The organism is Streptomyces sp. bgisy159 (assembly GCF_057707805.1).
This window is the reverse complement of record NZ_JBYIQX010000016.1, coordinates 57,672-114,095: the sequence shown is the minus strand read 5'-3', so window position 1 is coordinate 114,095 and position 56,424 is coordinate 57,672. Positions and strand designations below refer to the sequence as shown.

Annotated in this window: 49 protein-coding genes and 1 riboswitch (2 of these 50 running past the window's edge); of the genes, 19 read left to right on the top strand and 30 right to left on the bottom strand. The window is 73.8% G+C overall.

The genetic code is table 11. From position 1 onward, the window contains the following. The 4 genes from AC3ET3_RS18045 to AC3ET3_RS18030 form a co-directional block, all read right to left on the bottom strand. Positions 1–3,197, bottom strand: partial view of a hypothetical protein gene (locus tag AC3ET3_RS18045; RefSeq protein ID WP_435612464.1) — the 5' portion only. 1,537 nt of this gene lie to the left of the window's left edge; 3,197 of the gene's 4,734 nt are visible here — the first part of the coding sequence; the start codon lies at positions 3,195–3,197; its stop codon lies beyond the left edge, outside the window. An 84-nt stretch (positions 3,198–3,281) separates the two neighbouring features. After that, positions 3,282–4,160 (bottom strand): hypothetical protein, encoded by an 879-nt coding sequence (locus AC3ET3_RS18040; RefSeq protein WP_432157161.1) that lies wholly within the window; start codon positions 4,158–4,160, stop codon positions 3,282–3,284. Between the two features lie 31 nt (positions 4,161–4,191). Beyond that, positions 4,192–5,718 (bottom strand): hypothetical protein, encoded by a 1,527-nt coding sequence (locus AC3ET3_RS18035; protein ID WP_432137591.1) that lies wholly within the window; start codon positions 5,716–5,718, stop codon positions 4,192–4,194. Positions 5,719–5,835: 117 nt separating this feature from the next. Continuing rightward, positions 5,836–6,534, bottom strand: a complete 699-nt coding sequence (locus AC3ET3_RS18030) for a GntR family transcriptional regulator (protein ID WP_432137590.1) — start codon at positions 6,532–6,534, stop codon at positions 5,836–5,838. 176 nt (positions 6,535–6,710) lie between these two features. Between AC3ET3_RS18030 and AC3ET3_RS18025 the strand changes: the two genes are divergently transcribed. From AC3ET3_RS18025 to AC3ET3_RS18010, 4 genes are all read left to right on the top strand, one after another. Next, positions 6,711–8,015: an MFS transporter gene (locus tag AC3ET3_RS18025; RefSeq protein ID WP_432137589.1), complete on the top strand. Its 1,305-nt coding sequence runs from the start codon at positions 6,711–6,713 to the stop codon at positions 8,013–8,015. A gap of 179 nt (positions 8,016–8,194) precedes the next feature. Continuing rightward, the gene (locus tag AC3ET3_RS18020; RefSeq protein ID WP_432137588.1) at positions 8,195–8,953 is read left to right on the top strand and encodes a LamB/YcsF family protein; all 759 of its coding nucleotides are present in this window, start codon (positions 8,195–8,197) and stop codon (positions 8,951–8,953) included. After that, positions 8,950–9,582: a 5-oxoprolinase subunit B family protein gene (locus AC3ET3_RS18015; RefSeq protein ID WP_432137587.1), complete on the top strand. Its 633-nt coding sequence runs from the start codon at positions 8,950–8,952 to the stop codon at positions 9,580–9,582. The genes AC3ET3_RS18020 and AC3ET3_RS18015 overlap by 4 nt, the downstream gene beginning before the upstream one ends. After that, entirely contained in the window at positions 9,579–10,448 is an 870-nt protein-coding gene (locus AC3ET3_RS18010) for a 5-oxoprolinase subunit C family protein (protein WP_432137586.1), read from the top strand. The genes AC3ET3_RS18015 and AC3ET3_RS18010 overlap by 4 nt, the downstream gene beginning before the upstream one ends. A gap of 91 nt (positions 10,449–10,539) precedes the next feature. On the opposite strand, the gene AC3ET3_RS18005 is transcribed toward AC3ET3_RS18010, so the two are convergent. The 4 genes from AC3ET3_RS18005 to AC3ET3_RS17990 all read right to left on the bottom strand — a co-directional run bounded on the left by AC3ET3_RS18005 (position 10,540) and on the right by AC3ET3_RS17990 (position 15,157). Then, entirely contained in the window at positions 10,540–11,700 is a 1,161-nt protein-coding gene (locus AC3ET3_RS18005) for a glycosyltransferase (RefSeq protein WP_435612463.1), read from the bottom strand. Continuing rightward, a complete protein-coding gene (locus AC3ET3_RS18000) occupies positions 11,697–12,830 on the bottom strand; it encodes a glycosyltransferase family 4 protein (protein WP_432137584.1) in 1,134 nt (377 codons plus the stop codon). The genes AC3ET3_RS18005 and AC3ET3_RS18000 overlap by 4 nt, the downstream gene beginning before the upstream one ends. Positions 12,831–13,009: 179 nt before the next feature. Next, positions 13,010–14,428: a HEAT repeat domain-containing protein gene (locus tag AC3ET3_RS17995; protein ID WP_432137583.1), complete on the bottom strand. Its 1,419-nt coding sequence runs from the start codon at positions 14,426–14,428 to the stop codon at positions 13,010–13,012. A gap of 336 nt (positions 14,429–14,764) precedes the next feature. Then, positions 14,765–15,157 (bottom strand): ankyrin repeat domain-containing protein, encoded by a 393-nt coding sequence (locus AC3ET3_RS17990; RefSeq protein WP_432137582.1) that lies wholly within the window; start codon positions 15,155–15,157, stop codon positions 14,765–14,767. Positions 15,158–15,420: 263 nt separating this feature from the next. On the opposite strand from AC3ET3_RS17990, the gene AC3ET3_RS17985 reads away from it, so the two are divergent. Continuing rightward, positions 15,421–15,615, top strand: a complete 195-nt coding sequence (locus AC3ET3_RS17985) for a hypothetical protein (protein WP_432137581.1) — start codon at positions 15,421–15,423, stop codon at positions 15,613–15,615. Positions 15,616–15,682: 67 nt separating this feature from the next. Then, entirely contained in the window at positions 15,683–17,296 is a 1,614-nt protein-coding gene (locus AC3ET3_RS17980) for a hypothetical protein (protein WP_432137580.1), read from the top strand. A 205-nt stretch (positions 17,297–17,501) separates the two neighbouring features. On the opposite strand, the gene AC3ET3_RS17975 is transcribed toward AC3ET3_RS17980, so the two are convergent. Further along, positions 17,502–19,001, bottom strand: a complete 1,500-nt coding sequence (locus AC3ET3_RS17975; RefSeq protein WP_432137579.1) for an SCO1417 family PLP biosynthesis transcription factor — start codon at positions 18,999–19,001, stop codon at positions 17,502–17,504. Positions 19,002–19,035: 34 nt separating this feature from the next. Here AC3ET3_RS17975 and yczE point away from each other — a divergent pair, with 34 nt between their 5' ends. The 4 genes from yczE to AC3ET3_RS17955 all read left to right on the top strand — a co-directional run bounded on the left by yczE (position 19,036) and on the right by AC3ET3_RS17955 (position 22,624). After that, a complete protein-coding gene (gene yczE, locus AC3ET3_RS17970) occupies positions 19,036–19,779 on the top strand; it encodes a membrane protein YczE (protein ID WP_432137578.1) in 744 nt (247 codons plus the stop codon). Then, positions 19,776–20,543 carry a glycerophosphodiester phosphodiesterase family protein gene (locus AC3ET3_RS17965; RefSeq protein WP_432137577.1) on the top strand — a complete coding sequence of 256 codons (768 nt, stop codon included), beginning with the start codon at positions 19,776–19,778 and terminating at the stop codon, positions 20,541–20,543. The genes yczE and AC3ET3_RS17965 overlap by 4 nt, the downstream gene beginning before the upstream one ends. A gap of 42 nt (positions 20,544–20,585) precedes the next feature. Then, positions 20,586–21,971, top strand: coding sequence for an MFS transporter (locus tag AC3ET3_RS17960; RefSeq protein ID WP_432137576.1), 1,386 nt, complete (start codon positions 20,586–20,588; stop codon positions 21,969–21,971). Between the two features lie 278 nt (positions 21,972–22,249). Beyond that, a complete protein-coding gene (locus AC3ET3_RS17955; protein ID WP_010357981.1) occupies positions 22,250–22,624 on the top strand; it encodes an RNA polymerase-binding protein RbpA in 375 nt (124 codons plus the stop codon). Positions 22,625–22,808: 184 nt separating this feature from the next. On the opposite strand, the gene fxsA is transcribed toward AC3ET3_RS17955, so the two are convergent. The 4 genes from fxsA to AC3ET3_RS17935 all read right to left on the bottom strand — a co-directional run bounded on the left by fxsA (position 22,809) and on the right by AC3ET3_RS17935 (position 26,971). Further along, positions 22,809–23,378, bottom strand: a complete 570-nt coding sequence (gene fxsA, locus AC3ET3_RS17950; RefSeq protein WP_435612462.1) for an FxsA family membrane protein — start codon at positions 23,376–23,378, stop codon at positions 22,809–22,811. A 74-nt stretch (positions 23,379–23,452) separates the two neighbouring features. Beyond that, entirely contained in the window at positions 23,453–24,265 is an 813-nt protein-coding gene (locus tag AC3ET3_RS17945) for a polyprenol monophosphomannose synthase (RefSeq protein WP_432137574.1), read from the bottom strand. Between the two features lie 595 nt (positions 24,266–24,860). Beyond that, a complete protein-coding gene (locus tag AC3ET3_RS17940) occupies positions 24,861–26,462 on the bottom strand; it encodes an amidohydrolase (RefSeq protein WP_432137573.1) in 1,602 nt (533 codons plus the stop codon). A 68-nt stretch (positions 26,463–26,530) separates the two neighbouring features. Continuing rightward, positions 26,531–26,971 carry an Lrp/AsnC family transcriptional regulator gene (locus AC3ET3_RS17935; RefSeq protein WP_432137572.1) on the bottom strand — a complete coding sequence of 147 codons (441 nt, stop codon included), beginning with the start codon at positions 26,969–26,971 and terminating at the stop codon, positions 26,531–26,533. 228 nt (positions 26,972–27,199) lie between these two features. Here AC3ET3_RS17935 and AC3ET3_RS17930 point away from each other — a divergent pair, with 228 nt between their 5' ends. Further along, the gene (locus AC3ET3_RS17930; protein ID WP_435612461.1) at positions 27,200–27,643 is read left to right on the top strand and encodes a hypothetical protein; all 444 of its coding nucleotides are present in this window, start codon (positions 27,200–27,202) and stop codon (positions 27,641–27,643) included. A 558-nt stretch (positions 27,644–28,201) separates the two neighbouring features. Here the strand turns inward: AC3ET3_RS17930 and AC3ET3_RS17925 are convergent. The 3 genes from AC3ET3_RS17925 to AC3ET3_RS17915 form a co-directional block, all read right to left on the bottom strand. Beyond that, positions 28,202–29,374, bottom strand: a complete 1,173-nt coding sequence (locus tag AC3ET3_RS17925; protein ID WP_432137570.1) for an acyl-CoA dehydrogenase family protein — start codon at positions 29,372–29,374, stop codon at positions 28,202–28,204. A gap of 165 nt (positions 29,375–29,539) precedes the next feature. Further along, positions 29,540–30,199 carry a TetR/AcrR family transcriptional regulator gene (locus AC3ET3_RS17920; protein WP_435612460.1) on the bottom strand — a complete coding sequence of 220 codons (660 nt, stop codon included), beginning with the start codon at positions 30,197–30,199 and terminating at the stop codon, positions 29,540–29,542. A 140-nt stretch (positions 30,200–30,339) separates the two neighbouring features. Next, positions 30,340–31,788 (bottom strand): C39 family peptidase, encoded by a 1,449-nt coding sequence (locus AC3ET3_RS17915; RefSeq protein WP_435612459.1) that lies wholly within the window; start codon positions 31,786–31,788, stop codon positions 30,340–30,342. 377 nt (positions 31,789–32,165) lie between these two features. Between AC3ET3_RS17915 and AC3ET3_RS17910 the strand changes: the two genes are divergently transcribed. Together AC3ET3_RS17910 and AC3ET3_RS17905 are read left to right on the top strand one after the other, a co-directional pair. Next, a complete protein-coding gene (locus AC3ET3_RS17910; protein ID WP_435612472.1) occupies positions 32,166–32,786 on the top strand; it encodes a uridine kinase family protein in 621 nt (206 codons plus the stop codon). A 386-nt stretch (positions 32,787–33,172) separates the two neighbouring features. Then, positions 33,173–35,041: an AAA family ATPase gene (locus tag AC3ET3_RS17905; protein ID WP_432137567.1), complete on the top strand. Its 1,869-nt coding sequence runs from the start codon at positions 33,173–33,175 to the stop codon at positions 35,039–35,041. 54 nt (positions 35,042–35,095) lie between these two features. Here AC3ET3_RS17905 and AC3ET3_RS17900 read toward each other — a convergent pair whose 3' ends face one another. The 9 genes from AC3ET3_RS17900 to AC3ET3_RS17860 form a co-directional block, all read right to left on the bottom strand. Then, a complete protein-coding gene (locus AC3ET3_RS17900) occupies positions 35,096–36,178 on the bottom strand; it encodes a hemolysin family protein (RefSeq protein WP_432137566.1) in 1,083 nt (360 codons plus the stop codon). After that, positions 36,175–37,500: a hemolysin family protein gene (locus AC3ET3_RS17895; RefSeq protein ID WP_432137565.1), complete on the bottom strand. Its 1,326-nt coding sequence runs from the start codon at positions 37,498–37,500 to the stop codon at positions 36,175–36,177. Before AC3ET3_RS17895 ends, AC3ET3_RS17900 begins: the two co-directional genes overlap by 4 nt. Positions 37,501–37,700: 200 nt before the next feature. Next, a complete protein-coding gene (locus AC3ET3_RS17890) occupies positions 37,701–38,156 on the bottom strand; it encodes a PH domain-containing protein (RefSeq protein WP_432137564.1) in 456 nt (151 codons plus the stop codon). Positions 38,157–38,171: 15 nt separating this feature from the next. After that, on the bottom strand, positions 38,172–39,020 hold the full coding sequence (gene hisG, locus AC3ET3_RS17885) for an ATP phosphoribosyltransferase (protein WP_432137563.1): 849 nt from the start codon (positions 39,018–39,020) through the stop codon (positions 38,172–38,174). Between the two features lie 45 nt (positions 39,021–39,065). Then, a complete protein-coding gene (locus tag AC3ET3_RS17880; RefSeq protein WP_406205959.1) occupies positions 39,066–39,338 on the bottom strand; it encodes a phosphoribosyl-ATP diphosphatase in 273 nt (90 codons plus the stop codon). Positions 39,339–39,372: 34 nt separating this feature from the next. Beyond that, positions 39,373–39,858 carry a 6,7-dimethyl-8-ribityllumazine synthase gene (gene ribH / locus AC3ET3_RS17875; protein ID WP_432137562.1) on the bottom strand — a complete coding sequence of 162 codons (486 nt, stop codon included), beginning with the start codon at positions 39,856–39,858 and terminating at the stop codon, positions 39,373–39,375. Between the two features lie 40 nt (positions 39,859–39,898). Beyond that, a complete protein-coding gene (locus AC3ET3_RS17870; protein ID WP_432137561.1) occupies positions 39,899–41,212 on the bottom strand; it encodes a bifunctional 3,4-dihydroxy-2-butanone-4-phosphate synthase/GTP cyclohydrolase II in 1,314 nt (437 codons plus the stop codon). Then, a complete protein-coding gene (locus AC3ET3_RS17865) occupies positions 41,209–41,850 on the bottom strand; it encodes a nicotinamide mononucleotide transporter family protein (RefSeq protein WP_432137560.1) in 642 nt (213 codons plus the stop codon). Before AC3ET3_RS17865 ends, AC3ET3_RS17870 begins: the two co-directional genes overlap by 4 nt. Further along, positions 41,847–42,452, bottom strand: coding sequence for a riboflavin synthase (locus tag AC3ET3_RS17860; RefSeq protein ID WP_432157170.1), 606 nt, complete (start codon positions 42,450–42,452; stop codon positions 41,847–41,849). The genes AC3ET3_RS17865 and AC3ET3_RS17860 overlap by 4 nt, the downstream gene beginning before the upstream one ends. 146 nt (positions 42,453–42,598) lie before the next feature. Beyond that, positions 42,599–42,729: riboswitch (FMN riboswitch) on the bottom strand. A 175-nt stretch (positions 42,730–42,904) separates the two neighbouring features. Here AC3ET3_RS17860 and AC3ET3_RS17855 point away from each other — a divergent pair. The 3 genes from AC3ET3_RS17855 (at position 42,905) to AC3ET3_RS17845 (ending at position 47,101) form a co-directional block, all read left to right on the top strand. Continuing rightward, positions 42,905–45,283 carry a chitinase C-terminal domain-containing protein gene (locus tag AC3ET3_RS17855; protein ID WP_435612458.1) on the top strand — a complete coding sequence of 793 codons (2,379 nt, stop codon included), beginning with the start codon at positions 42,905–42,907 and terminating at the stop codon, positions 45,281–45,283. Positions 45,284–45,358: 75 nt separating this feature from the next. Further along, positions 45,359–46,246, top strand: a complete 888-nt coding sequence (locus tag AC3ET3_RS17850; RefSeq protein WP_432137557.1) for an RNA polymerase sigma-70 factor — start codon at positions 45,359–45,361, stop codon at positions 46,244–46,246. 111 nt (positions 46,247–46,357) lie between these two features. After that, positions 46,358–47,101: an SDR family oxidoreductase gene (locus AC3ET3_RS17845; protein ID WP_432157173.1), complete on the top strand. Its 744-nt coding sequence runs from the start codon at positions 46,358–46,360 to the stop codon at positions 47,099–47,101. A gap of 204 nt (positions 47,102–47,305) precedes the next feature. Here the strand turns inward: AC3ET3_RS17845 and AC3ET3_RS17840 are convergent, their stop codons facing one another. Further along, positions 47,306–48,772 (bottom strand): ROK family transcriptional regulator, encoded by a 1,467-nt coding sequence (locus tag AC3ET3_RS17840; RefSeq protein WP_435612457.1) that lies wholly within the window; start codon positions 48,770–48,772, stop codon positions 47,306–47,308. Positions 48,773–49,052: 280 nt separating this feature from the next. On the opposite strand from AC3ET3_RS17840, the gene AC3ET3_RS17835 reads away from it, so the two are divergent. Further along, the gene (locus AC3ET3_RS17835) at positions 49,053–50,264 is read left to right on the top strand and encodes an MFS transporter (RefSeq protein ID WP_435612456.1); all 1,212 of its coding nucleotides are present in this window, start codon (positions 49,053–49,055) and stop codon (positions 50,262–50,264) included. On the opposite strand, the gene AC3ET3_RS17830 is transcribed toward AC3ET3_RS17835, so the two are convergent. Further along, complete coding sequence (locus tag AC3ET3_RS17830) at positions 50,224–50,685, bottom strand: acyl-CoA thioesterase (protein WP_435612455.1); 462 nt, start codon at positions 50,683–50,685, stop codon at positions 50,224–50,226. The genes AC3ET3_RS17835 and AC3ET3_RS17830 overlap by 41 nt on opposite strands. 311 nt (positions 50,686–50,996) lie before the next feature. Between AC3ET3_RS17830 and AC3ET3_RS17825 the strand changes: the two genes are divergently transcribed. Further along, positions 50,997–51,683, top strand: a complete 687-nt coding sequence (locus tag AC3ET3_RS17825) for a DUF5995 family protein (protein WP_432137615.1) — start codon at positions 50,997–50,999, stop codon at positions 51,681–51,683. A 58-nt stretch (positions 51,684–51,741) separates the two neighbouring features. Here AC3ET3_RS17825 and AC3ET3_RS17820 read toward each other — a convergent pair whose 3' ends face one another. The 3 genes from AC3ET3_RS17820 to AC3ET3_RS17810 form a co-directional block, all read right to left on the bottom strand. After that, positions 51,742–53,454: a flavin monoamine oxidase family protein gene (locus tag AC3ET3_RS17820; protein WP_432137552.1), complete on the bottom strand. Its 1,713-nt coding sequence runs from the start codon at positions 53,452–53,454 to the stop codon at positions 51,742–51,744. A gap of 45 nt (positions 53,455–53,499) precedes the next feature. Continuing rightward, positions 53,500–54,288: a carbon-nitrogen hydrolase family protein gene (locus tag AC3ET3_RS17815; RefSeq protein ID WP_432157175.1), complete on the bottom strand. Its 789-nt coding sequence runs from the start codon at positions 54,286–54,288 to the stop codon at positions 53,500–53,502. 236 nt (positions 54,289–54,524) lie between these two features. Beyond that, the gene (locus AC3ET3_RS17810) at positions 54,525–55,802 is read right to left on the bottom strand and encodes an MFS transporter (RefSeq protein ID WP_432137550.1); all 1,278 of its coding nucleotides are present in this window, start codon (positions 55,800–55,802) and stop codon (positions 54,525–54,527) included. 308 nt (positions 55,803–56,110) lie between these two features. On the opposite strand from AC3ET3_RS17810, the gene AC3ET3_RS17805 reads away from it, so the two are divergent. After that, positions 56,111–56,424: the 5' portion of an SRPBCC family protein gene (locus AC3ET3_RS17805; protein WP_432157177.1), read on the top strand. The gene runs 145 nt beyond the window's last position; the window shows 314 of its 459 coding nt (coding positions 1–314); its start codon is at positions 56,111–56,113; the stop codon falls past the right edge of the window.

Genomic DNA, 56,424 nt, shown 5'->3' with positions numbered 1-56,424 from the left:
TCGTCGCTCTCCGCGCGGGCCTGCTCGGCGCGCAGGTCGGCGCCGACGCCGACCTTCTCGTACACCTGGGAGGCAGCGCGGTAGGCCTCGCGCAGCGCGGGCAGGGACGCCTCCGGCGCGTCATCGCTCACCGGTACGTCGTCGGGGGCGCCGGCGATCTCGGTGCGCTCGGCGCGCAGCGCACGCGCGGTGCGGCGGGCGTCGTCGGCGGCACGCTGGGCGGCGCGGCGGTCCTCGTCGGCGGAGCGGGCCCGCTCCAGGTACGCCTGGGCGCGGGCCTCCGACTCTGCTGCCTCGTCGGCGAGTTCCCGGAGCCGGGCCTGCCAGCCGGCGCGTTCGCGCAACCGGAAGGCGAGTCCCGCGAGGGCGTCGGCGGCACGCCGGGCCTTCTGCGCGGCCTCCTGGCGCTCGTCGCGGACCTGGGCGGCCTCGGCGGCGGCCTCCTCGGCCTCCGCGCGCACGGTCCGTGCCTCGGCCAGTTCGGCCTCGGCCTCCTCGGCGAAGGCCCCGGCCTCCTCGGCGGCCTGGGCCAGCTCGGCCAGCCGGCCGGTGGGGCAGCCGGTGCGCCAGGAGGCGAGCCGGGCGGCCAGCTCGCGGTCCTTGCCGAGGCGCGCGGCGAGCCGGCGGATCTCCTCGTCGCGTGCCGTGGCCCTGGCGCGCAGCGCCTGCCGCTCCTCGTCGGCGGCGTGCTCGTCGTGCATGGCGGGGTTCGGCGGGACGAGGAACACCTCGGCGTCGCCGTCGTCGGACAGCGGCGCCGGGGTGGGGGCGAGCAGGGCGGCGGCCGTGCCGACCGCGACGGCCGAGCGCGGCAGGAGGGCGGCGTCACCGAGCGCGGCACGCGCGCGTGCGTGCGAGTCCGGGTCGGTGATGATCACGCCGTCGACCAGTTCCGGCCGGGCGGCGAGCACCCGGGCGTGGTCGGCGGGGTCGACGGCCTGGGCGAGGTAGCGCCAGCCGGGCAGGGCGGGGATGCCGTGCTCGCCGAGGAACTCGACGGTGGCCAGGACGTCGGGGCCCGGCGGCAGCAGGCCGCCGTCGCCGAGGGCGCCGAGGATGCGGGCGTCGTCGGCGGCGGCGGTGCGCAGCTCGAACAGCTGGCGTTCGGCGCCGGAGACGGCCTCGTCGAGGAGTTCGCGCAGTTCAGCGGCGCAGCGGTCCAGGTCCTCGGGGGTGAGGGCGCCGACGGGGGCGGTGGGGACCGGGCCCCCGGTCCGCCCACGGGCGCCGCTCGGGCCGGCATCGCCGCTCCGGCTGTCGGTGGCCGCTCCGACGGGTGCCTGTCCGTCGGTGGCCTGTGCTTCGGACGCCGGCCGGGGTGCGGGCACACTCGACCGCTCCGCGTCCGAGGTGCCCGGGAGGCTGAGGAGTTCCGCCAGGCGCTCCTCGGCCGCGAGCGCCTCGGCGGTGCGGCGTTCGCCCTCGTGGGCCCGGCGGGCGGCGGTGGCCGCGTCGGCGGCGCGGGCGGCGGTCAGTTCGGCGCGGGACTCGGCGGAGGCCGCCTCGCGGGCGTGCTCGCCGGCCCGGCGGGACGCCTCGCGTGCGGTGTCCCAGGCGGCGACCGCGGTCTTCTCGGCGTCGCTGGCGGCGAGGGCGGCCCGGGCGGGGTCGGCGTCGGGGGCGCTGTCGTCGAGCCAGCCCGCGCGGACCGCCTCCGCGGTCTCCTGCTCGACCTCGGCGAGCCGCTGGCGCAGATGCCCGATCTCGCTGCGGGCCCGCTGCGCCTCGGTGGCGGCGGCGGTGGCGTCCCGGTGGGCGGTCTCGCCGGCCTCCTGCAGGGCGGCGGAGCGCTCCTCCTCCTCGTTGGCGAGGTGTTCGGCGCTCTCGGCGGCCGACTGCAGGACGCGCACCAGGTCGGTGGCGGCCTTGGCGCGGGCCGCGAGGGCCGGGGCCGCGTCCCGTTCGGCCTCCTGGATCGCGGCGGCCACGCGTGCGACCCGGTCGGCGGCGGCGCGGTGGCGCAGCACGGCCTCGGCGGCCTGCCAGGCGGCGTGCAGGGTGCGCGCGTCGGCGAGTTCGCGCTTCTGCGCGGCGGCCGCCTTCTCGGCGGCGGCGAGCGCCAGCGAGGCGTGCCGGAAGGCGAGTTCGGCGGCGATCAGGGCGCTGCGCTCGCGGCCGCCCTCGGAGTGGGTGACGGCGTACGCGGCGGCGGTGACGCGCTGGGCGAGGTCGCCGGCACGGGCCCGTTCCCGCACGGCGCGTGCGGAGAGGCGGCGGGCCAGGGTGCGGGTGCGGCGCTCGGCCCCGGCGTGGACGTCACGCGCGCGTGCGCGGGCGTCGGCGGCCTCGACGATCCGCCCCAGCAGGTCCACCGATCCGGCGGTGAAGTCCCGTTCGGCGATGAGTTCGGCGCGCCGCCCGAGCTTGTTGCCGAAGCCGCTGACGAGGTCGGCGAGGCCGTCGGTGTCACGGGTGTCGGTGACCGCGCGGAGCAGCAGGTCGGTGAAGTCGGAGTCCTTCTTGACCGCGAAGAGGCCGGCCGCCTCGCCCTCGTCGGCGTTCATCTCCCGCTGGTAGCGGAAGAGTTCGGGGTCGAGGCCGAGTTCGCCGAGGTGCTCGGTCCAGCGCTCGTGGGTCTCCTCCCAGTGCACCTCCAGGTGCGGGTACGCCTTGCCGGCGTCGGTGAGGGCGTCCCGGAAGCCCTTCATGGTGCGGCGGCGGCCCTGGGCCCCGGAGGCTCCCTCGACGGGCGGCCGGACGGCAGTGGACTCGGCGACGGGCAGGTTGTCCAGGGTGAGACCGGGGCCGGGGCGGAAGGAGTACCAGGCCTCGGCGAACTTCCGCGGGTCGTTGGACACCTGACGGCCGCGCCACTCGCTGACCTTGCCGACGACGACGCACTCGCCGGTCTGCACGTGCTGCCACTCCAGGGCGACGTGCCCGCAGTCGTCGGCGAGCAGGAACTTGCGCAGCACACCGGAGCTGGCGCCGCCGAGGGTGTTGCGGTGGCCGGGCAGCATGACGGAGAAGATCAGCTTCAGCAGGACCGACTTGCCGCCGCCGTTCTCCAGGAAGAGCACGCCGGCGGGGGCGGGCCGGCGCGGCGGGCCGACCGGCTCGTCCTCGAAGAACTCCGCCTGGGTGGGGGCGGGGTCGCGCACGACGGCGCCGACGCCGCGCAGGTCAAGCACGGTGTCGGCGTAGCGTGCACCGGCGGGTCCGATGGAGTAGAGGCGGACCCGGGACAGCTCGTACATGGCGGACTCTCGTAAGTCTTCGGAAGGGTGCGGTGGTTCGGGAGCGGCGGCGGACGGAGCGGACCCGGTGGCCGGACCCGGCGGTCAGGAGTGGAACGGCAGCCCGGCGTCGGCCGCCAGCTCCAGGTCGTCGGTGTCCTCGGCGGGCAGCAGGGTCGGTGTGCCGTCCGTGACCGGGACGACGCCCAGCTCCAGCAGCTCGGCCATGGCGGCGCCGCCCGCCATGTCGCGGACCTGGAGCTGGTAGCGGGCGGTGGTGCGGTAGGTGCCGCCGTTGTCGTCGCCGGTGCGCTGGAGGAAGCCGGAGTCGGTGAGGAAGGCGACGGCCTTGCCGACGATGCCGGTGGTGGAGCCGGCGAGGCGGCGGGCGTCCTTGGTGGCGCCGGTGGCGCTGCGTCTGGCCCAGACGCGCCAGGCGGTCTCCAGGCCGGGCGCGCCGGTCGCCGGGTCGGTGTTCTCGCCCTGTTCCTCGGCGCGCTCCTCCAGGCGGCGGCAGGCCTGGCGGACGAAGGCGTCCACGCCGTTGACGCTGACCCGGCCGATGTAGCCGTCGTCGGCGAGGTCCTCGGGGCGGGGGAACGCCAGGGCGGCCACGGCGAGATGGGCGAGCCCGTGCAGGAACCGGTCGCCGCCGTCGGCGGAGGTACGACGCGCGTAGTCACCCATGCGGACGGCGAAGACCGAGTCCTCGGCGGCGGTGACGGCCATGCCCGCGCGCGGGGAGACCTCCAGCACGACGAGTCCGAGCCCGGCGGCCACCGCGTCGGCGAGCCGGGCGAACGGCGGGTCCTCACGGTAGCGGCGCAGCAGGTCGGAGTACTCCTGGTCGCGCGCGGGCTGCAGTCTGGGCTGCAGCCCGAAGGCGACGAGCCTGGCCGCGTCCGCGGCGTCGGCCGGGGTGACGGCGCTGCTCACCGGCGTGGCGGCGGCCTCCGGCTCACTCCATTCGACGTGCTCGGTCACGGTGTCGGCTCCTTGCCTCGGTGTCGCTCGGTCATGCTGCCTCGGTCCGGTCCGCCGCCATCCCCGCGGCGTCCAGCAGGGCGGTGCCGACGATCAGGTCGGCGCCGCCGAACTCGGGGTCGTCCAGCTCCGTCCCGTCGTCCACGGCGAACAGCAGCTTCTCCTCGCCCTGCCGGTAGGCCGTGCCGACCGGGGGGCTGGCGGCGTGGACGGCGAGCAGCGCGACCAGGTAGGGCAGGTCCGCATCGCGGTCGCGGGCCTCGGCGAGGAGCCCGGAGAGCCGGCGCGGTGCGTCGGCGGGCAGGTCGAGCAGTTCCATGGCGGCGGCCAGTTGCCCGTCGCTGAACCGGCTGTCGGCGGGGGTGGCGATGAGGTCCGGCTCGGGCATCTCGGCGCCCAGGTGCTCGCGCTCCTGCGGCGGGGTCAGCAGTAGGTCGACGAGGTCGCCGACCCGCACGGACACCGGCGTGCGCAGCCCGGTCCCGCGCGCGAAGAAGGCGTCGGTGACCCGGACGGCCCGTTCGAGAGTCAGCGGCAGCACGGGGGCGACGAGGTGCCCGTAGAGGTCCAGCCCCGCGGAGGTCATCGGGGTGGCGAACGCCTGCCGGTCCTGCTCGGCGCGGAAGAGCGGGCCGGCCTCCAGCAGGCGGGACTGCAGCTGGGTGTGGCGGCGGATGCAGTCCTTGACGATGTCGACGAGCTCGGCGGCGCGCCGCTTGTGCTCGGGGTCCTCGGACTCGTCGCGGGCCTTGCGGATGTTGGTGAGGATCGCGTTCTCGTGGCGGTAGCGGTCGGCGACGTGGTCGAGCGCCTCGGCGATCATGTCGGGGACGGTGTTGAGCCAGTCGACCGCGCGGACGTTGCGCCGGGTGGCCTCCAGGGCGCGGCGCAGGGTCTCGGAGTACTGCACGGTCCGGTAGCGCGCCTGCTCGGCGGCGAGCTGCGCGTCGGCGAGGCGCCCGCGCCGGATGAGCACCTCCAGCTTGACCTCGGCGGCGATCTGGGCGCTGGTGACATCGGTGTCGAGGGCGCCGACCAGCACGTTGACGGCCTCGTCGGTGGTGCGGAGGTAGACGGCGCCGCCGTAGCCGGGGACCTCCTCGATCAGCTTGAAGTCGTAGTCGCGGCGCACATAGCTGCCGTCCGGCGCGAAGGTGCCGTACACGGCGCGGAAGCCGCGGTCGACGCTGCCGACGTTGATCAGGTTCTCCAGGACCCAGCGCGCCACGCGCTCGTGCTCGGCGGCGGAGCGCCGCGGGGCCTGGGCGGCGATGCGGGGGATCAGCCGGGCGACGATCTGGTCGTGGTCGGCGCCGGTGTCGAAGTCCATGTTGAGGGTGACGAGGTCGATCGCCGCCAGGGCGATCTCCGCCATGCCGTACACCGAGTACTCACCGGCGAGATTGGCCTTGCGCGCGTCGAGGTCGTGGATCGGCGCGGTGCACGCGAGCGCGCGCAGCCGCCGCGCCAGGCCCTCGTCGGCGGCCGGGCCCACAGCGGGGCGCGGCCCCGCGCTGAGCTGGGGCGGAACACGGTCCGTCGGTGCAGGCGAAGTCACGGTGCACAGACTAGGTCCTCGGTCTGACATCAACCCAAAACGGTGCGGTGGGAAGGCGTCGGCGGTGCCCGCGCGGTCCGTGCGCACCGCCCGGTGGGTGGCCGTGCGGCCCGTTCTCTACGGGGCACCGTCGGCGACCCTGCGCCGGTACACCTCGACCACGCGGTCCAGCGAGTCGGCCAGGTACCCGGCCAGCAGCTTCTCCGCTTCGGCGCGGTCACCGGCCTGGAGGGCCCCGAGGATCTGCTGGTTGCGGGTGAGGTAGGGCTCGTGCAGCCGACGGGGGTCGTCCACGATGTGGAACGCGAGCCGCAGCTCGGCGAAGACGCTGCGCATGAGCTCGTCGGTGCGTTCGCTGCCGGCGAGGGCGACGAGTTCGCGGTGGAAGTGGATGTTGGCGGTACCCAGCGATTTCCAGTCACCTTCGGCGACCGCGCGCCGCCCTTCGGCGACGGCCGCGGCGAGCGCGGCGAGCTCGTAGGGCGGGTTCCCGAGCCCCCGTACGACGGCGCACTCGACCAGTGCGCGGGTGCGGTAGAGGTCCTCGACGTCGTCGATGGTCAGCACCCGCACGAACACCCCGCGGTTCAGCTCGTGGACGAGCAGCCGCTCGTGGGTGAGCAGCCGGAACGCCTCGCGCAGGGTGTTGCGGGAGACGCCGAGCGCTCCCCCGATGCTGTCCTCCGAGAGCCGGGTGCCGGGCGGGAAGAAGCCCTCGGCGACGCGGCTCCTGAGGATGTCCGCGACCCGTTCGGCCGTGCTGGTGCGGCCCAGGAGGGCGCGGTCGTCGGCCAGTCCCGCCAGCTGCTCTGCCATGCCCGGAATTCAAGCGCAGACAACGGGGCGAGACAACGGGGGTATTGAAGGATCGTTCAACGATCCTCTACCTTTCTCGGCACGGCACCGCCCCGGAACCCCAGCGCGGTGCCGCGGCTTTCGCACGGCACGGCTCAGTCATCGCACCCTCCGTCACCCCTCAGCGAGGTGCCTCCATGAGCACGACCCCTCCACGCCGACTCCTGTCACCGGCCCCGGCAGCTTCCCGCCCGACGCTCGACGACGGCCCGTTCGCCTGGCTGCGCGCCCTCGGACCGCGTGGCCGACGCGCCTTCGGCGGCGCGTTCGGCGGCTACGCACTGGACTCCTACGACTACTTCACGCTGCCGCTGAGCATGGTCGCGCTGGCTGCGTACTTCGGGCTGGACAGCGGTCGGACCGGCCTGTTCACCACGGTCACCCTGGTCGTCTCGGCGGTCGGCGGCGCCCTCGCGGGCATGCTGGCGGACCGGATCGGCCGGGTCCGGGCACTGATGATCACCGTGGTCACCTACGCGGTCTTCACCGTCGCCTGCGGCTTCGCGCCCGACTACGAGACGCTGCTGGTCTTCCGGGCCTTGCAGGGCCTGGGGTTCGGCGGCGAGTGGGCGGTGGGGGCGATCCTGGTCGCCGAGTACTCGAGCGCCCGGCACCGGGGGCGCACGCTGGGCGCGGTGCAGAGTGCCTGGGCCGTCGGCTGGGGGCTCGCGGTCGTCGCGTACACGGCTGTCTTCTCGTTGTTCGGCGACGACATGGCCTGGCGTGTGATGTTCTGGACCGGCGCGCTGCCCGCGCTGCTGGTGGTGTGGGTCCGGCGCCGGGTGCAGGACGCCCCACAGGCGGTCGCGGCGCGGGAGCGCAACGACCGCAACGAGGGCGGGGGGTCGTTCACCGCGATCTTCCGAGGACCGCTGCTGCGCACCACCGTCTTCGCCGGTCTGCTCTCCACGGGTGTGCAGGGCGGCTACTACACGCTGGCGACCTGGATCCCGACGTATCTGAAGAACGAGCGCCAGCTCTCGGTGGTGGGCACCGGGGGCTATCTCGCCTTCCTCATCTCGGGCGCCTTCCTCGGCTATCTGACCGGCGGCCACCTCACCGACCGTCTCGGGCGCCGCCGCAACATCTGGCTCTTCGCCGTCGCCTCGGCGCTGTGCGTCGTGGCCTACGGGAACATCCCCAGCGGCGCGGACACGGCGCTGCTCGTGCTCGGCTTCCCGCTCGGCTTCTGCATGTCGGCGATCTTCAGCGGCTTCGGGTCCTTCCTGAGCGAGCTGTACCCGACGGCCGTGCGCGGCACCGGCCAGGGCTTCACGTACAACACCGGGCGCGCCGTCGGGGCCGTCTTCCCCACCACGGTCGGCTTCGTGGCCGACAGCTGGGGCGTGGGCGGCGCCCTGGTCTTCGGCGCGATCGGCTACGGCGTCGCCGCCCTGGCGCTGCTCGGGCTGCCCGAGACGCGGGGCAAGGAGCTGGTGTGAACCGTACCGACGACCTCCCCGTCCTCTCTCCTCCTCGCCGAGCCGCCCACGCGCGCGTGGGCCGGGAACCGCCCCGGCCCGCTTCGGGGACGGTCTGACGGGCGCCACGGCCGGGGCCGCGACCTGCCACCCCAGGACCGAACCGACAAGAGAACCGATACGAGACACCGGAAGGGTCCATGACCGCGATCGATCTGAACGCCGACCTCGGCGAGGGCTTCGGCCGCTGGCGGCTGACCGACGACGAGGAGTTGCTGTCCGTCGTCACCAGCGCCAACGTGGCCTGCGGCTTCCACGCCGGGGACGCGGCCACCATGCGGCGGGTGTGCGAGCTGGCGGCCGGTCGGGGAGTGACGATCGGCGCTCAGGTCTCCTACCGGGACCTCGCGGGGTTCGGGCGGCGCGCCATGGACGTGCCTCCCGCCGAACTGACCGCCGAGGTGGCGTACCAGATCGGCGCCCTGGAGGTGTTCGCCCGGGCGGCGGGCGCGCGCGTGGCCTACGTCAAGCCGCACGGCGCCCTCTACAACCGCGTGGTGCACGACGAGGAGCAGGCCGGCGCCGTCGTCCACGGGGTGCTGCTCGCCGACGCGAGCCTGCCGGTGCTCGGGCTGCCCGGCTCCCGGCTGCTGGACCTGGCCGAAAAGGCGGGGCTGCCCGCCGTCCCGGAGGCCTTCGCGGACCGGGCCTACACCGCCGAGGGCACTCTGGTGCCCCGCGGCAGGGACGGCGCCGTGGTGGAGGACCCGGACACGGTGGTGGAGCGGTCGGTGCGCCTGGCCCGCGACCGTACGGTCGTCTCGCACACGGGGGCGCCCGTCGAGGTGCGCGCACGTTCCCTGTGCCTGCACGGCGACACCCCCGGCGCCGTGGACCTGGCCCGGCGGGTGCGGCGGCGGCTGGCGGAGTCCGGTGTGCGAGTGGAGGCGTTCGCATGAGCCGCCGGGTCCTGCCGGTCGGTGACGACGCGCTGCTCGTCGAGGTGGCCTCCGGTCCGGAGGCCCAGGCCCTGCACGCCGAGCTGCTGCGCCGCCGGGCGGCCGGCCTGTTGACGGCCCGTGAGATCGTCCCGGGGGCCCGTACGGTGCTGCTGGACGGCGTGCCGGACCCGGCCGCGGTCGCGGACGAGCTGACCACCGCCGAGGTGCCGCCCACCGCGGCCCCCGCTCCGGATGTCATGGAGATCCCGGTGCGTTACGACGGCCCGGACCTGGCCGAGGTCGCCGCGCACTGGGGTGTCGGCGAGCACGAGGTGGCCCGGCTGCACGCGGGGGCCGAGTTCCGCGTGGCCTTCTGCGGCTTCGCGCCCGGCTTCGGCTACCTGACCGGCCTGCCGCAGCGCTACGACGTGCCGCGCCGGGCCACCCCGCGCACCTGTGTGCCCGCGGGGTCGGTGGCCCTCGCCGGGCCGTACACCGGGGTGTACCCCCGTTCCTCCCCGGGCGGCTGGCTGCTCATCGGCACCACGGACGCGGTGCTGTGGGACCACGCGCGCGTGCCCGCCGCGCTGCTGGCGCCGGGCACCCGTGTGCGGTTCGTGCCCGACTCCGCGAAGGGCTCCGCATGAACGACCGTGCGCTCGCCGTCGTCCGCGCGGGTTCTCTGACCACCGTTCAGGACCGGGGCCGGTTCGGTCACGCGCATCTGGGTGTGCCGCGCTCCGGGGCGCTGGACGCGCCGGCCGCCGCGCTCGTCAACCGGCTGGTCGGGAACTCCCCGGACGCGGCCGTCCTGGAGACCACCCTGGACGGGTGCGCCCTGCGGCCCCGCTCCACCGTGAGCGTGGCGGTGGGCGGCGCGCCCTGCCCGGTCACGGTGGACGGCCGGCCCGCCGCGTGGGGCGCGCCCCTGCGGGTGCCTGCCGGGGCGGTGCTGGACATCGGCCGTGCCGTCGCCGGGGTCCGGACCTATGTGGCCGTCGGCGGCGGCGTCGCCGTCGAGCCGGTCCTCGGCAGCCGCTCCACGGACCTGCTGTCGGGACTGGGCCCCGCGCCTCTCGCAGTCGGCGCGGTCCTGCCGGTGGGGGACGCCCGCGCACCCCACGCGCGCGTGGACGTCGCCCCGCAGCCGGCACCCCCCACAGAACTCGTCCTGCGCGTCACACCGGGTCCGCGCGACGACTGGTTCACCCCCGAGTCCGTCCGCACCTTCCTCACGCGCGCCTACCGCGTCTCCCCGACGAGCAACCGCATCGGCCTGCGGACCGAGGGTCCGGCCCTGACGCGGGCCCGGACCGGCGAACTCGCCAGCGAGGGCACGGTGCTCGGCGCCGTCCAGGTGCCCCCGGACGGCCATCCGGTCGTCTTCCTGGCCGACCACCCGACCACGGGCGGCTACCCGGTGGTCGCGGTGGTCCACTCCGCCGACCTGGCGGCGGCGGCCCAGGCGGCACCGGGCACCCCGCTCCGCTTCACAGCCAGGGGCCGCCGGTGAACGGCCGGGAACCGCGCGGCACGCCCACGCCGCGCGGGGGCGGGGACCTTCGCGACGGGCCACGACCTCGCGGTGGCCGCCGACCGCCGCGTCAGCTCACCCCGGTGGGCGCAGGGCTCGGGAAGGCGGCCGCGTCGTGCGCCGTCAGGAACGCCTCGACGGCCGCCGTCCACCCGAACCGCTCCGCACGCGCGCGTGCGGCCGCACGCCGGGCGGCCTCCGGCTGGGCCAGGAGTGCCGCAACCCCGTCCGCGAAGGACGCTCCGCGGTCGGCCGCGGTGGCCCCCGCCGACCCGATCACCTCGGGCAGCGCGGAGGAGGCGCTCACCACGACGGGCGTGCCGCAGGCCATCGCCTCCAGCGCGGCGAGTCCGAAGGTCTCGGCGGGCCCGGGCGCCAGGCACACGTCGGCGGTCGCCTGCAGCGCGCCCAGCGCGGCCCGGTCGCGGACGTGTCCCAGGAAGGCGACCGGCAGCCCCCGCTCGCGGGCGCGCTGCTCCAGGCGCGGGCGCAGCGGTCCGTCCCCGGCGACGACCAGCACCGCCGGGACGCCCCGGACCCGCAGCACCTCCAGGGTGTCCAGCGCGGTGCCGGGGCGCTTCTCCACCGACAGCCGGGTGCAGGTCAGCAGCAGAACCTGTTCCGGACGGGCGTACCGGGCACGCAGGCCGGGATCGCGCAGGGCGGGGTGCCGCTCGGCCAGGTCGACGCCGAGCGGCGCGCGCACCAGGTTGCGGGCACCGATGCGCACGAACTCGCGGGCGGCGAACTCGGTGGTGCAGACCACGCGCGCGTACGCGTGGGCGGTACGGGCGTTGAGCGCGTCGGCGGCGCGCCGGGCCGCGGTCTCCGGCACGCCCCAGGTGCGCAGCACGCCGTCGGCGGTCTCGTGGGAGACCATCACGGCGGGAACCCGGGCGCGCCGCGCCCATCTCCCGGTCCAGCGCAGGGTCGTGCGGTCGGAGACCTCCAGCCGGTCGGGCGCCAGTTCGGTCAACAGGCGGGCGACGCGGTGCCGGTCCATCAGGACCCGGTAGCCGCCGGTGCCGGGCAGCAGCGGCCCGGGCAGGGTGATGACGCGGCCCTGTCCCATGTCGCGGTCGGTGTGCCGGTCGCCGGGGACGATCAGTACCGGGTCGTGGCCGGCGGCCCGGTAGCCCCGGCCGAGTTCGCGCAGGGCGGTGCGCAGGCCGCCGGAGGCCGGGGCGACGAAGTTGGCCAGGCGCACGATCCGCAGCCCGTGGGTCCTCATGCGGCCACCGCCGGGGTGCGGGCGGCGAGGACGTCGGCGTAGTGGCCGATGAGGCGGTCGCCGACGGCGGCCCAGGTGCGGCCCTCGACCGCGGCGCGGGCGGCGCTGCCGTAGGCGGTGCGGCGGGCGGGGTCGGCGGCCAGGGCCCGCACCGCGTCACGGACGGCGGCCGGGTCGCGCGGCGGGACCAGGAGCCCGGTGCGACCGTGGTCGACCAGGTCCAGGGGGCCGCCGGCGGCGGGGGCGACGACGGGCACCCCGCTGGCCATGGCCTCCTGCACGGTCTGGCAGAACGTCTCGAAGGGCCCCGTGTGCACGAAGACGTCCAGGGAGGCGAAGATCCGGGCGAGGTCGTCGCCGGTGCGACGGCCCAGGAAGGCGGCGCCGGGCAGCGCGCCGGACAGCTGCGGCCGGCTCGGACCGTCGCCCACGACGACGACCTTCACGCCGCCGAGCGCGCAGGCGCCGGACAGCAGCTCCACCTGCTTCTCGGGGGCTAGCCGGCCGATGTATCCGACGACGACCTCACCGTTGGGGGCGAGGGTGCGGCGCAGGTCCGTATCGCGGCGGTCGGGGTGGAAGCGGGCGGTGTCCACTCCGCGGGGCCACAGCCTCACGCGGGGCACGCCGTGCGCCCGGAGGTCGTGCAGGGCGGCACTGGAGGGCGCGAGGGTGAGGTCGGCGGCGGTGTGCACGGACCGGATGCGCCGCCAGGCGGCGGCCTCGCCGGCGCCCATGTAGGTGCGGGCGTAGCCGGCGAGGTCGGTCTGGTAGACGGCGACGGCGGGGAGGCCGAGCCGGGTGGCGGCCGCCATGCCGCGCACGCCGAGGACGAAGGGGCCGGCCAGGTGGACGAGGTCGGCCCGGTGCTCGGCGATGGCCGCGGCGACGCGCCGGCTGGGCAGGGCGACCCGGACCTGGGGATAGCCGGGGAGCGGGAGGGAGGGGACGCGGACGACGGGGCACGGCGGCTCGGTCTCGGTGCCGGGCCCGGTTGCGGCGCCCGTGGCCGGTGCGACGACCAGCGGGGAGTGACCGCGTTCTGCGAGGTGCCGGGCGGTCTGGAACGCGCAGTGGGCCACGCCGTTCACATCGGGGGGAAAGGATTCGGTCACGATGACGACACGCATAGGGGTGTTGTCGCCGGGCTGGACGTGCCCGCGTCAAAGTGGATCTGTCCGGAGGCCGAACGCCCCGTGAGCGTTGTTCCGGTTGTACCGCGTACCCGGGCAGGTCAGATGGTGTGCACACGCCGCTGGCCGGTGGGCCGTCCCCCGTTCACCCGGTGGCCCCACGATGGTCCGGACGCTCACATGGCGGTCGGATCCGGTCCGATGCGGCTGCGGACGGCGGTCTGGACCTCGGCCTCCTCGGCCGGGTCGGCGGCGAGCCGGCGCAGCCGTTCCACCACGCGGGCGTCGCCGGTCTCGGCGTGCCGGGCGGCGATCTCGCGGGTGGCTTCCTCACAGTCCCAGAGGCACTCGACGGCGAAGCCGGTGGCGAAGGACGGGTCGGTGGCGGCGAGCGCGCGGGCGCAGCGGCCGCGCAGATGGGAGGAGGCGGTCTCGCGGTAGATGTGACGCAGCACGGGGGCGGCGCAGCCGATGCCGAGGCGTCCGGCGCCGTCGACGAGGGTCCACAGTGTGGGCGCGTCGCAGCTCTCGCCGCGCACCGCCTCGCGCAGGGCGGCGAGGACCAGGTCGCTGTCCTGGACCCCACCGCGGCAGGCGAGGAGGCGGCCGGCGGCGGCCCCGAGGGCGTCGGGCCGGTGGGCCCAGCCGCGGGCGCGGTCGACGGCCGCGATGCCGCGCATGCGCTCGAAGGCGTCGACGGCGGCGTCCACCACGAGCGCAGAGCCGGTTGCCACGGCCTGTTCGATCAGGTCCAGGGCGTCCGGGTCGTTGCTGTCGGCGAGGTAGCGCAGAGCGGTGCACCGGGCGCCCTCGGCACCGTCCCTGGCCGCCCGGACGATCTCCGGGCGGTCCTCCGGACCGGCGACGGCGACGAGACACCGCGCGGCCGGGACGTGCAGCGCGGCACCGCGCTCGACGCCCTGCTGGGCCCACTCGAACACGGCGCGCACGCTCCACCCGGGCCGGGGCCCGGAGGGTCGCATCTGCCGTTGCCAGCGGTCGAAGCAGCCGGTCTCGTGCGCGGCACGAACCCGTGCGGCGATGTACTCGCGCGGGTCCTCGGCCCACAACCGCCAGGGCCGTGGCTCGAAGGCGTCGCGGACGACGGCTGCCAGCTCCGCCTCGCCCTCGGGGTCGGTGGCGAACCGGGCCAGCACGGGTGCGGCCAGGGCGCGCAGGCCGGCGTCGTCGTCGCGCAGGGCGAGTTCGTCGAGGGCCCAGGCCCAGTTGGACCCGGAGGCGGCGTACCGGCGCAGCAGTTCCAGGGCGTCCCGCCGGCCGTAGGAGGCGAGGTGGCCGAGGACCGCGAGGGCGAGGCCGGTGCGGGACTCCTCGGTGTCGAAGGCGTCCTCGACGTCGAAGAGGTGCGCCTCGATCTCGTCCAGCTCGCCGTCCAGGTCGAGGAAGAGCCGGGCGTAGTAGAGGGAGCGGTTCTCCAGCTGCCAGTCGTGGCGGGGGTCGCGCAGCACACAGTGGTTGAGGGCCGCGAGCGCTTCGGCTCGCGGGGCGGTGAGCGCGTGCAGTGTGCCGTCGCCGCGGCCCCGCTGCAGCAGGCCGAGCAGCGTACCGCTGGGCGCTATGAACGGATCGAACATGGGAAACAGCCTCACATCAAGCGTCGACGCAACCGGGGACGTGCACTACCTGGCCGCGTGACAACACGTCGGGGCGCCCGCCGTTTCCTGCTTGCTGTAAGCCATCTTCCTCTGCCTCTCGTCAGTGGCCCATGCGGACCGCATCACGGCCCGCGCGGTGCGGCAACACCTGCCCAGCCATCGCGTCCGTGAATCACGACGTCATGATGACTCGGCAGTTCCGCCCGCCGCGACCGAAATTTCCGGCGGCCCGTTACCGCCTCCCCCGTGGTCGTCGTCGTACCTGGTCAGAAAATGTGTTCTACGTGCCCAGGAGCGCCGGCTCAAGGTGCCGGGTCACTCCGCGCCGAACAGTTCCACTAGTTCGGCCTTGCCGAACATCCGGGCGGTGTCGACGGCCGACGGGGTACCCGCGGCCGGGTCCGCGCCACCCTCCAGCAGGGCCCGGATCACCTCCGCCTCCCCCTTGAAGACCGCCCCGGCGAGGGGAGTCTGGCCTCGGTCGTTGACCTGGTCGCCGTCGGCGCCGCGGGCGAGCAGCGCGCGCACCGCCCCGGCGTGCCCGTGGTAGGCGGCGAGCATCACCAGGGAGTCGCCGCGGTCGTTGGTGAGGTCGGCCGGAACGCCCGCGTCGACGTAGGCGACCAACTCGTCGGTCCGACCCTTGCGGGCGAGATCGAAGATCTTCGTCGCCAGCTCCACGACCTCGTGGTCGGGGGCTTCGCTCATCGGTCGGACCGCCTCTCCATGCAACCGTTCAGGTGAATCGCCAGGGTACTGGCTCGGGGCGCCACATGACCGGGGCCGCCCGAGGCAAAGATCACCACGAGTCGCGTTCGACGCAACTCCCCGGCTCGGCCCGGCCCCCGAATGCTGCGCCACCCGGGGGAAATATGCCGCATTTCACCCAGTTGCACCTTTTATCGTATAGATACATCCTGTGAGCCTGGAAGTACTCATGGTGACTGTCCCCACCAACCAGGAGAGCTCAAATGATCCTTTCCATCTCAGGCGTGGTCCTGCTCGGCATCATCGTCTTCCTGTTCTTCCGCAAGGACGGGCTGAAGGCGTCACACGCCATGGTCTCGGCCCTGTTCGGCTTCTACCTGGCCAGTACGGCCATCGCGCCGAGCATCAAGGCCGGCGGCGAAAGCCTGGCCGGTCTCCTCGGCGGCATCAGGTTCTGACGCCGCCCGCCGTCCGACCCGCCGTCCGACACTCCGTCCCGTCCGTTCGCACCACCAGGAGACAGCAGTGGCCAGGCGTCCCCTCCCCCGCATCCTGAGCACAGGCAGCGCCCAGATCGCCCGGAGCCGGGAACTGGCCCGGACGGCGGCCGACAGCGCCACCGACGTCCTCCATCCGCTGATCACGATCACCCGCGGGCTGCGCCGGCTGGCCTCGGCCGGGCGGCGCAAGTGGGCCGAGACCCCCAAGGACAAGCGCGGACCGCTGCTGTTCCTGGTGGCCTCGGTGATCCTGGTCGTGGCGCTCGTGCCGTACGGCCCGCTGCTCGCCGTCATCACCCTGATGGCGGCGGCGGCCTGGCAGGGCAGGGACCGCACCCCACCGGCCCCGGACGGGCCCGACGAGTCGCAGACCCAGCGGCTCCAGGCACTGTACGAGGCCCTGGTCCCGTACTTCTCCACCGCGGAGGACCCCGCCCCGCTGTACACCCACGGCGGTGAGTGGGAGAAGGCCTTCCCGACGTACGAGTTCGACGCCTCGGGGCGGATCACGCAGCTGGTGATCCGCTACCCGGCCTACTTCCCGGACGGCGAGGCGGCGGAGCGCGCGCGTGTCGAGCATCTGCTCGCCGCCAAGGCCGGCCGCGGCCGCGAGTACCTCGTCTCCTGGGACGAGGAGGGCAACGAGCTCACCCTCGGCGTCCTCGACCCGCTGCCCACCGACATCGCCGTCCAGCCGTTCGTCACCGCGCCGGGCGAGACGGTCCTCGGGTTCACCGACCCCACGCACGTACGGCGCACGCTCCCGCTCACCCACGGCGAGGAGCAGCGCGACATGCCGCCGGTGGTGTGGCGCACCGGCATCCGCTCCACCGAGCCGCACCTGCTGGTGGTGGGGCAGCCGGGCAGCGGCACCTCCACTCTGCTGCGCTCGATCGCGCTGCAGGCCCTGAGCCACGGCGACGTCCTCATCGTCGAGGGCGGCGGCACCGGCGAGTACGCCTGTCTGACCGGCCGCGACGGCGTCCTCGGCGTCGAGCTGGGACTCGCGGGGGTGCTGGCCAGCCTGGAGTGGGCGGCGCACGAGACGGAACGCCGGCTGATCGCCGCGAACCGGGCCCGGCAGGCGGGACAGGCGCCGCCGGACGACACCAAGCGGCCGCTGTGGATCGTGCTGGACCGGCCGACCTTCTTCACCCATCTCGCCGAGGCCGACGGCCACAAGGATCCCCAGGCGCTGCTCCAGGTACCGCTGCGGCACGGGCGGGCGGCGCATGTGACGGTGGTCGTGGCCGAGCAGTTCGACGGTCTCGACACCCTCAGCGACGCGGTACGGCAGCACACGCGCGCGCGTGCCGTGCTGGGGCCGGCCACGGCCGCGCAACTGGAGGCGGTGCTGGGTACCCGGCCGCACACCACGCCCGTCGACGACGTCCCGCCGGGACGCGGCTACGCGCGGCTGGGCTCCGGGCCGGTACACCGCCTGCAGGTGCCGGCCACGCCGGATCCGTACGACGACGCGACGAGCGAGGCGCACCGGCAAGCGGTGCTGGACCTGCTGCCGCCGCGGACGACCCCGGCGGACGAGGAGGGCGTCGCGGTGCCGGCCGAGGCCGAGGTCCGGGTGGCCGAGGCCGAGGTCCCGGTGGAGGCCGAGCCGGTCGCGGCCGAGACCTCCTGAGCCGGCGGGGGCGGGTCCGCTCACCTGGTCCCGTCGCCGACCCCCGCCGCCGAGGCGAGCCGGTGCCGCGACCGGCCCGCACCCCCCGCGGCGGAAACGACACCGAGCCTCGACCGGGCGGCGCACTCCCCCGCCCGCGCCCTGATGACGCGGTGAGGGGCGGGGCCGGGTGCGCGGCTCGGGAGGGACCTCCGCGCCGGTTCCGTCAGGCCACGAACGTGCGGGGCGTGTCCCCTCCGGTGGTGCCACCGTCGCGGACGAGCCGCGCCGCCGCGGCGAGGCGGGTGGCGGCCTCGTCGGCGACGGCACCGCCGACGGTGAACGGCAGCCGCACATAGCCCTCGAAAGCCCCGTCGACGCCGAAGCGGGGACCGGAGGGCACCCGCAGACCGACCCGCTCCCCCGCCTCCGCGAGCCGGGACCCGGACAGGCCCCCGGCCCGGACCCAGAGCGTCAGCCCGCCCTGCGGCACCGAGAACTCCCAGTCCGGCAGCTCCCGCCGGACCGCGGCGACCAGGGCGTCCCGGTTCTCCCGGGCCTGGGCGCGGCGCAGCCGCACCGCCTGCTCCCAGCCGCCGGTCGAGAACAGCCAGTTCACGGCGAGCTGCTCCAGCACGGGGGTGCCCAGATCGGCGTAGGCGCGCGCCGCGACCAGGCTGCGGATGACGTCCGGGGCCGCGCGCACCCACCCGATGCGCATCCCGGCCCAGAACGCCTTGCTCGCGGACCCGACGGTGATCACCGTCGACCCGGCGGGGTCGAAGCCGCAGACCGGCCGGGGCATCCGGACGTCGCCGTCGAGCCACAGCTCGCTCATCGTCTCGTCGGCGACCAGCACCGTCCCCGCCGAGCGGGCCGCCTCCACCAGCGCGCGCCGCTGGTCCTCCCCGGCGAGCGCGCCGGTGGGGTTGTGGAAGTCGGCGACGACGTACGCGATGCGGGGCGCGGCGTCCCGCAGGACCTGACGCCAGCGGTCCAGGTCCCAGCCGGCGAGCCCGCCGGCCATGGCGACGGGCACCAGGCGGGCGCCTGCCTCCCGCATGAGCTGCAGGATGTTCGCGTAGGACGGCGACTCCACGGCGATGCGCTCGCCCCGGCCGCCGAAGAGGTGGCAGATGGCGTCGATGGCGCCCATCGCCCCGGTCGTCACCATGATCTGCTCGGGCATCGTCGGAATCCCGCGCGCGGTGTACCGCTCGGCGATCATGGAGCGCAGGGCGGGCAGCCCGGCCGGATAGTCCCCGTGGGTGTGGGCGTACGGCGGCAGCTCCTCCAGCGCCCCCTGGACCGCGCGGGTCAACCACGGCTCCGGCGCGGGCAGCGCGGCACAACCGAGGTCGATCATCGACCCGAGCGCCTCCGGCGGCAGCGGCTCCAGGCCACGGGCCGGCAGCGGATTGCCCGCCGGTACGGCCGTCCAGCTGCCGGCGCCGCGCCGGGACTCCAGGAACCCCTCGGTGCGCAGCGCCTCGTAGGCGGCGGCGACGGTGGTCCGGCTCACCGAGAGGGCGAGGGCCAGTTCTCGTTCGGCGGGCAGCCGGGCGGCGACCGGCACCCGGCCCTCCAGCACCAGCAGTCGGATGCCGTCGGCGAGCGCCCGGTAGGCGGGCGGGCGGCGCGAGCCGGGGCCGGCCGGCCGCTCCTGCTGGGAGGTGAGCAGCCGGGCGAGCTGCGCGGCACCCACCGCCGAGGTCCACTGCGCCATGATTACCAGTCCACCTTCCTCGAATTGGCCATGGATGGCGTCCACCGCCAAGCCACAGAGTGACACGGGTCAGTCCACCGTCACCACTTGGGGGGCACTCTTGCCACGCCTGGCACTCTTCTCGTCGTCGCACCGTCACCGGCTCGGGCGACGACTGGTCCGCTTGTACGCCGGTCTCGCGCTGTACGGCGCCAGCACGGCCCTCCTCGTCGAGGCGGGACTCGGACTGGAGCCCTGGAACGTGCTCCACCAAGGGCTCGCGGAACGCACCGGGCTGACGATCGGCGTGGTGTCGATCGTGGTCGGCGCGGTGGTGCTGCTGCTGTGGATCCCGCTGCGCCAGCGCCCGGGCCTGGGCACGATCTCCAACGTCTTCGTCGTCGGCCTCTCCATGGACGGCACGCTGGCCCTGCTGCCGGACGCCCGTTCCCTGGCCCTACGGGTGCCCCTGCTGGTGGCCGGGATCGTCCTCAACGGCGTCGCCACGGGCCTCTACATCGCGGCCGCCTTCGGCGCGGGCCCGCGCGACGGCCTCATGACGGGGCTGCACCGGCGCACGGGCCGGTCGATCCGGCTGATGCGGACGGCCGTGGAGGTGGTGGTCGTGGCCACCGGCTTCCTGCTGGGCGGCACGATCGGCGTCGGCACGGTCCTCTACGCGGTGTCGATCGGCCCGCTCGCGCAGTTCTTCCTGCGGCTCTTCGCCGCCCCCGCGGCACCGGCCGGCAGCACGGTGGTTGCCGCCGGGTCACCGCCGCGGGCCATACTGCGTCGGTGACCACGCTGACCCGCCACCCGTACCTGGACCACCCGGGTCCCATCCCCTTCGCGCACCGCGGCGGGGCCGCGGACGGTCTGGAGAACACCGTGTCGCAGTTCCGGCGCGCGGTGGAGGCCGGATACCGCTACATCGAGACCGATGTGCACGCCACGCTCGACGGCAGACTGGTCGCCTTCCACGACGCGACGCTGGACCGGGTGACCGACGGTACGGGCCGCATCGCTGACCTGCCGTGGTCCGAGGTACGGCACGCGCGCGTGGCGGGCGCGGAACCCGTGCCGCTCCTGGAGGAGCTGCTGGAGACCTTCCCCGAGGTGCGCTGGAACGTCGACATCAAGGCGGAGCCGGCCCTGCACCCCCTGCTCAACCTGATCGCGCGGGCGGACGCCTGGGACCGGGTCTGCGTGGGCTCCTTCTCCGAGGCCCGAGTGTGCCGTGCCCAGCGCCTGGCGGGCCCCCGCCTGGCAACCTCGTACGGCACCCGGGGGGTGCTGGGGCTGCGGCTGCGCTCCTGGGGGGTGCCCGCCGCGCCGCGCCGGCCGGCGGTCGCTGCCCAGGTGCCCGAGGCCCAGTCGGGCGTGCAGGTCGTCGACCGCCGCTTCGTGCGCGCGGCCCACGCGCGCGGTCTGCAGGTGCACGTGTGGACGGTCAACGAAGCGGAGCGGATGCACCGGCTCCTCGATCTGGGAGTCGATGGCATCATGACCGATCACATCGACACGTTGCGCAAGGTCATGCAGGACCGGGGCGTCTGGGCCTGAGCCCCCGGCCCCTCGCGCGGGAGACGGGGAAGCGAGGGCGCGGTGGGCACCGGGACCGTACGGGCGACGGCGGCCGACGAGGCGGCCGGGCGGCTGCGTGAGCAGCGCGGCTGGTACTTCTACGACTGGGCCTGTTCCGTCTACTCGACCAGCGTGCTCACGGTGTTCCTGGGGCCGTACCTCACGTCGGTCGCCAAGGCCGCCGCCGACGCCGACGGGTATGTGCACCCCCTGGGTGTCCCGGTGCGCGCGGGCTCCTTCTTCGCGTACGCGGTGTCCTTGTCGGTGATCGTCGCCGTGCTGGTGATGCCGCTGGTGGGCGCGGCCGCCGACCGTACGGGCCGCAAGAAGCCTCTGCTGGGCGCCGCCGCCTACACGGGGGCCGCGGCCACGACGGGCATGTTCTTCCTCGGTGGCGAGCGCTATCTGCTGGGCGGGGTGCTGCTGGTCGTGGCGAACGCCGCCCAGTCGGTCGCGATGATGCTCTACAACTCCTATCTGCCCCAGATCGCCGCCCCAAAGGAGCGCGACGCGGTGTCCTCGCGGGGCTGGGCGTTCGGTTACGCGGCGGGTTCGCTGGTCCTGGTGGTCAATCTCGTCCTCTATCTCGCCCATGACTCCTTCGGCCTGTCGGAGTCGATGGCGGTGCGGGTGTGTCTCGCCTCGGCCGGTCTGTGGTGGGGCGGCTTCGCGCTGATCCCGCTGGCCCGGCTGCGCGACCGGCCGGCGGCGGCCCCGGAGGACGGCGGGGGCTCCGCCGCTCCGGCGGAACGGGCACCGGCCGGGGCGGCCGGACTGCGGCAGCTGGCGGCGACGTTCCGCGACATGCGCCGCCATCCGCTCACCCTCGCCTTCCTGCTGGCGTACCTCGTCTACAACGACGGCATCCAGACGGTGATCTCCCAGGCCTCCGTCTACGGCTCCGAGGAACTGGGCCTCGGCCAGTCCACGCTGATCGCGGCGGTCCTGCTCGTGCAGGTGCTGGCGGTGGCGGGCGCCCTGGGAATGGGGCGGCTGGCCCGCCGGTACGGCGCGAAGCGGACCGTCCTCGGCTCACTGGTCGCCTGGACGCTCACACTGGGCGCCGGCTACTTCCTGCCGGCCGGGGCCCCGGCCGGCTTCTTCGGGCTGGCCGCCGCGATCGGGCTGGTGCTCGGCGGCAGCCAGGCACTGTCCCGCTCGCTCTTCTCCCACCTGGTGCCGCCGGGCAAGGAGGCCGAGTACTTCTCGGCGTACGAGGTGAGCGACCGGGGCATGAGCTGGCTCGGGCCGCTGCTGTTCGGGCTCACCTACCAGCTGACCGGGAGCTACCGGGACGCGATCCTCTCGCTGGTGGCCTTCTTCGTGCTGGGGTTCCTGCTGCTGGCCCGGGTCCCGGTCCGGCGTGCGATCGGTGAGGCGGGCAACGCCGTGCCGGAAAGGATTTAGCACTCTTGGCGAAAGGGCGGTAGTGTACGCGTTTGGCCTGCCAGGCGTACCGTTACTGCGCGTCAATGATGCCGAATCGCTGGGTGACATCTCATTGCAGATGTGACAAACCGGGCGCCGGTGGGTACTGCACTGGTTGACAAGGCTGCGGCTACGACGGCGACGCATTGCCCGGAACGGGACTCGGAACGGGAATCTTTACCGCCGACCGGACGTTGACCGGATGACGACGACAGCGACACCTGTCCTGTGGGCGACAAGCCCGGGAGGCACGATTCATGAGTGAGCGAGCTCTTCGCGGCACGCGCCTCGTGGTGACCAGCTACGAGACGGACCGCGGCATCGACCTGGCTCCGCGCCAGGCCGTGGAGTACGCATGCGAGAAGGGGCACCGCTTCGAGATGCCCTTCTCGGTCGAGGCGGAGATCCCGCCGGAGTGGGAGTGCAAGGTCTGCGGGGCCCAGGCACTCCTGGTGGACGGCGACGGCCCTGAGGAGAAGAAGGCCAAGCCCGCGCGTACGCATTGGGACATGCTGATGGAGCGGCGCACCCGCGAGGAACTCGAAGAGGTCCTCGAGGAGCGACTGGCCGTTCTGCGGTCCGGGGCGATGAACCTGGCGGTGCATCCCCGGGACAGCCGCAAGTCCGCGTAGCGGGGACCGGCAAGCAACGCACGCACATGACCGCGGGCGCCGTACGAAAGGTACGGCGCCCGCGGTCTGTGGTGTGTCTGTCGCGCTGTGGTGTGTCGTGAAGCCCGCGCCAGGTCACCGAGTGCCGCGCGCGGTGTGCCGCACGGGTGGACGGGGGCTTGTCAGGAGATGGACGGGGGGCTTGTCACGAGGTGAGGGGTGGACGCGGCCCGGTCTCCCGCGAGGTGTCCCCGGGGCGGCCGTCCTCCCTGATCACCTCGCCCTGCACCACCTTGCCGCCCGGGCGGTACATCCGGGCCTGCTGGAACGCGTCACCCAGAGCGCCCTCCGCGGTGGCCTCGCGGAGCTTGCGGTCGACGGTCCGCTCGGCGTAGCCACCGACGGCCTTCTGGACCGGTGGGAGCAGCAGGAGCAGGCCGAAGGCGTCCGAGATCAGGCCGGGGAGCATCAGCAGGAGACCGCCGAGCATCATCAGGCCGTTGCCGCCGCCCCGGGTGGGGGCGGTGCCGCGCTGCAACGCCTCGTTGAGGTTGCGGAAGGCGCGGCGGCCCGCCCGCTTGATGACCAGGGAGCCGAGCAGCAGCCCGGCGACCAGCAGCAGGAAGACGGTCAGCCCGCCCGCCGCGCCCGCGACCACGGTCAGCAGCCAGATCTCCAGCACGAGCCACGCCGCGATCCCCAGGGGGAGGAACGTGCGCAGCCGGGAACGCCGGGGCCGGACGGGGTGCGGGCGGGGGTCAACGCCTGTCGTCATGCCTCCAGTGTGCATGGCGCCGGCTCAGAGCGGGATAAGGCTGCCGGGCGGGGCAGGGCTGCCGGCCGACAGGGCTAGGAGGTGGGCCGCCCCGGCTCGGCGGAACCCCTGCCGGTGATCTTGCCGACGCGCTCGCCCAGGCCCCACGCCGTGACCCTCCACAGCGCCTCCACGACGATGTCGCGGCTCATCTTGGAGTCGCCCAGCTCCCGCTCGACGAAGGTGATGGGGACCTCGACGACGTGGTATCCGGCCCGGACGGCCCGCCGGGCCAGATCGACCTGGAAGCAGTAGCCCTGCGAGGCGACCTCGTCGAGGCCGAGGCCCTCCAAGGTCTCGCGGCGGAAGGCGCGGTAGCCGCCGGTCACGTCGCGGATCGGCACGTCCAGCATCAGCCGTGAGTAGGTGCTGCCGCCGCGGGAGAGGAACTCGCGCGACCGGGGCCAGTTCACCACCCGGCCGCCGGGCACCCAGCGCGAACCCAGGACCAGGTCGGCGCCCTTGAGGGCGGTCAGCAGGCGGGGCAGTTCCTCCGGCTGGTGGGAGCCGTCGGCGTCCATCTCGATCAGCACGCCGTAGTCGTGCTCCAGGCCCCAGCGGAAGCCCGCGAGGTAGGCGGCGCCCAGGCCCTCCTTGCCCTCGCGGTGCAGCACGTGGACGTGCTCGTCCTCGGCGGCCAGTTCGTCGGCGAGCTTGCCGGTGCCGTCGGGGCTGTTGTCGTCGGCCACCAGCACGTGGACCTCGGGCACAGCCTCGCGCACCCGGCCGACGATGCGCTTGATGTTGTCCGCCTCGTTGTAGGTCGGGATGATCACCAAGGCCGTGCCGAGCGGGCCGAACTCTCTCCCCCGGTCCTGTGCCGCGAGGGTCCCGTCGCCGTCGTTCACTGCTGCCCCTTCATGTCCGTACGCAAGGATCCACCATAGTGGGCTTTCGTCTGCGCAGACGTGACGGGATGTTCGGAGGGTGGTGTCGTTTCCAGGAGAACGGGGTAGGCATCCCGGGTTCCGGACGGTAGGCCCGCGTGTGCGGCAGGCACGCGGACGCGCGGGCCGCGAACGGGGTCCGCGACCGCTGCGGAGGGGGCCCGGCGCCCTTCGGGCCGGCCCGGGACCCGCCGGCTGCGGGTCGACCGTGAGCCGTTGTCTACTGAGCGCCGGGCCCCACCCGGGTCGCACCTCCCCGTCCGGACGGGACCTTCCCTCGCCGCTGCGCCGGCGCTGTGCCTGGCTCCCGTGACGGTGCTCCGATGCGGCACACCGTCCCTGACCCAGCGGCGTCGCGACGAGTCCCGGAGGTCCCCCGGCGGGGTGTCCGGTGGTGGACTCGGCCGAACCTACCGGCCACCCGCCGCCGCCTGTCAACAACCGCCCCACCTGCGGATCTCTCTTAGATTCGCAGGTCAGCGCAGTGGCTCGGGAAGCCGCACGGCGCGTCGGGCGGAGTGCGGACGGGTGATCCGGCGCGCCCGCGGCGCCGGGTTCACGCGCCCGGCCGGGCGAACACGGTCCGGCCGCCCACGACCGTGCGCAGACAGACGGGGAGTTCGCCGCCGGGCGTGAGGTCGGGCAGGCCGGGCGTGCCGGAGCGCGGGTCGGTGGACCAGCGCGCCACCCGGTCGTCGGGGGCCTGCACGACCAGTTCGCCGACGCGCCAGACGGCGTAGTCCGCGGGCGCTCCGGGCACCAGGATCCCCGCGTCGTCCCGGCCGATCGCCCGCCATCCGCCGCGGGTGTGGGCGGTGAAGGCGGCCCGCACGGAGACGCGGTGCTCCGCGGTGCGGTGGAAGGCGGCGGCCCGCACCGTGCCCCAGGGGTCGAAGGGGGTGACCGGGCTGTCGGAGCCGAAGGCGAGCGGGACGCCGGCCCGCAGCAGGGCGGCGAACGGGTTCAGGGTCGCCGCCCGCCGGGCGCCCAGCCGGCGGGCGTACATGCCGTCCGCGCCGCCCCACAGCGCGTCGAAGGCGGGCTGTACGGACGCGGTCAGCCCCAGTTCGGCGAGCGCGGCGACGGTCTCGGGGGTGAGCATCTCGGCGTGCTCGACGCGGTGGCGGGCGGCCCGGACGCGGGCGAGCCCCACCTTCTCGGCGGCCGCCCGCACACCGTCGACGACCGCCGTGACGGCGGCGTCCCCGATGGCGTGGAAGCCCGCCTGCAACCCGGACTCGGTGCACGCCACCACATGGGCGGCGACCTCCGCGGCATCGAGGTAGGCCGTGCCGGTGTGGTCGGCGTCGCCGTACGGCGCGTGCAGACAGGCCGTGTGGGAGCCGAGGGCCCCGTCGACGAAGAGGTCGCCGGCCGCGCCCAGGGCGCCCAGCTCGCGCGCCTTCGCCACGTCCCGCTCGGCCCAGTAGCCGATCACCCGGGGGCCCGGCTCCCCGGCGGCCAGGCCGAGCAGGCCGGTGAAGTCGTCCTCGGAGGAGATCTCGGGCCCGCCGCACTCGTGCACCGATCCGATGCCGAGGGAGGCCGCGTGCACGAGTGCGGCGCGCTGCGCCTCGGTGCGCTGCCCCGCGGTGATCGCGCCGAGCGCGGCGGCGCGGACGGCGTGGTGGGCGTCAGCGGTGAGCGGGCCGTCGGTGGTGGTGGCGCCGGGGGCCATCGCCAGCAGGGCCGTGGTCACGACCGCCGAGTGCACGTCGATCCGCGACAGGTACAGCGGTCGGCCGCCGGCCGCCTCGTCGAGCTCCGCGCGCGTGGGCGGGCGGCCGCCGGGCCACCGGGAGGCGTCCCAGCCGTGGCCGAGCAGCACGCGGTCGTGCGGGCGGGCGGCGGCGAACTCCCGCACCCGGGCCAGAGCGGCCTCCAGGGACGGCACGTCCGACAGGTCCAGGCCGGTGAGCGCGAGCCCGGTGGCGGTGACGTGCACGTGGGCGTCGGTGAACGCGGGGGTGACCAGGGCGCCGTCCAGGTCGACCACCTCGTCGACGCCGTCCGCGAAGGCGTCGGCGGCGCCTTCGGAGCCGACCCAGGCGACGTGGCCCGCCTCCACGACCATCGCCGTCGCGAAGGGGTCGGCGGGGCTGTGCACCTCACCTCGACGGAGGAGGACGGTACGGGGGCCGGAGGCACGTTCACTCATGCCGGACAGTTTCTCGCGGCGCGGGAACGGCGTGGCGGCGGGGGCCGGGGACGGGGGCGGGGCCCTCCTCAGATCCGGGGCGGGCGCGCCTCGTACGGGGTCGACAGCACGACCGTCGTCCGGGTCGAGACGCCCGCCAGCGCGCGCAGCCGCCCCAGCAGCTCCTCCAGCTCGTGGGGGGTGGCCACACGGACCTTGAGGATGTAGTTCTCGTCGCCGGCCACGCTGTGGCACGCCTCGATCTCGGGAACGCCCGCGAGACGTTCGGCGATGTCGTCGGGGGCGCTGGGGTCGAACGGTTTCACCGAGATGAAGGCGGTCATGGGCAGCCCGACGGCCTCGGGGTCCACCACGGCCGCGTAGCCGCGGATGACACCCCGCTGTTCCAGTCGGCGCACCCGCTGGTGCACGGCCGACGTGGACAGGCCGGTGGCCCTGCCCAGGTCGGTGTAACTCATCCGCCCGTCCTTGACGAGCAGCTGCACGATCTGCCGGTCCAGCTCCTCCATGACGCAGAACCTACAGGGCGCCCGACCCCTCGTATACCTATGCAGGGCAGGTCATACACCTTTCCCGAGGGCGAGGCCGGGCGCACCTGCGACTGGCATGTGACGAACGCCACACCACTCGACCCCGCTCCGTGATGTTCCCGTGATTACCGCCGGAATCGCATGGGAAGTGCTTGCTGTGGTCGAGGCCGCAGCGCCTACACGGCCCAGCCCGAGGGGGAGAATCCCATGCAGAGTCTTAAGCGCCCTGGTCGCACCGCGCCCAAGCGGCTCCAGTCGGTCGTCGAACCCGAGCCGGAGGGCGTCGAACCCGACGCCGACGGATACGACGCCGACGAGCTCGACGCGTACGACACCTTCGAGATGTACCGGGTGATCTGCCCGGACTGCGCGCAGCCCATCGCCCTGCTGGCGGACGAGGAGGTCCTGCCGGAGCACGCGCTGTGCGCCTCGCCGTGGAACCCGTTCGGGCTCACGGTCTGCGCGGGCACGGGCCGCGCCGCCGTCGACGCCCGCCCCGCGGACGAGTCCGTCACGCCCCAGGAGCAGGAGACCGGCCTGCTGCTGACGCTCCCTCAGGGGCTCGACTGGCGCACCCAGCCGTTCTCGCACGTCGGCGGCCCGGGTTCGCGTCCGATGCGCGTGCCGACGATGCGGCGTCACGCCGCCTGAGCCCGCCGCGCACACACCCACCGCCTTCCTCGCCCCCGCGTCACGGCACCCGCAGACCGCCGTGGTGCGGGGCCGGCGCGGACCCGAGCCGGACCTGAGCCGGCCGGCCCGGCCCGGGGCCGGCCGCGAGCGGGCAACGGGCCTCCGGTGGGGCGACGACCGACCTCCGCGGCGTGCGCCGCCGGGACCCCCGGCGGGCGGGGGCGCTTCGCACGCGCGCCGGGGCACGACGGGAACGCACGCGCGACTCCGTGCGCCGGTGACCCACCCGCGATCGCACGCGTTTCCCCGGTATGACCCGTACCTACCCGGCGCCCGCACCGCACCGCCAACTCTTCGTCCCCGCGCCCGTGCACGCCGGGGCAGAATCGGTTCCGCACGCCCCGCGGTACCTCCCCGTGCCGCCGCGCGCCCCCCGGCACGCCCCGCCGCCGCCCCAGGATCCGCCGATCTACCGGGCTCTGATGCGTGCCTGGGCCGACCACGGACGCACCCTGCCCGGCCGACGCGACCCCGAGTGGGTGCGGCTGGTAGCCCCCTTGGTGCGGCCGGGGCAGTTCAGCGCGTCTGCGGACCCACTAGGTGACGGGCGATGACCATCCGCTGGATCTGGTTGGTGCCCTCCACGATCTGCAGCACCTTGGCCTCGCGCATGTAGCGCTCGACCGGGAAGTCAGCGGTGCAGCCGTAGCCGCCGAGGACCTGCACGGCGTCGGTGGTGACCCGCATCGCGGTGTCGGTGCAGTGCAGTTTGGCCATGGCGGCCTGCCGGGCGAACGGACGCCCGGCGTCCTTGAGCCGGGCCGCCGCCAGATAGAGGGCGCGCCCCGCCTCGATCTGGGTCGCCATGTCGGCGAGCAGGAAGCGCAGCCCCTGGAAGTCGGCCAGGGGCCGCCCGAACTGCCGCCGCTCGGCCGCGTACGCCACGGCCTCGTCGAGGGCGGCCTGCGCCAGGCCGACGGCGCAGGCCGCGATGCCGAGCCGGCCGGCGTCCAGCGCGGCCAGGGCGATCGTGAAGCCCTGGCCCTCCTCGCCGATGCGCCTGCCGTCGGGGACCCGTACCCGGTCCAGGTGGAGCTGGGCGGTGGGCGAGCCCTTCAGACCCATCTTCTTCTCCGGCGTCGCGGCCGTGAGGCCCGGGGCGTCGCCGGGCACCAGGAAGGCGGTGATGCCGCCCGGTCCCGCCCCGCCGGTGCGGGCCATGACCGTGCAGAAGTCGGCGATACCGCCATGGGTGATCCACGCCTTCGTGCCGCTGATCAGCCAGTCGTCGCCCTCGCGTTCCGCCCGGGTCCGCAGGGCCGCCGCGTCGGATCCGGCGGACGGCTCGGAGAGGCAGTAGGCGCCCAGGAGCCCGCCGCCGAGCATGCCCGGCAGGTATGCGGCCCGCTGTCGTTCGGTGCCGTACGCGGCGAGCGCGTAGGACGCCAGGCTGTGGACGCTGACGCCGAGCCCGACGGTGAGCCGGGCCAGCGCCAGTTCCTCCAGGACCTGCAGGTACACCTCGTACGGCTGGTCGCCGCCGCCCAGGGCGGAGTCGTACGGCAGACCGAGCAGTCCCGACTCCGACAGCAGGGTGAACAACTCGCGCGGGAACCGGCCCGCTTCCTCCTCCCGGGCCGCGTGCGGGGCGATCTCGCGGCGGGCGATGTCCCTGACCAGAGCGATCAGTTCACGGGCCTCGTCCGAGGGCAGCGGGCGGTCCACCGGCTTCGGGGCGCGGTCGGGCATGGCGGGGTCCTCCTTCCGGGCCGGCCGGCGGGGTGCGCGCTGTGAGTATGCCCGCGTGCCCGGCCCCCCGCACGGCGGCGGACGGCACCGTCGCCCGGCCACGGCCGCCTTCGCGGCAGCACGGTCCGGTCGGCGCCCGGGTCGGCGTCTTGCGGGGTTCGGAAATCAGCCGTTGCGGCGGGCCGGCACGGGGGCGGGGCAGGTGGGGTCCATCTCCTCCACGGCCCGCAGGGAGCCCCCCAGGGTCTTCACGAGCAGATCGCGCACGGTGTCGCGGGGCAGCTCGGGGCGGGCGATCCAGTCGAGGGTCGCTCCCTCCACACCGCACACCCAGGAGAGCAGACCGGTACGGGCGAGCGGGGGGATGTCGGTACGGCCGTACGCCCCCTCGGCGATGGTCGCGACGATCGCCTCGCGCACCCCGTCCCGGATGGCGTGCACCTCGGTGTCGAAGCCGACGCCGCCGCTGACGATCGTGCGGTAGGCGGCCTGGTTGTGCTCGGCGTAGCGCAGATAGCCGTCGATCGTGCGGTGGGCCCGGTCCACCTGGGGCAGCTCCCGCCCGCTCGCAGCGAAGGAGACCAGGTCGGCGACCGAGTCCTGGATGATCGCCAGGTAGTAGCCGCGCTTGGACTGGAAGTAGTAGTAGATCAGCCCCTTGGCGACGTGCGCCTGCTTGGCGATGTCGTCCATCGAGAGGGCGTCGTACGACGTGTCGGCGAACAACTTCCGCCCGATGGCGATGAGTTCGGCTCGGCGCGCCAGTGAGCGTTCGGTTCCGCGCGCTCGGGGGCGGACGGCGTCGCGCTGTTGCGGGATGTTCAATGTCGACCCTGGTCTCAACGGTCGGTGGGACCTCCGCAGTATGTCAGGTCATGCATGCGTCATGTCACATCTGTCACATGACTCGTCAGATGATCACATCAGTCCCCGTCGGGGTGGAGACGTCGCCCACGGGGGCCGGGTCAGCGCACACCCACCGCGGCCAAGGCCGTGCGCTGCTCCGCGGCCGGGTGCGCCGGGAAGTACAGGTAGCAGACACCGCCCGTGCCGGAGGCGACCTTGCCGCCGGCGGCGTACCGCTTGGTGCGCAGCCAGACGTTCTCGAACTCCCGCCGCCGGTAGACCCGGCGCACCGCCGCGTCGCGGGGCGCGGCCGGGTCGTTGACGACCACGTCGCCGTCGCCGGTGAAGCCGACCACCGTCATCAGGTGCCCGGCGGTGCCGTACCCCGCACCGGTCAGCTCCCCCTTCAGGAAGGACTGGGAGGTGATGACCGGGATCCCCGCCGCGATCAGCGTCTCCAGGTCGGTGAGTGAGGTGAGCCGGGTGACCACGCCCTGCAGGCCGTCGAAGGTGGCCGCGTACGCCGCGTTGAACGGCCAGTTGCCGCAGCCGCCGTACCGGTGGTCGTAGGTGTGCCGCGCGGCATGGCACACCTGCGGGTCCGCGTAGTCGGTGTCCACCCAGGCGAGTTGCTCCGCGGTGAGCCGGCCGCCCCAGTACTCGATCACCATCTGCGAGGAGGTCGGGCTGCACCACGCCTCTCCGCCGCCGTCGTACTCCGGGTACTGGCCCTTGTGGATCTCCTGCGAGTAGCGCGGCACCTTCAGCTCCCGCCCCACCCGGCCGGGACGGGTGGCGGGGACGGTGAAACGGTCGGGGATGTCGGAGCCCATCGCGCCCAGCCGCCGGACGGTGGGGGTGAGCCGGGTGCCGGGGCGGCGGTACAGGGTCAGCCGCAGCCGGTACGCCACCAGCCGGAGGCCCGCCGTGGCGTCGTCGAGGGACAGGGTGTCCGTCCAGACGGTGCTGCGGCCGTCGCTCTGTCCGGCGACGGAGGTCCGCCGGATGTCCCGGTCGCCGGACGCCCAGCGGCCCATCACGTACCACGGGGTGTCCCGGTCGTCGGAGTACGTCCCCTTCAACTCGACCTGGAGCCAGGTGCCGGCCGGGGTGTGCGCGTTCCAGGAGGCGATGATCTCCGTGGCGGGCACGGTGAGCCGATGCGCCGGCGCGGTCCAGGTCGCGTACTCCCAGGCCGCGGTGGTGCCGGTGTGCGGGTCGCGGTAGTCGGTGGTGCCGCGGGGCACGTCGACGACCAGGCCCGGGCGGCTGCCGGCGACGGCCCGGGTCCCGCGCGCGGTGCCGCCGCACCACTCCGGGTACGTCGTCCACGAACGGTGGTCGACGGGCCGGGTCCGGGCCGCGCCGAGGCGCCCGCCGTCCGCGGCGCCCGTCCAGAGGTCCGGATCGGCCCCGTCGCCGGCCGTGGCGCTCGTCCCCGAGTCCGGACCGGACCGGCCGGCGGCCGCCGCCGTGGCCGGGACGGCGGCGGCACCGCCCGCCGCCGCGGCCACGGCGACGGCCAGGAGACGGCGTCGGGACGGCTGAGGCTGTTCGGCTTCGCTCATGGGCGGGTGACTCCCAGGGTGTCGTCCGGAACGGGGGCCGGCGGTGCACGGCTCGCGCCCACTATGACCGCGCGGGTCCCCCGCCACCAGCACACCGCGCCCCGCACCACACGCATGGCCGACCCACCGCGGGCGCCACCCCCACCCGCCACCCGGCTCGGCTCCCGGCGCCGCCGCCCGCGCCGCGGCACCACCCGGCTCGGCTCCCCGTGCCGCCGCCCCGAGCGGCACCCTCTGCCGGAACCCCGTGCCGCTACCGCCCCGAGCGGCACCACCCGGCCGGAACCCCGAGGGCGTCGAGCCACCGCCCCCTCCGCTGTCCGGCCCCCACTAGACTGGCCTACTCCCCCTCGTCCCCCTCCCCCCAGGACCCCGCCATCGACCAGCTCGCCGCCCGGCTCCGCCGTCTCCCCCCGTCGTGCGGGCCGGTCCGTCTCGTCGGGGTCGACGGGCACGCCGGGTCGGGGAAGTCCACGTTCGCCGCGCTGCTCGCGGAGGCGCTGGGCGGGGCACCTGTCCTGCATCTCGACGACATCGCCAGCCACACCGAACTCTTCGCGTGGACCGAGCGGCTGCGGGCACAGGTGATCGAGCCGCTGCGCCGCGGCGAGACGGCGCGGTACACGCCGTACGACTGGCCGGCGCGCCGCTTCGGGCCGGCCCGGTCGCTGCCTCCGGCCCCCGTGGTCCTGGTGGAGGGCGTCGGCGCCGGCCGCCGGGAGCTGCGTCCGGGGCTGGCGTGCCTGCTGTGGATGGAGCTGTCGGCCGAGGAGTCGTGGGCCAGGGGCCGCGCCCGGGACGGGGAGGAGCAGCGGGAGTTCTGGGACGGGTGGGTCGAGGCGGAGCGCCGGCACTTCGCCGCTGACCCCTCGCGACCCCATGCCGACTTGCTGGTACGGCAGTTGAGGCGGGGTTATGTGATGCTGCCGGGACCCAGCGCGGCGGGCACACAGGGGGAAGATGTCACGCAGGGTGATGGGCCACCCGCGATGTGGTGAACTTGTGAAGACCCCTGCGGAAGAAGTTTCCCCGGTGCCTCGCCTTCGCTTGACCCGTGGCCCGGGCAGGACTTACGTTCTCAATGTGCGGCGAGGGAAGCCGCCCCCCTACGCGAAGCCCCCGGTTGTTCCCCCGTGACCGGGGGCTTCGTTCTGCCCGCGCGGCGTCCCTCGGGCCGGGAGACGGACGCGCGACGGCGTGATCCCGTCACCCAGGGTCACCACCGCCGGTTGCGCCCCCCTCTGCTCCCACCTCGTCGAACGTGCCGTGCGGCACCCTTCGGCGGGCGACACCCCCGCGGGTACGATGCCCTCGGTGCGACCTAGGGACGGCTGCTTCACGCCCGTCGCAACTCCGGTCCGCGGCACGGTTTGTGGGGGACGTGATGGACTTCGGCACGCGGGGCCCCGAGGCCCCGGCCGACCTCGCCTGGCTGCGAGGCGTGGACGCCTACACCATGGGCGCCTATCCGCAGGCCGAGGAGGAGTTCCGCGCCGCGGTGCGGATCGATCCGGGGATGGCCGACGGCTGGCTGGGACTGCATGCGCTGCGCGTGGACACCACCACCGCCCTGCTCCGGATGTTCCGCCATCGCGAACGCTTCGGCGAGCAGCGCGCCCGGCACCGCCGCACCCTCAACTCCTGGTACTGGCTGGGCTGGTGGGTGCAGCCGGTGCTGGAGAGCCCGCGCGATCTGCTGCTCGCGCACGCCTCCCACTGGCTCGACGGGCGCCACGTCCCGGAGTTGGACCGTGCGCTCGCCGGGCTGCCCCCGGTCGACTCCGACCACCAGGTCCGCTTCCTGCACGCCTGCCGGGCCTATCTGGTCAAGGACTGGGAGCAACTGGTCCGGCACACCGACCCGTTGCTCGACGACCCGCTGCTGGGGATCGAGGCGGGGCTGTTCGGGGGCATGGCCCGGGTCCGGCTGGAGATGTACGGGCAGGCCGAACCGCTGCTGTCGACCGCCCTGATGCGCTGCCGCAGCGAGCAGCCGCAGCGCAAGGAGCTGCGCTACTGGCTGGCCCGGGCCCACGAGGGCACCGGCCGGTCCGCCGCGGCGCTGCCGCTGTACCGGGCGGTGCACCGCGTCGACCCGGCCTTCATGGACACCTCGGCCCGGCTCGCGGCCATCGCCGAGGGCGACGGGTACGACGACCCCGCCGACCTCGCGGCGATCACCCTCACCGGCCTGGGACAGGACAACGTGGACGGGCCCGACACCCTCGACCCGCTGTTCGGCACCGAGGGCCGTGATCTCAGGCTGGGCGACCCCGCCGAACCGTCGGCCGGGGGGCCGCTGCCGGCGGTCACGGATCCGGCGGCGCGCCACAAGACCCCGGTCGCCTCGCCGTCACTGCCCGCCGGGCCGACCGACCCCGGCTTATTGGAGGAGGCGCTCGCCGAACTGGAGCGCATGGTGGGGCTGGAGCCGGTGAAACGGCAGGTCAAGGCACTGTCGGCACAGCTGAACATGGCGCGCCTGCGGGCCGGGCAGGGACTGCCGGTGCAGCCGCCCAAACGGCACTTCGTCTTCTCCGGCCCGTCCGGCACCGGCAAGACCACCGTGGCCCGCATCCTCGGCCGGGTCTTCTACGCGCTCGGGCTGCTCGGCGGCGACCACCTCGTGGAGGCGCAGCGGGCCGACCTGGTCGGCGAGTACCTCGGGCAGACGGCCGTGAAGGCCAACGAGCTGATCGACTCCGCGCTCGGCGGGGTCCTCTTCGTCGACGAGGCGTACTCCCTGTCGAACTCCGGCTACGGCAAGGGCGACGCGTACGGCGACGAGGCGCTGCAGGTGCTGCTGAAGCGGGCCGAGGACAACCGCGACCACCTGGTGGTGATCCTCGCCGGATACCCGGAGGGCATGGACCGGCTGCTCACCACGAACCCCGGGCTCTCCTCCCGCTTCACCACCCGCGTCGACTTCCCCTCCTACCGGCCGCTCGAACTGACCGAGATCGGCAAGGTGCTCGCCGCGGAGAACGGGGACGCGTGGGACGAGGAGGCACTGGACGAACTGCGGTCGATCGCGGGGCACGTCGTCGACCAGGGGTGGATCGACGAACTGGGCAACGGGCGGTTCCTGCGGACCCTGTACGAGAAGAGCTGTGCGTACCGGGACCTGCGCCTGTCGACGTATGCCGGGACCCTGTCCCGGGAGGACCTGGCGACGCTCCGGCTGCCGGACCTGATGCAGGCGTACGGGGAGGTGCTGAGCGGCCGGTCGCCGCAGGGTCCCCCAGCGGCGTGAGGGACCCCGCGGGCGGGGCGGCGGTGACACCGTGTCCCGCCCCCGCGGCCGCCGCTAGGCCATCGCCTCCTCCGGCTCCCCGCTCGCCCTCGGTTCCGTCAGCCGCACCTGCGGGAACTCCCGGTGGGCGGGGTCGCGGACCTCACCCACCAGCAGTTCCAACACGTCCTCCAGCGCGACCAGTCCGAGCACCTTGCCGCTCGCGTCGGCGACCTGCGCCAGGTGGGTGGCGGCCCGGCGCATCACCGTGAGCGCGTCGTCCAGCGGCAGCTCGGAGCGGAGGGTCGTCATCGGGCGCCACACGTGCTGCGGCACGGCCCGCTCGGAGTCCTCCAGGTCGAGTACGTCCTTCACGTGCAGGTAGCCCATGAAGGCGCCGTTCCCGGCGGCGACCGGGAAGCGGGAGTACCCGGTGCGGGCGGTCAGGGCGACGATCTCGCCCGGGGTGACCGACGGACTCACCGTGATCAGGGCCTCGCGTCCCAGGAGCACGTCGGTGACCGGGCGCGAGCCGAGTTCCAGCGCGTCCTCCAGCCGCTCCCGTTCCTCGGGGCCGAGGAGGCCTGCCTCGCCGGAGTCCTCCAGCAGCCGGTTGAGCTGCTCGCTGGTGACGACCGCCTCGACCTCGTCCTTGGGCTCGACGCGGAACAGCCGCAGGATGCCCTGGGCGCAGGCGCCGAGGGCGACGGTGATCGGCCGGCACAGACGGGCGAACCAGACGAGACCGGGGCTGAGCCACAGCGCGGCCTTCTCCGGGGCGGCCATGGCCAGGTTCTTCGGGACCATCTCGCCGATGACCAGGTGGAAGAAGACCACCGCGGCGAGCGCGACGACATAGCCCAGGGGGTGGATCATGCCGTGCGGCAGGTGGATCCACTCGAAGACCGGCTCCAGCAGGTGCGCGACGGTCGGCTCGGCGACCGCGCCCAGGGTCAGCGAGCAGACGGTGATGCCGAACTGGGCGGCGGCCATCATCTGCGGCAGCCGCTCCAGGCCGTACAGCACCTGGCGGGCGCGGGCGGTGCCGAGCGGTTCGATCTGGCTGCGGCGCACGGAGACGAGCGCGAACTCGGCTCCGACGAAGAACCCGTTGGCGAGGACCAGGAGCGCGGCGAAGAGCAGTTGCAGGACGCTCATCGGGCGACCTCCACGACGGCGCCGGTGCGCACCAGCCGGACCCGTTCGGCCCGGTAGTGGCCGACCCGGCGCACGGAGAGCCGCCAGCCGGGCAGTTCCACGCGGTCGCCGACGGCCGGGATCCGGCCGAGCAGGTCGGCGACGAGGCCGGCCACCGTCTCGTACGGCCCCTCCGGGACCTGGAGTCCTATGCGGAGCAGGATGTCGACGCGGCAGCTGCCGTCGACGTCCCAGGCAGGCCTGCCGTCCTCCGGCGGGGCGGGGGCGAGCTCGGGGGTGTCCAGGCCGTCGTGCTCGTCACGGACCTCGCCGACGATCTCCTCGACGATGTCCTCCAGGGTGACGACACCGGCCGTGCCGCCGTACTCGTCGACGACGACGGCGATGGGCTGCTCGCTGCGCAGCCGGGCCAGCAGGGGCTGGACCGGCAGCGTCTCGGGGACGAGCAGGGCCGGGCGGGCGATCCGGCCGACGGGGGTGCGCAGCCGGTCGTGGACGGGCACGGCGAGGGCGTCCTTGAGGTGGACCATGCCGGCGATCTCGTCGATCTTCTCCCGGTAGACGGGGAAGCGGGACAGACCGGTGGCGCGGGTCAGGTTGACCACGTCCTCGGCGGTCGCCGACGACTGCAGGGCGCTGACCTTCACCCGCGGGGTCATCACGTGCTGGGCGGTCAGCTCGGCCAGGGACAGGGTGCGCACGAACAGGTCGGCCGTGTCCTGTTCCAGTGCGCCCGCCTGGGCGGAGTGCCGGGCCAGGGAGACCAGCTCGCCGGGGGTGCGGGCGGAGGCCAGCTCCTCGGTGGGCTCCACGCCGAGCGCCCGGACGAGGCGGTTGGCGACGGCGTTCAGCGTGGCGATCACCGGGCGGAACAAGCGGGAGAAGACGTGCTGGGGGCCCGCCACGAAGCGGGCGACCTGCAGGGGGCGGGAGACCGCCCAGTTCTTCGGCACGAGTTCGCCGACCACCATCTGGACGGCGGAGGCCAGCAGCATGCCGATCACGACGGCGACCCCGGAGACGGCTCCCTCGGGCACGCCGATCGCGCGGAACGGGCCTCCCAGCAGGTCCGCGAGCGCCGGCTCGGCGAGCATGCCGACGACGAGGGAGGTGATGGTGATGCCGAGCTGGGTGCCGGAGAGCTGGAAGGAGAGTTCCTTCAGGGACTGCACGACCGTGCGGGCGCGCCGGTCGCCGTCGGCGGCGGCCTTCTCGGCCTCCGGACGCTCCACCGTGATCAGGCCGAACTCGGCGGCGACGAAGAAGCCGTTGGCGAGGATGAGCAGGAACGCGGCCGCGAGCAGCAGCAGGGGGACGCTCATGATGCCGCCGCCTCGGTATCTCGGGAGGGGGCGGCGCAGGTACTACAGGACGATCCGTCCATCGCTGGAGGGAGTCACTCCTCGGGTAGCAGGAAGCCTCTGAGGGCCGGACGGCACCTCAGGGGCGGAGGCGACGTCGTCGCCTCCGCCAACAGATTAATCAAGACAGGGCCCGTTGCGGCAGGGTGGACGCCCCGGAGTCAGCCCTGATCCTTCTCGGGGTCCCCGATGGCGTGGGCCTCGGCGAGGGCGCGCAGGGTGCGCGCGTCCTCGATCGCCCTGGCCCTGGCGATGCCCGGCTGGATGCCGAGCGCGGGCAGGCTGGTGCCGTCGCTGAGGTCGAGGAAGACCCAGGGGTCGCCGGGGCGCAGGTTGACCCGGAGGATCTCGGCCCAGTGCAGGCGCCGCCGGCCGGCGATGTTCACCACGGTGACGCCGGTGTCGTCGGCGACGACCTTGACGCGGGCGAGCAGGGCCAGCACGCCGAAGATCAGTGCTCCGGTGAGGATGAAGCTCAGCCGCTCCCCCGGGCCGAGCTGCTCCAGCAGAAGAGCGATCGCCGTGATGACGGCGAAGATCGCGGCACCGGCGGTGAGCAGGACGGCGCGGGTGCGGCCGGGCCGGAAGGTGACGGGCAGGGCGGGAAGCTCGGACATCGCTGCGGGGGTTCCTCAGAGGCGGCAGGCGTGGATGGCCGTGGTCAGGATGGCCCGCGCGCCGATGGCGTACAGGTCGTCCATGATCCGCTGCGCCTCCTTGGCGGGGACCATGGCACGCACGGCGACCCAGCCCTCGTTGTGCAGCGGGGAGACGGTCGGGGACTCCAGGCCGGGGGTGAGCGCGACGGCCTTCTCCAGCTGCTCGACCCGGCAGTCGTAGTCCATCATCACGTAGGTGCGGGCCACCAGGACGCCCTGGAGGCGGCGCAGGAACTGCTGCACCTTGGGCTCCTCGGCGTCCGCCCCGGTGCGGCGGACCACGATGGCCTCGGACCTCATGATCGGCTCGCCGAACACCTCAAGGCCGGCGTTGCGCAGGCTGGTGCCGGTCTCGACGACGTCCGCGATGACCTCGGCGACACCCAGCTCGATGGCGGTCTCCACCGCTCCGTCGAGGTGGACGACGGAGGCGTCCACGCCCTGGTCGGCGAGGTGCTTGGCGACGATGCCCTCGTAGGAGGTGGCGACCGTCCGGCCGGCGAGGTCCGTGATGCCGGTCGCGGTGCCCGGCTTGCCGGCGAAGCGGAAGGTGGAGCGGGCGAAGCCGAGCGGGAGGATCTCCTCGGCGTTGGCGCCGGAGTCGACCAGCAGGTCGCGGCCGGTGATGCCGATGTCGAGGCGGCCGGAGGAGACGTAGATCGCGATGTCGCGGGGCCGGAGGTAGAAGAACTCGACCTCGTTCTCCGGGTCGACGATCCGCAGCTCCTTGGACTCGCGGCGCTGCTGGTAGCCGGCCTCATGCAGCATCTCCGCCGCAGGGCCGGACAGGGAACCCTTGTTGGGGACGGCGATGCGCAGCATGAGGTCGGCTTCCTTCGCTCGGTTCGGGAGGGGAACGGGTGCGGCTTACAGGTGGGCGTAGACGTCGTCGAGGGAGATGCCGCGGGCGACCATCATCACCTGGACGTGGTACAGCAGCTGCGAGATCTCCTCGGCGGCCGCTTCCTTGCCCTCGTACTCGGCGGCCATCCAGACCTCGGCGGCCTCCTCGACGACCTTCTTGCCGATGGCGTGGACGCCCTTGCCGACCAGTTCGGCGGTGCGGGAGGTGGCGGGGTCGCCGTGGGTGGCCTTGTGCTGGAGCTCGGTGAAGAGCTCCTCGAACGTCTTATTGGACATGGTGACGCTCAGCCTATGCCACACCCGGGCTTCGTCAGCGCCAGGGTTCGGATACTGAACGCAGGGTGGCCGCGGTGGCCACCGCCGCCGTCACCGCCTCGTGGCCCTTGTCCTCGTTCGAGCCCGGCAGCCCGGCCCGGTCCAGCGCCTGTTCCTCGTTGTCACAGGTGAGCAGGCCGAAGCCGACGGGGACGCCGGTGTCGACGGAGACCTGGGTGAGGCCCTGGGTGACGCCCTGGCACACGTAGTCGAAGTGCGGGGTGCCGCCGCGGATGACGACGCCGAGCGCGACGATCGCGTCGTAGCCCCGCCCGGCCAGCACCTTGGCCACCACCGGCAGTTCCCAGCTGCCGGGGACGCGGAGCAGCGTCGGCTCGTCGATCCCCAGCTCGTGCAGGGCGCGCAGGGCGCCGTCGACCAGACCGTCCATCACCTTTTCGTGCCACTGCGCCGCGATGACGGCGACCCGCAGGTCACCCACATTGCGTACGGACAGTTCCGGTGCGCCCTTGCCGCTCACGTGTCTCCTTCGGTGCTGTGCTCTGCTGTGCTGTGCCGTGTTACTGGTTGCCGCAGGTGGACGCGGACGGGGCCGCGGGGGGCGCGGCGGGGGCCGGGTCCAGCCAGGGCAGGTCGTGTCCCATCCGGTCCCGCTTGGTGCGCAGGTAGCGGATGTTGTGCTCGTCGGCCCGGACGGGCATGGGCTCGCGGGCCAGGACCCTGATCCCGTGCCGCACGAGGGCGTCGGACTTGTCGGGGTTGTTGGTCATCAGCCGTACACCGCGCACGCCGAGGTCGGCGAGGATCTGGGCGCCGGCTCCGTAGTCGCGGGCGTCGGCGGGCAGGCCGAGCTCCAGGTTGGCGTCGAGGGTGTCGCGACCGCGCTCCTGCAGCTCGTACGCGCGCAGCTTGGACAGCAGGCCGATGCCGCGCCCCTCGTGTCCGCGCAGGTAGACGACGACGCCGCGGCCCTCGGCCTGGATGCGCTGCAGGGACGCGTCGAGCTGGGGGCCGCAGTCGCAGCGCAGGGAGTGGAAGACGTCGCCGGTGAGGCACTCGGAGTGCAGGCGGACCAGGACGTCCTGGCCGTCGGTGAGGTCGCCGTGGACCAGCGCGACGTGTTCGACGCCGTCGACGGTGGAGCGGTAGCCGTACGCGGTGAAGGCGCCGTGGGCGGTGGGCAGGTGGACCTCGGCCTCGCGCCGGACGGTGGGCTCGGCGCTGCGCCGGTAGGCGATCAGGTCCTCGATGGAGATGATCGTCAGCCCGTGCTTGCGGGCGAACGGGATCAGCTCGGGCAGCCGGAGCATCCGGCCGTCCTCGCCGGCGATCTCGACGATGGCGCCGGCCGGCCGCAGGCCCGCGAGGCGGGCGAGGTCGACGGCGGCCTCGGTGTGGCCGTCGCGGACCAGGACGCCGCCGGAGCGGGCGCGCAGCGGGAAGATGTGGCCGGGCCGCACCAGGTCGGCGGGCTCGGCGGTGCCGCTCGCCAGCAGCCGGAGGGTGGTGGCGCGGTCGGCGGCGGAGATGCCGGTGGTCACGCCGTGGGCGGCGCCGGCGTCGACGGAGACGGTGAACGCGGTCTTCATGGACTCGGTGTTGTCCGTGACCATCTGCGGCAGCTGGAGCCGGTCGAGTTCCTCGCCCTCCATGGGGGCGCAGATCAGTCCCCGGCACTCGCTCATCATGAAGGCGACGATCTCGGGTGTGACCTTCTCCGCCGCGACGACGAGGTCGCCCTCGTTCTCTCGGTCCTCGTCGTCGACGACGACGATGGGGCGGCCGGCCGCGATGTCGGCGATGGCCTGTTCCACGGGGTCGAGGCTGAGGTCCTCGAAGCCGTCGGTGTCGTAGAGAACGGATGCCGTGGTCATGCGGGGGCTCCTTCCAGAGCGGGCCGCGGGCTCCTGCGGGAGCGCAGCCACCAGTCGCGCATGCCCCACAGGACGAGCGCGCCGTAGATGACGTAGACGAAGCCGGAGAAGGCGTAGCCGTTGGCGAAGTTCAGGGGGACGCCGACCAGGTCGACCAGGAGCCAGGCGAACCAGAACTCGACCATGCCGCGCGCCTGGGCGTACATGGCGACGACGGTGCCGACGAAGATGTAGGCGTCGGGCCAGGGGTCCCAGGACAGGGACGGGTGGGCCTTGAAGAGGAGGGCGACGGCGACGGTGCCGGCGGCGGCCGCGGTGAGCATGGCGGCGCGCTCGGGCCAGGTGGCGAAGCGGGGGGCGATGTGGCCGTCGTCGGCCTGGCCCTTGTTCCGGTTCCACTGCCACCAGCCGTAGACGGCGACGACCGCCACGACGGCCTGCTTGCCCGCGCTGCCCGCGAGATGCCCGTAGAAGGCGGAGAAGAGGATGAGGCCGGACCAGAACTGCACCGGCCAGCTCCACACGGAGCGCCGCCAGCCGAGGGCCAGGGCGGCCAGGCCGAACAGGTTGCCGATCATGTCGGTCCAGAGGATGCCCTTGCCGAACAGGACGAAGGCCTCGGAGTTGAGGGAGTTCACTTCCCGGCCCCCGGGCCGGTGGTGAGCAGCCGCTCGACGTACTTGGCGACGATGTCCACTTCCAGGTTGACCGGGTCGCCGGGCTGCTTGCGGCCGAGCGTGGTCAGGGCGAGGGTGGTGGGGATGAGGCTGACCGTGAAGTGGTCGGTGCCGGCCTCGACGACGGTGAGGCTGATGCCGTCGACGGTGATGGAGCCCTTTTCGACGACGTAGCGGGCGAGGTCGGCGGGGAGGGAGATCTTCACGATCTCCCAGTGCTCGGAGGGGGTGCGGGCCAGCACCTGACCGGTGCCGTCGACGTGGCCCTGCACGATGTGGCCGCCGAGGCGGGCGCCGACGGCGGTGGGGCGTTCCAGGTTGACGCGGGAGCCGACGGTGAGCGCGCCGAGGCTGGAGCGCTTCAGGGTCTCCGCCATGACGTCGGCGGTGAACTCGTCGCCCTCGTGTTCGACGACCGTGAGACAGACACCGTTCACGGCGATGGAGTCGCCGTGCTTCGCGCCCTCGGTGACGACGGGGCCGCGCAGCCGGAAACGGGAGGCGTCGCCGAGGTTCTCGACGGCGGTGACCTCGCCCAGCTCTTCGACGATTCCGGTGAACACTTCCCGGGTCCTCCTGCCTCGTTCGGGCACGGACTCCGGGGCTGTCGATGACGACAGAAAGTACGGGCGACGACACCGGGGGCGACGCCGGACAGACTCGTCCGCGGACGAGTACCTGTTCGGCGGCGCGCACGCATGCCCGCCCGCCGCGCACTGCCTCCCATCCGGACTTTAACCGTCGGTCCAGGAATTTCACCTGGTCAACCGGTCACTGGACGTGACCGGGTCGCGGACTGTAACCGCCGGTTCGGACTTTCACCGACCCCGGAGTGCGCTGCTTCTTGTACAGGGCCAGTGTGCCACGACCGCCATGCGTCCATGCGGGTGAACCATGTGGAGTGGCTCACAGGAATCCGTCACCGAACCCCCCTCCCGCGATTGGTCCATACCTATTGACGCATTGGTCTAGTCCTCTCTAGGGTCTGCCCAACTTCCGTGGAGAGGAACCGACTTTGCTGTCCCCCACACCGCACCGCCATCGCACCAGACCCACCCTGCTCGCCGGTGCCGCCGCAGTCGCCGGACTGCTGCTGGCCGGCCTTCCGGCGACCGTGTCCCAGGCCGCCGACCAGTCGTCCTGCCGCCCCGACGGGCTGTACACCACGCCCGGGGTGGACGTCCCCTACTGCTCCGTCTACGACTCGGCCGGCCGGGAGAAGATGGGCGCCGACCACCAGCGCCGGGTCATCGGCTACTTCACCGGCTGGCGCACCGGCAAGGACGGCAAGCCCGCCTACCTGGCCTCGGACATCCCGTGGGACAAGGTCACCCACATCAACTACGCCTTCGCGCACGTCGACGGCGCCCACAAGATCTCCGTCGGCACCGACGGCCCTGCCAACGCGGCGACCGGCATGACCTGGCCCGGCGTGGCGGGCGCCGAGATGGACCCGCAACTCCCCTACCAGGGCCACTTCAACCTGCTCAACAAGTTCAAGAAGCAGCACCCCGACGTCAAGACGCTCATCTCGGTCGGCGGCTGGGCCGAGACCGGCGGCTACTTCGACGACGACGGCACGCGGGTGAACTCGGGCGGCTTCTACTCGACGGCCACCAACGCGGACGGCTCGGTCAACCAGGCCGCCATCGACACGTTCGCGGCATCCGCGGTCGACTTCGTCCGCACGTACGGTTTCAACGGCGTCGACATCGACTACGAGTACCCGACGACCATGAAGGACGCGGGCAACCCGCTCGACTGGTCGCTGTCCAACGCCCGGCGGGCCGGTCTGGTCAAGGGCTACGCCGCCCTGATGAAGACGCTGCGCGAGGAGCTGGACCGGGCGGGAGCGGCGGACGGCAGGCACTACCTGCTCACGGTCGCGGCGCCCTCGTCGGGCTATCTGCTGCGCGGCATGGAGACCTTCCAGGTCCAGAAGTACCTGGACTACGTCAACATCATGTCGTACGACCTGCACGGCGCCTGGAACGAGTACGTGGGGCCGAACGCGTCGCTCTTCGACGACGGCAAGGACGCCGAACTCGCCGCGGCCGGCGTCTACTCCACCTCCCAGTACGGCGGGATCGGCTATCTCAACACCGACTGGGCCTACCACTACTTCCGCGGCTCCATGCCGGCCGGACGGATCAACATCGGGCTCCCCTACTACACCCGGGGGTTCAAGAACGTCACGGGCGGCACGGACGGTCTGTGGGGCAAGGCCGCCACGACCATCTGCCCGGCCGGCTCCGGACTGACCAAGTGCGGGGACGGCGCGGTCGGCATCGACAACCTCTGGCACGACCTGGACACCGACGGCAAGGAGTCGCCGGCCGGTTCCAACCCGATGTGGCACGCCAAGAACCTGGAGAAGGGCATCGTCGGCGACTACATCACGCGCTACGGCTTCCCCGCCGGCACCGAACTGACCGGCACCTACACCCGCAAGTACGACGCCGCCCTGGTCGCGCCCTGGCTGTGGAACGCCGAGAAGAGGGTGTTCCTGTCCACCGAGGACGAGCAGTCGGTGAACGCCAAGGCGGACTACGTCGTCGACCGCGGCATCGGCGGCACGATGGTCTGGGAGCTGGCCGGCGACTACGCCTGGAACGCGGCCAAGGGCCAGTACGAGCAGGGGTCGACGCTGACGACGGCCATGTACGAGAAGTTCAGATTGGCCTCCCCGTACGGCGCGAAGCGGTCCACGATCGACCTGCCCGCCGAGGCGCTGGACATCGGCGTGGACTTCGGGCAGTTCCCGCTCGGCGACTCCAACTACCCGATCAGCCCGAAGCTGAGGATCACCAACAACACGTCGGTGACCCTGCCGGGCGGCACGGAGTTCCGGTTCGACTACGCCACCTCGGCGCCCGGCAACGCCAAGGACCAGTCGGGGTGGGGCACTTCGGTGCTCCGCAGCGACCACACCGGCAGCAACGTGGGCGGCCTGAAGGGCGACTACCACCGCGTCTCCCTGAAGCTGCCCGCGTGGCAGACGCTGGCGCCGGGCGCGTCGGTGGAGCTGGACTTCGTGTACTACCTGCCGGTGTCGACGCCGTCCAACTGGACGGTGACGTTCGGCGGGAGGACGTACGCCCTCGCCGGTGACCTGGCGCGCGGGACGACCGTGGTGGAGCCGGGCACGGGTGGCGGCCCGAGCCCCAGCCCGACCCCCTCGGGATCCACCGGCCCGTCCCCGAGCCCCTCGCCCTCCCCCTCGGGATCCACCGGCACCTGCGCGAACCCCGCTTGGGACGCCGTCACCGCCTACACCGGCGGGAATGTGGTGTCCCACAACGGGCACTCGTGGAAGGCCAAGTGGTGGACGAAGGGCGAGGAGCCCGGCACCACGGGCGAGTGGGGGGTGTGGCAGGACCTCGGGTCCTGCTGACACGGACCGGGCCCGGCGGCGGTGACGACGGCCCTTGCCCGCCGCCGGGCCCTCACGTTCTGGCAGGCTGAGTGCATGACAACAGGCCTCGCCGACGAGTTCCAGGCCCAACGCTCCCGGCTGTTCGCACTCGCCTACCGCATGCTGGGCTCCGCTGAGGAGGCGGAGGACACCGTGCAGGACGCCTGGCTCCGGTTCCACGGGGCCGACCGCGACGGCATCGAGCAGTTGGGCGCCTGGCTGGCGAAGGTCGTCACCAACCTCTGCCTCAACCGCCTCACCTCGGCGCGGGCACGGCGCGAGGCGTATGTCGGGCCGTGGCTGCCGGAGCCCGTGGCCACCGCCGACGGTGCCCTCGGCCCGCTGGAGTCGGCCGAACAGCGCGACGCCGTGTCCCTGGCGGTACTGGTGCTGCTGGAGCGGCTCACGCCGGTGGAGCGCGCGGTGTACGTGCTGCGGGAGGCGTTCGGGTACGGGCACCGGGAGATCGCCGGGCTGCTCGACCTGAGCGAGGCCAACTGCCGCCAGCTGTACCGGCGGGCGACGCAGCGGGTGGCGGCTCCCGAGACGCGCTTCACGCCGGCCCCGGACCGGCAGGCGGAGCTGGTGGAGAGTTTCCTGACGGCGGCCCGGGAGGGCGACCTGGCCGGCCTGGAGAAGCTGCTCGCCGGTGACGTGACCTGGTGGAGCGACGGCGGCGGCAAGGTCAAGGCGGCGCTGCGGCCGATCGAGGGCCGGGAGAAGGTGGTGCGCTTCACGACCGGCGTCTTCGAACGGTTCGCGGCCGGCTACGTCCTCACCGTCGCCGAGGTCAACGGGGCGCCGGCCGTCCTCGCCTGGAACGGGGAGGAGCTCTGGGGGGCGGTCACGTTCGTCTACCGGGACGAGACGATCGTCGGGCTGCGGGCCGTGGTCAACCCGGACAAGCTGGGGTTCGTGGGCCGGCAGCTCGGGAGGCCCTGAGCGGGCGGCGGGCCGGAGTGTCACATTCCGGCGGGCTGTCCGGTCCCAGCAGGTGAGGGACGCCCGTCCGGGACGTCCGGCAGCACGCACCACCCGAAGGGGCTGAACGCCATGACCACGATCCTGGTGACCGGCGGTACCGGAACACTCGGCCGGCTCGTCGCCGAGCGGCTGCGCGCGGACGGGCACGAGGTACGGGTGCTCAGCCGGCACAGTCGGCCGTACGCCGTCGACCTGCGCGAGGGCGGCACCGCGCTCGACGACGCCGTGGCGGGCGTGGACGCCGTCGTGCACTGCGCGTCCACCCCGCGCGGCGGTGACGAGCAGGCCGCCGCCCATCTGATCGCGGCGGCGCGGCGGGCCGGGGTGGGGCATCTGGTGTACATCTCGATCGTGGGGGTCGACCGGGTGCCGTTCGGCTACTACCGCACCAAGCTGGCCGTGGAGCGGCTGGTCGAGGAGTCCGGGCTCGGCTGGACGATCCTGCGCACGACGCAGTTCCACGATCTGCCGGTCACGCTGTTCCGGACGCTGGCCAGGCTGCCGGTGCTGCCGCTGCCCAAGGGGGTGCCGGACCAGCCGATCGAGGTCGCGGAGGTCGCCGACCGACTCGCGGAACTCGCCGTCGGCGCGCCCGCCGGCCGGGTGCCCGAGATGGGCGGCCCCGAGGTCCGCACCCTCGACTCCCTGGCCCGCTCCTACCTGCGCGCCACCGGCAAGCGCCGCCGCGTCGTCCGGATTCCCCTGTGGGGCGCGACCTACCGGGCGTTCCGCGCGGGCGGGCACCTGACGCCGCACGCGGTGGGCAAGGGCACGTTCGAGGAGTACCTGGCGCACGCCGAGGGGCGGGGGTAGCCGCGTCGGGCAGGTCGTGCGGGTCGGGGCCGTCGTGACGACGCGTCCGGGGTGGGCGTGCGCGGCCCAGCCGGCGTCGCCGCCGGGTCCGACGGCCGGGGCGCGCCCGGACGCGGAGCCGTGCCCGCGCCCGCCCCGCCGGTCGGCGGCGCGGGGCCGTTCCGGGGGCGCCGAGTGCGCGGCTGCCCGGACGCCCGGGCGCGGTCAGTGCTCGTGGGGAGCGACAAGGTGGTCCTGGGCGGACTCCCGCGCGGTGAGCAGGGCCCCGCGCAGAACGGCCGGGCCGCCCAGAGTGCTGTGGCGGACCTCGGTCGCCAGAGGCGCCATCCGGCGCAGCCGCTCCCCCACCCGGTCGGCCAGCTCGGCACCGCCCGCCTGGCCGACCTCTCCGCCGAGCACCACACACCCTGGGTCCAGGACGGCGACGACGGAGGCGACGCCGAGGACGATCCGGTCGGCGAGGACGTCCAGGAAGCGGGCGGCCGCCTCGCGTGCGGGCCCGCCAGGCGGACCGACCTCCTCCCCCGGGCCCGCCCCGTCACGGGCCCCGGTCCACGCGCCGCCTCCGATCGAACCCTCGGTGTCCGCCGTACCGTCTGCGCCCCTCACTCCACCGCCTCCGATCGAACCGCCGGCGTCGGTCAGGTCACCGCGGCCCGGCTCGCCCGCCCCCGCGCCGCTCACGGAGTGGCCCGCCGGGCCGCCCGGCCGGGCATCGTCGGGGCCCTGTACGCGCAACGCCTCGGTCGCCGATCGCACCGCGGCCGCCGCGGCAGGAGCGTCGTCCCCGGGCGGTGCCGCGACGCCGTGCTCCCGTGCCAGAGCGACGACCGCCGCCGACCCGGCCAACGAGTGGAAGCCGCCGTCGCAGTCCTTGGCCGAGGGCAGTCCGCGCGTGCCCGGGACCGGCAGGAAGCCGATCTCGCCGGTGCCGCCGGAGGCGCCGCGCCGCAGGGCGCCGTCGAGGACCACGGCCGCGCCGGTGCCGTGACCGAGCCAGAGGAGGACGAAGGTGTCGCGGTCGGTGGCCGCACCCTCGCGCTGTTCGGCGACGGCGGCGAGGTTGGTCTCGTTCTCGACCGTCACCCGGGCGTCGGAGAACCGCCCCTGAAGTGCCGCCACGAGGCGGCGGTGCCACTCCGGCAGGCCGGTGGAGTCGCGGAGTTCGCCGGTCGCGGGGTCGATCAGGCCGGGCGCCCCGATGCCGACCGTGTGCAGCGTCCCCGGCACCCCCGGCTCCCCCGCCACCACACCGGCCTCCTCCGCCGCGCGCTCGACGAGCGTCACCGCCTGTTCCACGGCGGGCCCGGTGCCGAGGTGCCCGCCGATGGGCCGGGACGCCTCCGCCAGCACCCGCCCCACCAGGTCGGACACCAGCACGGACACCCCCTCCGTGCGCACGTCCAGCGCCGCCAGACGCGCGCGGTCGGCGGCGATGCCGTAGAGCTTGGCGTTGGGTCCGCGCCGCTGCTCGCCCGCCTCGCCGACGACCCCGACGAGCCCGGCGGCGGTGAGGCGCTCGACGAGGTCGGCGACCGTCGGCCGGGACAGCCCGGTGAGCCGCTTGAGCTGCGCGGCCGTCAGGGGGCCCTCCTGCTGCAGCAGCCGCAGGGCGAGCCGGTCGTTCATGGCCCGGGCGGTGCTCGGGGACGCTGGCTTCGGTGCGGACATGCCGCGCATCCTCCCAGATCGGCGGGGCGTGCGACCCGGTGGCCACTTCACCGTCTATCTATCAGGCAAGGTCCCTGATAGTTTACGGCGGCACCACGGAACCCACGACAGGGCACCGGACGACACCGCAACACCTCGTCGCACGCACGTCACCGCGCGACAACACGACACCCACGACACGTCGACGGCGTAAGACGACGTCGACACCCGAGTCCGTCGGCCCGAAGACGGACCCGGACCACGGCACGGACCGCGACGCGGACCAGGGAGGGGCCGGAGAATGACGGAGATGGCTGACGAACAGCGCGACGTCGTGCGCGCCCGGTACGCCGTGGCGGCCGTGTTCGCCGTGCACGGAGCGGTCACGGGCTCGTTCGCCACCCGCGTGCCGTGGATCCAGGACCACGCCGGGGTGAGCGCGGGCCAGTTGGGCTTCGCGCTGGCCTTCACCGCGTTCGGCGCGTCCTGCGCGATGCCGCTGGCCGGCCGGATCACCCACCGCTTCGGCAGCCGGCCCGCACTGCGCGGGCTGCTGGCGCTGTGGACGCTGTCGCTGGTACTGCCGGCCCTGGCGCCGAACCTGGTGACGCTCTGCCTGGCCATGTTCACCTACGGCGCCACGGCCGGCATGGCCGACGTCGCCATGAACGCGCTCGGCGTCGAGGTCGAGCACCGGCTCGACCGGTCGATCATGTCGGGTCTGCACGGCATGTGGAGCGCGGGCGCGCTGCTCGGCTCGGCGGGCGGCACCCTGGCCGCGCACCTCGGCTCGGACGCCCGCCTGCACCACGTGCTGGCGGCGGCCGTGCTCACCCTGCTGGGCCTGCTGGCCTGCCGCTGGGCGCTGGACCTGCGGCCCACCGAGGACGAGGAGCCGCCGCCACGGTTCGCCCTGCCGCCCCGCTCGGCGCTGCTGATCGGCGCGGTGGGCTTCTGCGCGGTGTTCGCGGAGGGCGCCAGCCTGGACTGGTCCGCCGTCTACCTGGAGGACGAGCTCGGCACCTCGGCCGGCCTGGCCGCCGCCTGCACCACCGGGTTCATGCTCACCATGGCGGTGGCACGGATCGCCGGCGACGCGCTGGTGAACCGGTTCGGTCCGGTGCGCACGGTCCGCGCCGGCGGGGTGCTGGCCGTGCTCGGCGGAGTGCTGATCGTCGCCGGCGGTCACCCGGCACCGGCGATGGCCGGCTTCGCCCTGATGGGGCTCGGCATCGCCGTCGTGGTCCCGCTGTGCTTCGCCGCGGCCGGGCACAGCGGCCCCAACCCGAGCCAGGCCATCGCGGGCGTCGCGACGATCACGTACACCTCGGGGCTGATCGCGCCGAGTCTGATCGGCGGTGTGGCGCAGGCGACCAGCCTGATGGTGTCGTTCGGCGTGGTGACGGTGCTGGCGTGCGGGCTGGTGGTGTTCGCGGGTGTGCTGCGCGCCGACCGCGGCACCGGCGCGAAGATCAGTCCGCCGGCCGCAGCAGTGCCCGACCGGCAGCCCTGAAGGTGTCGCTCCAGGGCGCGGGGCGCAGGGTGGCCGGGTCCAGCCGGACCAGCACCCGGGTGCCGCGCGCGTATGTGGTGAGACCGTCCGCCGAGCAGAGCCGGAAGCCGTAGGTCAGCCCCGTCGTGCCCAGGCGCTCCAGCCAGAGGTGGACGGCGTAGGTGCCGGGGCTGGTCACGGGGACCTCGTAGGTGACGCGGAGTTCCTTGACCGCGTTGCAGGCGTCGCCGGCCGCCACCCAGTCCCCGTCGAAGCGGACGCCGTGCTCCTGCCACAGCTCGGTCCAGGCCCGCTCCACGAGCAGCGGGTAGCGGGCGTTGTGCAGCAGACCGAGCGCGTCCAGGTCGTCGAAGTGGACGGTGACGGGGATCAGCCGGCCGTACGACAGGGGGGCGGGGGCGATCGGGGCTTCGGCGGTCACGGTGGGGACTCCTGGGTGCATGGGACACGTACCGCCATCCTAAGCGGATGCTCACCCCGGGTTCCGACCCAGAAGGCTCCGGACTCGCACGCACGACCGAAAGCGAAACCGCACCAAGGATCTTGGCGTCCGCCGGGCCCTGCACCGCGACGGTCGCACCCCGCGCCCGCGGCCGTGGTCCGCCCCGACGAACGGCTCATCAGGTGGCCCTCGGAGGCCGGCCCAAGCACGCGTTCGCTCGTTTCGGGGAAGCGCCGGGGCCGTCGCCGTATCGCCCGGCGCGGGGCTGCGACCCTTCCTCCATGCCCCCCATGGAACAGTTGGAAGACAGCGGCCCCGACGTCGGCGCGGTGCTGTCCCGGATGCGTGCCCTGGACTCGGCACTGCCCGCGCGGGACGGGATCGCGGTCTTCAACCGCGTCTATCTCACCGTGACGCGGGAGGTCGGCCGGCACATCGACGACGGCCGGTTCACGGACGCGCGGGCCGCGAACACCCTCGGCGTGCGGTTCGCCGAACGGTACCTGAGAGCGGTGGACGCGGCGGCGGCCGGCCACCGGCCGCCGGCCTGCTGGCGGCCGCTGTTCCAGTTCCGCCGCCATCCCGGCATCCGTCCGCTGCAGTTCGCGCTGGCGGGCATCAACGCGCACATCGGCCACGACCTGGCGCTGTCCGTCGTCGACACCTGCCAGGCGCTGGACTGCGAACCGGTCGCGCTGGAGGACGAGTTCGAGCGGATCGGCGATCTCCTCGTCGCGCTGGAGGAACGGATCCGCGAGGACCTGATGCCGGGCCCCGACCTGTTGCAGATCGCCGACCCGCTCACCCACTTCCTCGGCTCCTGGAGCCTGGAGCGCGCCCGCGAGGCCGCCTGGTCGGCGGCCCGCGCCCTGTGGGCCCTGCGCCGGCTGCCGGAGCTCGCCGAGGAGTTCACCGAACGCCTCGACGCGGCCGTCGGCTTCGCGGGCCGCATGCTGCTGACGCCGCTGCCCCGCTAGCCGGGCCGGGTCCCTCCGGACCGGCTGGCGGGGCCGCGGAGGAGCCCGGGTCGGGTCGTCAGTCCTCGGGGAGTTCGACCGGCGCGATCTCGTCGTAGACGTCGCCCGGGCCGGGGTTGGACGGGTCGGTGGTGCCGCCGAGGTGGTGCATCACGCCCCAGACCGCGTTCAGCGCGGTCTGCACGGCTCCCTCGGCCCAGCCCGCGGTCCAGGAGATGTCGTCGCCGGCGAGGAAGATGCCGCGCTTGTCGTCGGGCAGCCGGTCCTGCATGAAGTGCGTGAACAGGCGCCGCTGGTAGCGGTAGTGGCCCGGCAGGTTGGCCTTGAAGGCGCCCATGAAGTAGGGCTCGTTCTCCCAGGAGACCGTCACCGGGTTACCGATGATGTGCCTGCGGATGTCGACCTTCGGGTAGATCTCGCCGAGCGACTTCAGCATGACCTCCATCCGCTCGTTCGCGGACAGCGGCAGCCACTTCAGGCTGTCGTCGCACCAGGTGTACGAGAGGCAGATGACGGCCGGCTGGTCGGGGCCGTTGTCCAGCAGGTAGGTGCCGCGGGTCATCCGGTCCGTCAGCGTCATCGACATGGTGTCCCGGCCCGTCGGGTTTCCCTGGTCGTCGACGGCCTCGTCCAGCCAGAACGGCCGGTCGACCGGCACGAACAGTTTGGACGACTCCATGTAGTGGGTGCGCTCGATCGCCGTCCAGTGGTCGATCGGGAACAGCGAGTCGTCGCACTCGATCTTGGACAGCAGCATCCAGGACTGGGCGGTGAAGATCGCCGCGGTGTAGGTGCGGATGTCGCCGTCGGCGTCGGTGACGGTGATCCGGTTGCCCGCGGTGCGGTGCAGCCGGGTCACGGCCGGGCGCGGCCGGCCGTCGGCGTGCAGCTTCGCCAGCGAGGTGCCGTGCGGCCAGTGCACGATCTTCGCGGGTTCGCGCTCCCACAGGCGCAGCGGCAGCTGCTGGGAGCCGCCGACGATGCCGCGGTGGTGGTCGTCGGCCTCGGTGTAGACGACGCGCAGGATCTCCAGGATGGAGTTGGGGAAGTCGGTGTCCCAGCCCCCGGTGCCGAAGCCGACCTGGCCGAAGATCTCACGGTGCCGGAACGACCGGAACGCCTCGGAGTCGCAGAGGAAGCCGTAGAACGTCTGGTTGTCGAGCTTCTCGACGAGCTTCGCCCAGATCTCGCGGATGCGCGGGACGTCGCGCTCGCGCATCGCGCGGTTCATGTCGGAGAAGTCGGCGCCCTCGTCGAGGCACTTGTTCCAGGCCTCGGCGACGTCCCGGTAGACCTGCGGGAGATCGTCGATCGTCTCCGCGTAGTGGCTCTCGCCCTTGAGGTCGACGACGGTCGAGGGGGTGGCCTCGGCCAGCGGGTTCGGGAAGGGCCTGGTCTCCAGGCCGACGAGGTCGATGTAGTGCTGCAGGGCGGTGGAGGACGGCGGGAAGCGCATCGCGCCCAGCTCGCAGTTGAGCGACTCGTCGCAGCCCTCGAAGCCGACGGTGCGCAGCCGCCCGCCGAGCTGGTCGGCCTCGTAGACGACCGGCTTGAGCCCCATCTTCATCAGCTCGTACGCCGCGACGACGCCGGACAGGCCGCCGCCGATGATCGCGACCTCGGTGCCGTGCGCGGTCGCGGGTATCTGTCCGAGGCCCGCCGGGTGGGCGAGGAAGTCGTCGTAGGCGTAGGGGAAGTCCGGGCCGAACATGGTGATCGGCGGCTGCTGCTCGTCGGCGTGCTCGACGGCGTTGGGCACCGTGGACGTCATGGGGTACGGACTCCTTGCGCGGGGTGGTTCGGGGAGTGGCGGGTGTCAGACCAGGGACCCGTACAGGGCGGGGCGGCGGTCCGCGAGGTACGGGTTCGCCTCACGGGAGGCGGCCAGCGAGACGGGGTCGGCGTCGGCGAACACCAGTTGCTCGGCGCGGCCGGCGCGGGTGCGGGCGATGCCGTCGGGGCCGGCCAGTGTGGACAGCCCGACGAACTCGAACTCCCCTTCCCGGCCCACGCGGTTGACGTAGGCGACGTACATCTGGTTCTCGAAGGCCCGCACCGGGATCATCGACTCGGCGACGAACTGGAACGGGTGCATCTGCGCGGTGGGCACCACCAGGAGGTCGGTGCCGGCCAGCGCGTGCGCGCGGACGTTCTCCGGGAACTCGACGTCGTAGCAGATCAGCAGGCCGACGGTCAGGCCGTTCAGCTCGGCCTGGACGACCTGCCGCTCGCCCGGCGCGAAGTGGTCCCGCTCGAAGCAGCCGAAGAGGTGGGTCTTGCGGTAGCCGGCGAGGCGGGTGCCGTCCGCCGAGACCAGCTGGACGGAGTTGTACACCGTCTCGCCGGCGCGCTCCGGGTAGCCGTACGCGACGGCCACACCGTGCCGGCCGGCGATCTCCGCGACCGCGTCGGCGGCGTCACCGTCGGCGGGCTCGGCCAGGCGGGCGATGTCGTCGCCGATCGCGTAGCCCGTCAGGAACATCTCCGGCGTGATCAGCAGTCCGGCGCCCGCGGCGGCAGCCCGGCCCGCGGCCTCGTCGAGCACCTTCAGGTTCTCGGCGGGTGAGCCGGGGCGGCCGGAGCTCTGCAGCAGGGCGGTGCGCATACGGGTTCCTCAGCGGGCGGAAGGGGGTTCGGGGGGCCACGTAGACGGTACGGTCGGCTGACCAGGCCGGACAAGGAGGAGCCGTTGCGCGCCGGTGAGGGAATCGTTGCGTGCGGGGGCCGACCGGCGGTGATTCGTTGTGCGGGGCACGGAGGGCTTTCCGGGAGCGGGCGGGCGAGGCCGCTCGCGCGGTTCCCCCGCGAGCGTCGGCCGCGGCGCGGGTGCCGGTTGGGCGGTCAGTCGTCGCCGGTCCGGTCGCGCGCCCCCGGGTGCGGGTGCGCCGCGGGCGGGCCGAGCGGTCCCCCTCCCCCCGGATGCGCGGGGGCCCGTGCGGCGCGTCGGGCGGTGAGCAGGAGGGCCGTGAGCAGGTAGGGCACGGCGAAGAGGGTGAAGACCGTGCCGTGGGATGCGGTGGTGCCCAGGGTGGCGTACACGCCGTAGACGGCCATCGTGACCAGTTCGGTGCCGAGGCCGGCGAGCGAGGTGAGGGTGGCGCGCGCGGCGCCCTCGATGCGTTGCTGCAGGCGGGCGTCGGCGAGGACGGTGGCGAGCTGGAAGCCGCCGAAGGCGACGGCGACGAGCACCATGCCGGCCGGTCGGCCCCAGGACGCGCCGGCGGCCAGGGCGACGGCACAGAGCGTGAGCAGCGCGGCGAGGCCCGGGCGGCCGAGGCGGGCCGCGGGGCCGGCCAGCAGACTGCCGACGCTGACCCCGGCCCAGATCACCACCAGCAGGTAGGGCACCGTGGCCGCCGCCACGCCGGTGTCCAGGGCCAGCAGCGGCGTGTACTCGTCGAGCGCTCCCCACACCGCCGCGACGGCCGGAACCAGCAGCAGGGCCCCACGTACCGAGCGGTCGCGCCGCGCCTCGCGCAGGCCGGCGCGCAGGGTCGCGGCCCAGCCGTCCTCGTCACCGCCGCGCACCGGCGCCCGCCGTTCCGGGAAGCGGGTGGCGACGGCCGCGGTCAGCAGACACGCGAGCACGCTCGCCGCGCCGACGAGCCGGTACCCGCCGAGCGCGAACGCCGGTCCGGCCAGCGCCATGGCCGCCATCACGGCGACCTGTCCGGCCGCCTGGGCCCGGCCCATGAGTCCGGCGTAGCGGCGGCTCTCACCGAGCCGGTCCAGTTCCTCGTAGACGAGGGCCTCCAGCGCACCGGAGCCCAGGGCGCCGCGCGCCCCCCACAGCACGAAGCCGAGCGCGAACGTCCCGTACGACGGAGCCAGCACCCACAGTCCGAAGCCGGCCGCCGTCAGCAGGGGGCCGAGCCACAGCAGCATGCGGCGCGAGAAGGCGTCGGCCCAGGCTCCGGAGGGGACCTCCAGGAGAACGCCGGTGAGCGACCAGAGGACGAAGAGGGAGGAGATCTGCCACAGAGTGAGGCCGGTGTCGGCGAACAGCAGCGCGTACACCGGGTAGAGCAGGACGAACTCGTCGAGGAACGCGTGCGCGTGGAGCGTGACGGCGAGCCGCCGGACGCCGTCGGAGGGCGCGCGCGTGGGTGAGAGAGTCATGGGGCCTTCCCGCGGGATCGGATCGGATGCCGGAGGTACGGCGTCCGAGGCGGTCCTCGGGAGGCGTGGCCGGTGGATCAATGTCGCCAGGTCATGGCACCGATGGTAGGCGGCCCGGGGCGTCCGCGCGGGAGATTCCCACGGCGGGCCGTGGCGGGCGGGGTCCGCCGGGAGAACGAGGTCTTCCGGGCGTCTCCTCCCCCGCGCGGCCACCTCTGTCGGCCCGCCGCAGGAAGCCGGCGCTGATGAGGGCGGGCGAGGATACCGAGCGAAGCCGTTTTCCGGTCCGTCTGCCGAAAGGTGCCGTCATGGACACCGCCGAGATCCCTGTCCTGCCCTTCGTCGACGCGCACACCACGGTCGTCGCGGCCGGACCGGACGCCGTGTGGCGGGCCCTCGCCGAGGTGGTGGACCGTGGGTTCCGGAGCCCGCGTTCCGTCGCCGTCGCCCGTCTGCTCGGCTGCGCGGACCGCGTCGCCACCGGCCCCCGGCCGCCGGTTCCGGGATCGGCGCTGCCCGGGTTCCGCGTGGCCGGCGCGGTACCGGGTCGGGAGCTGACGCTCGTCGGCCGTCACCGCTTCTCGGCGTACGCCCTGATCTTCCACCTGGAAGCGGCGGGGGC

What these genes read in the sequence shown, in the direction of transcription:
- AC3ET3_RS18030 (WP_432137590.1), bottom strand. Translation starts at nt 6,534, where the DNA reads ATGGCAGAGCAGCTGGCGGGACTGGCCGACGACCGCGCCCTCCTGGGC.
- AC3ET3_RS18025 (WP_432137589.1), top strand. Translation starts at nt 6,711, where the DNA reads ATGAGCACGACCCCTCCACGCCGACTCCTGTCACCGGCCCCGGCAGCT.
- AC3ET3_RS18020 (WP_432137588.1), top strand. Translation starts at nt 8,195, where the DNA reads ATGACCGCGATCGATCTGAACGCCGACCTCGGCGAGGGCTTCGGCCGC.
- AC3ET3_RS18015 (WP_432137587.1), top strand. Translation starts at nt 8,950, where the DNA reads ATGAGCCGCCGGGTCCTGCCGGTCGGTGACGACGCGCTGCTCGTCGAG.
- AC3ET3_RS18010 (WP_432137586.1), top strand. Translation starts at nt 9,579, where the DNA reads ATGAACGACCGTGCGCTCGCCGTCGTCCGCGCGGGTTCTCTGACCACC.
- AC3ET3_RS18005 (WP_435612463.1), bottom strand. Translation starts at nt 11,700, where the DNA reads ATGAGGACCCACGGGCTGCGGATCGTGCGCCTGGCCAACTTCGTCGCC.
- AC3ET3_RS18000 (WP_432137584.1), bottom strand. Translation starts at nt 12,830, where the DNA reads ATGCGTGTCGTCATCGTGACCGAATCCTTTCCCCCCGATGTGAACGGC.
- AC3ET3_RS17995 (WP_432137583.1), bottom strand. Translation starts at nt 14,428, where the DNA reads ATGTTCGATCCGTTCATAGCGCCCAGCGGTACGCTGCTCGGCCTGCTG.
- AC3ET3_RS17990 (WP_432137582.1), bottom strand. Translation starts at nt 15,157, where the DNA reads ATGAGCGAAGCCCCCGACCACGAGGTCGTGGAGCTGGCGACGAAGATC.
- AC3ET3_RS17985 (WP_432137581.1), top strand. Translation starts at nt 15,421, where the DNA reads ATGATCCTTTCCATCTCAGGCGTGGTCCTGCTCGGCATCATCGTCTTC.
- AC3ET3_RS17975 (WP_432137579.1), bottom strand. Translation starts at nt 19,001, where the DNA reads ATGGCGCAGTGGACCTCGGCGGTGGGTGCCGCGCAGCTCGCCCGGCTG.
- yczE (WP_432137578.1), top strand. Translation starts at nt 19,036, where the DNA reads ATGGCGTCCACCGCCAAGCCACAGAGTGACACGGGTCAGTCCACCGTC.
- AC3ET3_RS17955 (WP_010357981.1), top strand. Translation starts at nt 22,250, where the DNA reads ATGAGTGAGCGAGCTCTTCGCGGCACGCGCCTCGTGGTGACCAGCTAC.
- fxsA (WP_435612462.1), bottom strand. Translation starts at nt 23,378, where the DNA reads ATGACGACAGGCGTTGACCCCCGCCCGCACCCCGTCCGGCCCCGGCGT.
- AC3ET3_RS17940 (WP_432137573.1), bottom strand. Translation starts at nt 26,462, where the DNA reads ATGAGTGAACGTGCCTCCGGCCCCCGTACCGTCCTCCTCCGTCGAGGT.
- AC3ET3_RS17935 (WP_432137572.1), bottom strand. Translation starts at nt 26,971, where the DNA reads ATGGAGGAGCTGGACCGGCAGATCGTGCAGCTGCTCGTCAAGGACGGG.
- AC3ET3_RS17930 (WP_435612461.1), top strand. Translation starts at nt 27,200, where the DNA reads ATGCAGAGTCTTAAGCGCCCTGGTCGCACCGCGCCCAAGCGGCTCCAG.
- AC3ET3_RS17925 (WP_432137570.1), bottom strand. Translation starts at nt 29,374, where the DNA reads ATGCCCGACCGCGCCCCGAAGCCGGTGGACCGCCCGCTGCCCTCGGAC.
- AC3ET3_RS17915 (WP_435612459.1), bottom strand. Translation starts at nt 31,788, where the DNA reads ATGAGCGAAGCCGAACAGCCTCAGCCGTCCCGACGCCGTCTCCTGGCC.
- AC3ET3_RS17905 (WP_432137567.1), top strand. Translation starts at nt 33,173, where the DNA reads ATGGACTTCGGCACGCGGGGCCCCGAGGCCCCGGCCGACCTCGCCTGG.
- AC3ET3_RS17900 (WP_432137566.1), bottom strand. Translation starts at nt 36,178, where the DNA reads ATGAGCGTCCTGCAACTGCTCTTCGCCGCGCTCCTGGTCCTCGCCAAC.
- AC3ET3_RS17895 (WP_432137565.1), bottom strand. Translation starts at nt 37,500, where the DNA reads ATGAGCGTCCCCCTGCTGCTGCTCGCGGCCGCGTTCCTGCTCATCCTC.
- AC3ET3_RS17890 (WP_432137564.1), bottom strand. Translation starts at nt 38,156, where the DNA reads ATGTCCGAGCTTCCCGCCCTGCCCGTCACCTTCCGGCCCGGCCGCACC.
- hisG (WP_432137563.1), bottom strand. Translation starts at nt 39,020, where the DNA reads ATGCTGCGCATCGCCGTCCCCAACAAGGGTTCCCTGTCCGGCCCTGCG.
- AC3ET3_RS17880 (WP_406205959.1), bottom strand. Translation starts at nt 39,338, where the DNA reads ATGTCCAATAAGACGTTCGAGGAGCTCTTCACCGAGCTCCAGCACAAG.
- AC3ET3_RS17870 (WP_432137561.1), bottom strand. Translation starts at nt 41,212, where the DNA reads ATGACCACGGCATCCGTTCTCTACGACACCGACGGCTTCGAGGACCTC.
- AC3ET3_RS17850 (WP_432137557.1), top strand. Translation starts at nt 45,359, where the DNA reads ATGACAACAGGCCTCGCCGACGAGTTCCAGGCCCAACGCTCCCGGCTG.
- AC3ET3_RS17845 (WP_432157173.1), top strand. Translation starts at nt 46,358, where the DNA reads ATGACCACGATCCTGGTGACCGGCGGTACCGGAACACTCGGCCGGCTC.
- AC3ET3_RS17840 (WP_435612457.1), bottom strand. Translation starts at nt 48,772, where the DNA reads ATGTCCGCACCGAAGCCAGCGTCCCCGAGCACCGCCCGGGCCATGAAC.
- AC3ET3_RS17835 (WP_435612456.1), top strand. Translation starts at nt 49,053, where the DNA reads ATGACGGAGATGGCTGACGAACAGCGCGACGTCGTGCGCGCCCGGTAC.
- AC3ET3_RS17825 (WP_432137615.1), top strand. Translation starts at nt 50,997, where the DNA reads ATGGAACAGTTGGAAGACAGCGGCCCCGACGTCGGCGCGGTGCTGTCC.
- AC3ET3_RS17820 (WP_432137552.1), bottom strand. Translation starts at nt 53,454, where the DNA reads ATGACGTCCACGGTGCCCAACGCCGTCGAGCACGCCGACGAGCAGCAG.
- AC3ET3_RS17815 (WP_432157175.1), bottom strand. Translation starts at nt 54,288, where the DNA reads ATGCGCACCGCCCTGCTGCAGAGCTCCGGCCGCCCCGGCTCACCCGCC.
- AC3ET3_RS17810 (WP_432137550.1), bottom strand. Translation starts at nt 55,802, where the DNA reads ATGACTCTCTCACCCACGCGCGCGCCCTCCGACGGCGTCCGGCGGCTC.